This window comes from Bradyrhizobium sp. HKCCYLRH3073, assembly GCF_051167995.1.
Taxonomy (GTDB): domain Bacteria; phylum Pseudomonadota; class Alphaproteobacteria; order Rhizobiales; family Xanthobacteraceae; genus Bradyrhizobium.
On record NZ_JBNPUD010000014.1, the window covers coordinates 1 to 57283 of the forward strand.

52 protein-coding genes (1 of these 52 cut by a window edge) are annotated in these 57283 nt (G+C 66.5%); 41 read left to right on the plus strand and 11 right to left on the minus strand.

Annotated elements, in window-relative coordinates:
* Nucleotides 1–194 precede the first annotated feature (194 nt).
* The 11 genes from ACQR1X_RS26515 (at nt 195) to ACQR1X_RS26565 (ending at nt 9878) form a co-directional block, all read left to right on the plus strand.
* Entirely contained in the window at nt 195–1337 is a 1143-nt protein-coding gene (locus ACQR1X_RS26515) for a methyltransferase (protein ID WP_434899934.1), read from the plus strand.
* Between the two features lie 89 nt (nt 1338–1426).
* The gene (gene bchC, locus ACQR1X_RS26520; RefSeq protein WP_315803439.1) at nt 1427–2368 is read left to right on the plus strand and encodes a chlorophyll synthesis pathway protein BchC; all 942 of its coding nucleotides are present in this window, start codon (nt 1427–1429) and stop codon (nt 2366–2368) included.
* Nucleotides 2365–3375, plus strand: a complete 1011-nt coding sequence (locus tag ACQR1X_RS26525) for a chlorophyllide a reductase iron protein subunit X (RefSeq protein ID WP_315803440.1) — start codon at nt 2365–2367, stop codon at nt 3373–3375. The genes bchC and ACQR1X_RS26525 overlap by 4 nt, the downstream gene beginning before the upstream one ends.
* 31 nt (nt 3376–3406) lie before the next feature.
* Entirely contained in the window at nt 3407–4957 is a 1551-nt protein-coding gene (bchY, locus tag ACQR1X_RS26530) for a chlorophyllide a reductase subunit Y (RefSeq protein ID WP_434899935.1), read from the plus strand.
* Complete coding sequence (bchZ, locus tag ACQR1X_RS26535) at nt 4957–6408, plus strand: chlorophyllide a reductase subunit Z (RefSeq protein WP_434899936.1); 1452 nt, start codon at nt 4957–4959, stop codon at nt 6406–6408. Before bchY ends, bchZ begins: the two co-directional genes overlap by 1 nt.
* Before the next feature lie 29 nt (nt 6409–6437).
* Nucleotides 6438–6665 carry a hypothetical protein gene (locus tag ACQR1X_RS26540; RefSeq protein ID WP_315803443.1) on the plus strand — a complete coding sequence of 76 codons (228 nt, stop codon included), beginning with the start codon at nt 6438–6440 and terminating at the stop codon, nt 6663–6665.
* Between the two features lie 150 nt (nt 6666–6815).
* Nucleotides 6816–7046, plus strand: coding sequence for a light-harvesting antenna LH1, beta subunit (gene pufB / locus ACQR1X_RS26545; RefSeq protein WP_315803444.1), 231 nt, complete (start codon nt 6816–6818; stop codon nt 7044–7046).
* A 16-nt stretch (nt 7047–7062) separates the two neighbouring features.
* Nucleotides 7063–7251, plus strand: coding sequence for a light-harvesting antenna LH1, alpha subunit (gene pufA / locus ACQR1X_RS26550; RefSeq protein ID WP_315803445.1), 189 nt, complete (start codon nt 7063–7065; stop codon nt 7249–7251).
* 134 nt (nt 7252–7385) lie between these two features.
* A complete protein-coding gene (gene pufL, locus ACQR1X_RS26555) occupies nt 7386–8231 on the plus strand; it encodes a photosynthetic reaction center subunit L (RefSeq protein ID WP_315803446.1) in 846 nt (281 codons plus the stop codon).
* 18 nt (nt 8232–8249) lie between these two features.
* Complete coding sequence (pufM, locus tag ACQR1X_RS26560) at nt 8250–9176, plus strand: photosynthetic reaction center subunit M (protein ID WP_315803447.1); 927 nt, start codon at nt 8250–8252, stop codon at nt 9174–9176.
* 18 nt (nt 9177–9194) lie between these two features.
* Nucleotides 9195–9878 carry a heme oxygenase (biliverdin-producing) gene (locus ACQR1X_RS26565; protein WP_434899937.1) on the plus strand — a complete coding sequence of 228 codons (684 nt, stop codon included), beginning with the start codon at nt 9195–9197 and terminating at the stop codon, nt 9876–9878.
* Between the two features lie 435 nt (nt 9879–10313).
* Here the strand turns inward: ACQR1X_RS26565 and ACQR1X_RS26570 are convergent, their stop codons facing one another.
* A complete protein-coding gene (locus ACQR1X_RS26570; RefSeq protein WP_316183305.1) occupies nt 10314–12488 on the minus strand; it encodes a GAF domain-containing protein in 2175 nt (724 codons plus the stop codon).
* Complete coding sequence (gene ppsR / locus ACQR1X_RS26575; protein ID WP_315803450.1) at nt 12489–13859, minus strand: transcriptional regulator PpsR; 1371 nt, start codon at nt 13857–13859, stop codon at nt 12489–12491.
* Between the two features lie 330 nt (nt 13860–14189).
* Here ppsR (ACQR1X_RS26575) and ACQR1X_RS26580 point away from each other — a divergent pair, with 330 nt between their 5' ends.
* Nucleotides 14190–14624: a c-type cytochrome gene (locus tag ACQR1X_RS26580; protein ID WP_315803451.1), complete on the plus strand. Its 435-nt coding sequence runs from the start codon at nt 14190–14192 to the stop codon at nt 14622–14624.
* Nucleotides 14625–14882: 258 nt separating this feature from the next.
* Here the strand turns inward: ACQR1X_RS26580 and ACQR1X_RS26585 are convergent, their stop codons facing one another.
* The 6 genes from ACQR1X_RS26585 to ACQR1X_RS26610 form a co-directional block, all read right to left on the minus strand.
* Nucleotides 14883–15146 carry a hypothetical protein gene (locus tag ACQR1X_RS26585; protein WP_315803452.1) on the minus strand — a complete coding sequence of 88 codons (264 nt, stop codon included), beginning with the start codon at nt 15144–15146 and terminating at the stop codon, nt 14883–14885.
* A gap of 11 nt (nt 15147–15157) precedes the next feature.
* Entirely contained in the window at nt 15158–16369 is a 1212-nt protein-coding gene (locus ACQR1X_RS26590; protein ID WP_316217404.1) for a geranylgeranyl diphosphate reductase, read from the minus strand.
* 3 nt (nt 16370–16372) lie between these two features.
* On the minus strand, nt 16373–17707 hold the full coding sequence (locus ACQR1X_RS26595; protein ID WP_434894715.1) for a BCD family MFS transporter: 1335 nt from the start codon (nt 17705–17707) through the stop codon (nt 16373–16375).
* Nucleotides 17704–18618, minus strand: a complete 915-nt coding sequence (gene chlG / locus ACQR1X_RS26600) for a chlorophyll synthase ChlG (RefSeq protein ID WP_434899938.1) — start codon at nt 18616–18618, stop codon at nt 17704–17706. Before chlG ends, ACQR1X_RS26595 begins: the two co-directional genes overlap by 4 nt.
* 14 nt (nt 18619–18632) lie before the next feature.
* Nucleotides 18633–20000, minus strand: a complete 1368-nt coding sequence (gene ppsR, locus ACQR1X_RS26605; RefSeq protein ID WP_434899939.1) for a transcriptional regulator PpsR — start codon at nt 19998–20000, stop codon at nt 18633–18635.
* A 138-nt stretch (nt 20001–20138) separates the two neighbouring features.
* Nucleotides 20139–21035: a cobalamin B12-binding domain-containing protein gene (locus ACQR1X_RS26610; RefSeq protein ID WP_434881338.1), complete on the minus strand. Its 897-nt coding sequence runs from the start codon at nt 21033–21035 to the stop codon at nt 20139–20141.
* 229 nt (nt 21036–21264) lie between these two features.
* On the opposite strand from ACQR1X_RS26610, the gene bchF reads away from it, so the two are divergent.
* The 16 genes from bchF (at nt 21265) to bchJ (ending at nt 39466) form a co-directional block, all read left to right on the plus strand.
* On the plus strand, nt 21265–21858 hold the full coding sequence (gene bchF, locus ACQR1X_RS26615) for a 2-vinyl bacteriochlorophyllide hydratase (RefSeq protein ID WP_434840085.1): 594 nt from the start codon (nt 21265–21267) through the stop codon (nt 21856–21858).
* Nucleotides 21855–23141 (plus strand): ferredoxin:protochlorophyllide reductase (ATP-dependent) subunit N, encoded by a 1287-nt coding sequence (locus ACQR1X_RS26620; protein WP_434899940.1) that lies wholly within the window; start codon nt 21855–21857, stop codon nt 23139–23141. The genes bchF and ACQR1X_RS26620 overlap by 4 nt, the downstream gene beginning before the upstream one ends.
* Before the next feature lies 1 nt (nt 23142).
* Nucleotides 23143–24699 carry a ferredoxin:protochlorophyllide reductase (ATP-dependent) subunit B gene (gene bchB / locus ACQR1X_RS26625; RefSeq protein ID WP_434899941.1) on the plus strand — a complete coding sequence of 519 codons (1557 nt, stop codon included), beginning with the start codon at nt 23143–23145 and terminating at the stop codon, nt 24697–24699.
* Nucleotides 24674–28264 carry a magnesium chelatase subunit H gene (locus ACQR1X_RS26630; protein ID WP_434899942.1) on the plus strand — a complete coding sequence of 1197 codons (3591 nt, stop codon included), beginning with the start codon at nt 24674–24676 and terminating at the stop codon, nt 28262–28264. The genes bchB and ACQR1X_RS26630 overlap by 26 nt, the downstream gene beginning before the upstream one ends.
* Nucleotides 28261–29166, plus strand: coding sequence for a ferredoxin:protochlorophyllide reductase (ATP-dependent) iron-sulfur ATP-binding protein (gene bchL, locus ACQR1X_RS26635; RefSeq protein ID WP_316217397.1), 906 nt, complete (start codon nt 28261–28263; stop codon nt 29164–29166). Before ACQR1X_RS26630 ends, bchL begins: the two co-directional genes overlap by 4 nt.
* 13 nt (nt 29167–29179) lie before the next feature.
* A complete protein-coding gene (gene bchM, locus ACQR1X_RS26640; protein WP_434899943.1) occupies nt 29180–29881 on the plus strand; it encodes a magnesium protoporphyrin IX methyltransferase in 702 nt (233 codons plus the stop codon).
* Nucleotides 29878–31308 (plus strand): BCD family MFS transporter, encoded by a 1431-nt coding sequence (locus ACQR1X_RS26645; protein WP_434899944.1) that lies wholly within the window; start codon nt 29878–29880, stop codon nt 31306–31308. Before bchM ends, ACQR1X_RS26645 begins: the two co-directional genes overlap by 4 nt.
* Nucleotides 31309–31327: 19 nt before the next feature.
* Nucleotides 31328–32107 (plus strand): photosynthetic reaction center subunit H, encoded by a 780-nt coding sequence (puhA, locus tag ACQR1X_RS26650; protein WP_315803465.1) that lies wholly within the window; start codon nt 31328–31330, stop codon nt 32105–32107.
* On the plus strand, nt 32104–32757 hold the full coding sequence (gene puhB / locus ACQR1X_RS26655) for a photosynthetic complex putative assembly protein PuhB (protein WP_434899945.1): 654 nt from the start codon (nt 32104–32106) through the stop codon (nt 32755–32757). The genes puhA and puhB overlap by 4 nt, the downstream gene beginning before the upstream one ends.
* A gap of 13 nt (nt 32758–32770) precedes the next feature.
* Nucleotides 32771–33250 (plus strand): photosynthetic complex assembly protein PuhC, encoded by a 480-nt coding sequence (gene puhC / locus ACQR1X_RS26660; protein WP_316183318.1) that lies wholly within the window; start codon nt 32771–32773, stop codon nt 33248–33250.
* On the plus strand, nt 33247–33552 hold the full coding sequence (locus tag ACQR1X_RS26665) for a hypothetical protein (RefSeq protein WP_316183319.1): 306 nt from the start codon (nt 33247–33249) through the stop codon (nt 33550–33552). The genes puhC and ACQR1X_RS26665 overlap by 4 nt, the downstream gene beginning before the upstream one ends.
* On the plus strand, nt 33549–34610 hold the full coding sequence (gene acsF, locus ACQR1X_RS26670) for a magnesium-protoporphyrin IX monomethyl ester (oxidative) cyclase (protein ID WP_315803469.1): 1062 nt from the start codon (nt 33549–33551) through the stop codon (nt 34608–34610). The genes ACQR1X_RS26665 and acsF overlap by 4 nt, the downstream gene beginning before the upstream one ends.
* A 13-nt stretch (nt 34611–34623) precedes the next feature.
* Nucleotides 34624–35676 (plus strand): putative photosynthetic complex assembly protein PuhE, encoded by a 1053-nt coding sequence (puhE, locus tag ACQR1X_RS26675; RefSeq protein ID WP_316183321.1) that lies wholly within the window; start codon nt 34624–34626, stop codon nt 35674–35676.
* The gene (hemA, locus tag ACQR1X_RS26680; RefSeq protein WP_316183322.1) at nt 35673–36884 is read left to right on the plus strand and encodes a 5-aminolevulinate synthase; all 1212 of its coding nucleotides are present in this window, start codon (nt 35673–35675) and stop codon (nt 36882–36884) included. The genes puhE and hemA overlap by 4 nt, the downstream gene beginning before the upstream one ends.
* A 95-nt stretch (nt 36885–36979) precedes the next feature.
* Complete coding sequence (gene bchE, locus ACQR1X_RS26685) at nt 36980–38584, plus strand: magnesium-protoporphyrin IX monomethyl ester anaerobic oxidative cyclase (RefSeq protein ID WP_434899946.1); 1605 nt, start codon at nt 36980–36982, stop codon at nt 38582–38584.
* Nucleotides 38585–38755: 171 nt separating this feature from the next.
* Nucleotides 38756–39466, plus strand: a complete 711-nt coding sequence (gene bchJ / locus ACQR1X_RS26690; RefSeq protein ID WP_434899947.1) for a bacteriochlorophyll 4-vinyl reductase — start codon at nt 38756–38758, stop codon at nt 39464–39466.
* A 48-nt stretch (nt 39467–39514) separates the two neighbouring features.
* On the opposite strand, the gene ACQR1X_RS26695 is transcribed toward bchJ, so the two are convergent.
* Nucleotides 39515–40435, minus strand: coding sequence for a LysR family transcriptional regulator (locus ACQR1X_RS26695; RefSeq protein ID WP_434899948.1), 921 nt, complete (start codon nt 40433–40435; stop codon nt 39515–39517).
* A 146-nt stretch (nt 40436–40581) separates the two neighbouring features.
* On the opposite strand from ACQR1X_RS26695, the gene ACQR1X_RS26700 reads away from it, so the two are divergent.
* The 9 genes from ACQR1X_RS26700 to ACQR1X_RS26740 all read left to right on the plus strand — a co-directional run bounded on the left by ACQR1X_RS26700 (nt 40582) and on the right by ACQR1X_RS26740 (nt 50357).
* Nucleotides 40582–41637 (plus strand): class 1 fructose-bisphosphatase, encoded by a 1056-nt coding sequence (locus ACQR1X_RS26700; RefSeq protein WP_434899949.1) that lies wholly within the window; start codon nt 40582–40584, stop codon nt 41635–41637.
* Nucleotides 41638–41672: 35 nt separating this feature from the next.
* On the plus strand, nt 41673–42548 hold the full coding sequence (locus ACQR1X_RS26705; protein WP_315803476.1) for a phosphoribulokinase: 876 nt from the start codon (nt 41673–41675) through the stop codon (nt 42546–42548).
* Complete coding sequence (gene tkt, locus ACQR1X_RS26710; protein WP_434899950.1) at nt 42545–44572, plus strand: transketolase; 2028 nt, start codon at nt 42545–42547, stop codon at nt 44570–44572. The genes ACQR1X_RS26705 and tkt overlap by 4 nt, the downstream gene beginning before the upstream one ends.
* Nucleotides 44573–44616: 44 nt before the next feature.
* Complete coding sequence (gene fba / locus ACQR1X_RS26715) at nt 44617–45699, plus strand: class II fructose-bisphosphate aldolase (protein WP_315803478.1); 1083 nt, start codon at nt 44617–44619, stop codon at nt 45697–45699.
* A 35-nt stretch (nt 45700–45734) separates the two neighbouring features.
* A complete protein-coding gene (locus ACQR1X_RS26720) occupies nt 45735–47195 on the plus strand; it encodes a form I ribulose bisphosphate carboxylase large subunit (RefSeq protein ID WP_315803479.1) in 1461 nt (486 codons plus the stop codon).
* 75 nt (nt 47196–47270) lie between these two features.
* Nucleotides 47271–47690, plus strand: a complete 420-nt coding sequence (locus ACQR1X_RS26725; RefSeq protein WP_315803480.1) for a ribulose bisphosphate carboxylase small subunit — start codon at nt 47271–47273, stop codon at nt 47688–47690.
* A gap of 162 nt (nt 47691–47852) precedes the next feature.
* Entirely contained in the window at nt 47853–48797 is a 945-nt protein-coding gene (cbbX, locus tag ACQR1X_RS26730; protein ID WP_315803503.1) for a CbbX protein, read from the plus strand.
* The gene (locus ACQR1X_RS26735; protein WP_315803481.1) at nt 48794–49516 is read left to right on the plus strand and encodes an HAD-IA family hydrolase; all 723 of its coding nucleotides are present in this window, start codon (nt 48794–48796) and stop codon (nt 49514–49516) included. The genes cbbX and ACQR1X_RS26735 overlap by 4 nt, the downstream gene beginning before the upstream one ends.
* Before the next feature lie 148 nt (nt 49517–49664).
* Nucleotides 49665–50357 carry a TetR/AcrR family transcriptional regulator gene (locus tag ACQR1X_RS26740; protein WP_315803482.1) on the plus strand — a complete coding sequence of 231 codons (693 nt, stop codon included), beginning with the start codon at nt 49665–49667 and terminating at the stop codon, nt 50355–50357.
* A 9-nt stretch (nt 50358–50366) separates the two neighbouring features.
* Here the strand turns inward: ACQR1X_RS26740 and ACQR1X_RS26745 are convergent, their stop codons facing one another.
* Nucleotides 50367–50954: a PepSY domain-containing protein gene (locus tag ACQR1X_RS26745; protein ID WP_316183329.1), complete on the minus strand. Its 588-nt coding sequence runs from the start codon at nt 50952–50954 to the stop codon at nt 50367–50369.
* Nucleotides 50955–51545: 591 nt separating this feature from the next.
* Here ACQR1X_RS26745 and ACQR1X_RS26750 point away from each other — a divergent pair.
* Nucleotides 51546–52361, plus strand: coding sequence for a lytic murein transglycosylase (locus tag ACQR1X_RS26750; protein WP_316183330.1), 816 nt, complete (start codon nt 51546–51548; stop codon nt 52359–52361).
* Nucleotides 52362–52457: 96 nt separating this feature from the next.
* On the opposite strand, the gene katG is transcribed toward ACQR1X_RS26750, so the two are convergent.
* Complete coding sequence (katG, locus tag ACQR1X_RS26755) at nt 52458–54638, minus strand: catalase/peroxidase HPI (RefSeq protein ID WP_434899951.1); 2181 nt, start codon at nt 54636–54638, stop codon at nt 52458–52460.
* Between the two features lie 228 nt (nt 54639–54866).
* Here katG and ACQR1X_RS26760 point away from each other — a divergent pair, with 228 nt between their 5' ends.
* From ACQR1X_RS26760 to ACQR1X_RS26770, 3 genes are all read left to right on the plus strand, one after another.
* A complete protein-coding gene (locus ACQR1X_RS26760; RefSeq protein WP_315803486.1) occupies nt 54867–55796 on the plus strand; it encodes a hydrogen peroxide-inducible genes activator in 930 nt (309 codons plus the stop codon).
* A 212-nt stretch (nt 55797–56008) separates the two neighbouring features.
* A complete protein-coding gene (locus tag ACQR1X_RS26765; RefSeq protein ID WP_434899952.1) occupies nt 56009–56515 on the plus strand; it encodes a hypothetical protein in 507 nt (168 codons plus the stop codon).
* 657 nt (nt 56516–57172) lie between these two features.
* On the plus strand, nt 57173–57283 hold the beginning of the coding sequence (locus tag ACQR1X_RS26770; RefSeq protein WP_434887189.1) for a C39 family peptidase. It continues 1092 nt past the right edge of the window; the window shows 111 of its 1203 coding nt (coding positions 1–111); the start codon lies at nt 57173–57175; its stop codon lies off the right edge, out of view.

Below are 57283 nucleotides of genomic sequence, written 5' to 3' on the forward strand. Positions count from 1 at the left end.
GCAGAAGAATCCACGCCATGCGCCTTGTCCAGCCTGCCTGAACCGGACAGCCGTGGGACAAGCCCGGCCATGACGACGTGGAGAGAGACGAGCACAAAACGGCGATCGCCACATGCGATTGCCCTGCCCTCCAGGGGAGGGTGGGCAGTGGTGCGCGTCGATGCGCTATTGCCCGCCGACTGGAGCATTGATCCGTGTCGACCGTCGTCCGCCACGACACTCCGCCCCCGATCAGCCTCATTGATCGCTGGCGCGGCTGGCGCGACGCGCTGCTCGCGAGTGCGGCGTTCCAGCGCTGGGCGGCGGCGTTTCCGTTGACGCGGCCGATTGCGCGCAGGCGGGCGGCGGAGCTGTTCGACCTGTGCGCAGGGTTCGTCTATTCGCAGACGCTGGCGGCTTGCGTGCAGCTCGATCTGTTCGAGACGTTGCGCGCCGGGCCGTGCGATCTCGCGGCGCTGGCGTCGCGCGCGGTGGTGCCCGAGGCCGCGATGGAGAGCTTGTGCGAGGCGGCGAGCGCGCTGCAATTGCTCGAGCGCCGCGGTGCGTGCTACGGGCTCGGGCCGCTCGGCGCGGCGCTGCTCGGCAATCCCGGCATCGCCGCCATGGTTCGACATCACGCCGCGCTGTATGCCGATCTCACCGATCCCGTGGCGCTGCTGCGCGGACAGGACCGCGAGCGCCGGCTCGCGCAGTACTGGCCGTATGCGCTGGACAAGACCGGCGATGCGCTGACACGCGACAGCGTCGCGCCCTACACGGCGCTGATGGCGGCGTCGCAGCCGATGATCGCGGACGTCGTCCTCGCAGCCTATCCCTTGAGTGGCCACCGTTGCCTGCTCGATGTCGGCGGTGGCGACGGCAGCTTCCTGACCGCCGCCGCGCGGGCTGCGCCGCAGCTGCAGCTCAAGCTGTTCGATCTGCCGGAGGTCGCCGCGATCGCGCAGGAGCGTCTCGCCAAGGCCGGGCTGGCCGATCGCGTCACGATCACGGCCGGCAGCTTCTACGACGATGCGCTCCCGACCGGCGCGGACGTGATCTCACTGATTCGGGTCGTGCACGATCACGACGACGAGGCCGTGGCGCGGTTGCTCGCGAAGCTGCGCGCCGCGCTGCCTGACGATGGCGTGCTGCTGCTGGGCGAGCCGATGCGCGAGGCGGCCGGCGGCAGCGATGGCGTCAGCGCCTATTTCGAGATCTATCTGCGCGCGATGGGGCAGGGGCGGCCGCGCAGCCCCGCCCGCTTGCGCGAGCTGCTCCACGCGGCGGGTTTTTCGCAGGTGCGAGTGCTTCGCACCCGGATCCCGCTGATCGCCAGCGTGATTGTCGCGAACAGCTGACACTCAAACTGTAAATATATATTGACACTCTCCATAGTCGGACTAACCTCACATCCGTAACTAAGCGGGCGTCGCCGGGGAGTTGGGCTATGGACGCGATCGCCGTCGTACTGGGGAGGCCGAGGGAGTTGTCGCTGCAACAGCTGCAGCTGGCGGATGCCCCGGACTGCCTGACCGTCGACATCGAATGGAGCGCGATCAGCACCGGCACCGAGCGGCTGCTGTACGAGGGACGGATGCCGTCCTTCCCGGGCATGGGCTATCCGCTCGTACCGGGCTACGAGGCGGTGGGCCGCGTCGCGCGCGCCGCGCCAAACTCCGGTTTTCGCAAGGGCGAGCGCGTGTTCGTGCCGGGCGCGGCGCGCTGCTTCGGCGAGGTCAGGAGCCTGTTTGGCGCCGCCGCCTCGCGTCTCAACGTTCCCGCACAGCGCCTTGTTGCGATCGATGAGACGACGGGCCAGCGCGGCGTGCTGCTGGCACTGGCGGCCACCGCCTATCATGCATTGCAGATCGGTGGTGACGGCCAGGCCGAATGCGTCGTCGGCCATGGCGTGCTCGGCCGTCTGCTGGCGCGGCTGATCGTGGCGATGGGCGGCGATCCGCCCGTGGTGTGGGAAAGCAATCCGGAGCGCGCCGTTGGTGCGACGGGCTATCGCGTCATCGATCCCTCAGAGGACAGCAGACCCGACTATCGGCTGATCTTCGATGCCAGCGGCGATGCCGGGCTGCTCGACAGCCTGATTGCTCGCCTAGCGCCACGTGGCGAGATCATCCTCGCCGGCTTCTACAGCGCGCCGCTCTCCTTCTCCTACCCGCCGGCCTTCATGCGCGAGGCGGCGATCCGCGTCGCCGCCGAATGGACGCACGAGGATCTGCTCGCGGTGCGCAATCTCATCGACACCGGTCGGCTGTCGCTGGACGGGCTGATCACGCACCACGCCGACGCCTTGTCCGCGGAGAGTGCCTACCAGACCGCGTTCGACGATCCCTCATGTCTCAAGATGGTCCTGGACTGGAGAGCTGCCGCATGAACGCCCCGACCAAGATCACCGCCAATCTTGCCGCGATGACGGATGCCTTGCGTGCCGAGGCCGCGATCGAGCCGGATGCGCCGGTGACGGCTGCGCCGAAGAAGGCCACGCAGATCATCGCGATCTACGGCAAGGGCGGCATCGGCAAGAGCTTCACGCTCGCCAACCTGTCCTACATGATGGCGCAGCAGGGCAAGAAGGTGCTGCTGATCGGCTGCGATCCGAAGAGCGACACCACCTCGCTGCTGTTCGGCGGCCGGGCCTGCCCGACCATCCTCGAGACCTCGTCGAAGAAGAAGCTCGCCGGCGAGGAGGTCAAGATCGGCGACGTCTGCTTCAAGCGCGACGGCGTGTTCGCGATGGAGCTTGGCGGGCCCGAGGTCGGCCGCGGCTGCGGCGGACGCGGCATCATCCATGGCTTCGAGCTGATCGAGAAGCTCGGCTTCCACGATTGGGGCTTCGACTATGTGCTGCTGGACTTCCTCGGCGACGTCGTCTGCGGCGGCTTCGGCCTGCCGATCGCGCGCGACATGTGCCAGAAGGTGATCATCGTCGGCTCCAACGACCTGCAGTCGCTCTACGTCGCCAACAATGTCTGCTCGGCGGTCGAGTATTTCCGCAAGCTCGGTGGCAATGTCGGCGTCGCCGGCATCGTCATCAACAAGGACGACGGCACCGGCGAGGCTGCGGCGTTCGCGGAAGCCGCCGGCATTCCGGTGCTGGCCTCGATCCCGGCCGACGACGACATCCGCCGCAAGAGCGCGAGCTATCAGATCATCGGCCGCCCCGGCACGCCCTGGGCGGCGCTGTTTGAGCACCTCGCCCAGAACGTCGCCGAGGCGCCGCCGCGGCATCCGCATCCGCTGACGCATGACGGTCTTCTCGGGCTGTTCAAGGCCTCGGAGGTCGGGCGCGACGTGGTGTTGGAGCAGGCGACGCTCGAGGACATGTGCGGCAGCACCGCAGTGGCCAAGCCGTCGCTCGAAGTGATCTACGACAGCGTGTGATGGGATCGGTCGGCGAGCGGAATGTAATGCAATGAGCGATCCTGTGGTCCATCAGGCAATCAGCGCGCAGAGCGGCGCAGCGGCAGCTCTTCTGCCGGCGCAGCCCGAGGCGCTCGGCTGCCACGCCGGCAAGGCCGAGCTCAAGCGTGCGGCCGATGCCGCCGGCAAGAGCGAGGTGCTGGCGCGCTACGCGGCCGACTATCCGGCCGGGCCGCACGACCAGCCGCAGAGCATGTGCCCGGCGTTCGGCTCGCTGCGCGTGGGCCTGCGCATGCGGCGCACCGCGACGGTACTGTCGGGCTCGGCCTGCTGCGTTTATGGCCTCACCTTCACATCGCACTTCTACGGCGCGCGGCGCAGCGTCGGCTACGTCCCGTTCAATTCCGAGACGCTGGTCACCGGCAAGCTGTTCGAGGACATCCGCGAGGCCGTGTTCAAGCTGGCGGACCCCGCCAACTACGACTGCGTCGTCATCATCAATCTCTGCGTGCCCACCGCGTCGGGCGTGCCGCTGCAGATTCTCCCGAAGGAGATCAACGGCGTCCGCGTCATCGGCATCGACGTGCCCGGGTTTGGCGTGCCGACCCATGCCGAGGCCAAGGACGTGCTCGCCGGCGCGATGCTGAGCTACGCGCGCCGCGAGGCGGAGCAGGGTCCGGTGCAGGCGCCACGCGTGCCGCGCGGCGATCGGCCGACCATCGCGCTGTTAGGTGAGATGTTTCCGGCCGATCCCGTCGGCATCGGCATGATGCTGGCGCCGCTTGGTCTCGCCGCGGGTCCCGCGGTGCCGACGCGCGAATGGCGCGAGCTGTATGGCGCGTTGGACTGCGCGGCCGTGGCGGCGATCCATCCGTTCTACACGGCCTCGATCCGTGAGTTCGAGGCGGCGGGCCGCCCGATCATCGGCTCGGCGCCGGTCGGCTGGGATGGCACGGCGGAGTGGCTGGAGGCCGTTGGCGCGGTCTGCGGCGTCGGGCGCGCGCAGATCGATGCGGCCAAGAACGCGGTGCTGCCGGCGATCCGCGGCGCGCTTACGGCGACTCCGATCCGCGGCCGGATCACGCTGTCGGGCTATGAGGGGTCGGAGCTGCTGGTCGGGCGTCTGCTGGTCGAGAGCGGCGCCGATCTGCGCTATGTCGGCACGGCCTGTCCGCGCACGCGCTGGTCGGAGGCCGACTGTGCCTGGCTCGAGAGCCGCGGCGTGCGCGTGCAGTACCGCGCCTCGCTGGAGCAGGATCTCACGGCGGTCGATGAGTTCGCGCCGGATCTTGCGATCGGCACCACGCCGGTCGTGCAGAAGGCCAAGGCGCGCGCGATCCCGTCGCTCTACTTCACCAATCTCATTTCGGCGCGGCCGCTGTTCGGCGTCTCCGGCGCTGGCTCGCTGGCGCAGGTCGTCAACGCGGCGATCTCAGGCAAGGCCCGCTTCGACGAGATGCGCGACTTCTTCGAAGGTGTCGGTGAGGGCGACACCGCGGGCGTGTGGCAGGGCACCCCTGTCGCGCGTCCTGCTTTCCGCGACAAGTACCGCAAAGCGGTCGCGGCGCAGGCCAAGGCGCGCAAGTCCGAGGAGATGGTGTGATGCTGATCCTCGACCACGATCGCGCCGGCGGCTATTGGGGGGCGGTCTACGCGTTCACCGCGATCAAGGGCCTGCAGGTCATCATCGACGGCCCCGTGGGCTGCGAGAACCTGCCGGTGACCTCGGTGCTGCACTACACCGACGGCCTGCCGCCGCATGAGCTGCCGATCGTCGTGACGGGGTTAGGCGAGGACGAGCTCGGCCAGAAGGGCACCGAGCAGGCGATGAAGCGCGCCCGCGCCGCGCTGGATCCCGACCTGCCGGCGGTGGTCGTCACCGGCTCGATCGCCGAGATGATTGGCGGCGGCGTCACGCCCGAAGGCTCCAACATCAAGCGCTTCCTGCCGCGCACCATCGACGAGGACCAGTGGCAGAGCGCCAACCGCGCGCTGAGCTGGCTGTGGAGCGAATACGGCCCACGCCGGATTCCTGAGCGCAAGCCGCGCGCGGACGGCGAGAAGCCCAGGGTCAACATCATCGGGCCGATCTACGGCACCTTCAACATGCCGTCGGATGTCGCCGAGATCCGCCGCCTGGTCGAAGGCATCGGCGCCGAGATCAACATGGTGTTCCCGCTCGGCAGCCACCTCGCCGACGTGCCGAAGCTGGTCAATGCCGATGTCAACATCTGCATGTACCGCGAGTTCGGTCGCCTGCTGTGCGAGACGCTGGAGCGGCCTTATCTGCAGGCGCCGATCGGGCTGCATTCGACGACGAAATTCCTGCGCTCGCTGGGCGAGATGCTCGGCCTCGATCCCGAGCCGTTCATCACCCGGGAGAAGCATACGACGATCAAGCCGCTGTGGGACCTCTGGCGCTCGGTGACGCAGGACTTCTTCGGCACCGCGAGCTTCGGCATCGTCGCCTCTGAGACCTACGCACGCGGCCTGCGCAATTTCCTGGAGATGGAGCTCGGGCTGCCGTGCAGCTTTGCCACCTCGCGCTGTGCCGGCGCCAAGACCGATAATGACGCCATCCGCAAGGCCATCCACGAGCGGCCGCCGCTCGTGCTGTTCGGCAGCTATAACGAACGCATGTATGCGGCGGAAGCCGGCAACCGGTCGGTCTACATCCCGGCCTCGTTCCCGGGCACGGTGATCCGGCGCCACACCGGCACGCCGTTCATGGGCTATGCGGGGGCGACCTACGTCGTGCAGGAGGTCTGCAACGCGCTGTTCGATGCGCTGTTCAACATCCTGCCGCTCGCAACCCAGCTCGACCAGATCGCGGCGACGCCGGCGCGGCTCGAGCGTGAGCTGCCATGGGATGACGGGGCCAAGCTCGCGCTCGACCAGATCATCGAGACCCAGCCGGTGCTGGTGCGGATCTCGGCGGCCAAGCGGCTGCGCGACGCCGCCGAGCGCGGTGCGCGCCAGGCTGGACTCGACAAGGTGACGGAGGACGTTCTCGCGCATGCGCGGTCGCAGCTCGCAACGGGCCAGGCCGCGTAGGCACGGGGATAGCGGAGAGGGAGAGGACGATGTCGTTATACGAACGCATGGATCGTGACGTCGCGCCGAGATCGCGCGAGCGCATCGACTATCTCCTGGTCTACGCGATGTGCTTCGCCGTGCTGATGGTCGAGGGCGTGCTGCGCCGGATCGGCTCCATCATCACCGGCCACCGGCCGGCGCCGCTCGGCGCGATCGTCGGTGAAGCGAGGATCAAGGCCGCGAACTGCGCGACCTCGTCCTTCATGGGACTTTGAGTTCGAGAGCGGTCAGTGCGCTCTCTGGGTTCTCAAGGAGTTCGTGCGGCTCGCCGCACGGATGTCATCCCGGCGACGGGATGACACTTCGACGCCGCTCATCTCGGTGGGCGGCATCCGGCCGAAAGGCCAACACCAGGAGGTACCACTATGGTGGACGTACCAAACAAGGGAGGCTCTCTGTCAGGGCTGACCGAAGCGGAGGCGAGGGAATTCCATAGCATCTTCATGACGAGCTTTGTGGTCTTCACGGCGGTTGCGATCGTCGCCCACATTCTCGCCTGGATGTGGCGTCCCTGGCTGCCCGGGCCGACTGGCTACAAGGCGGCGATGGATGGGGCAGCCCACTACGCCACTCTCGCGCTCTCCTACCTGACCTGATCGAAAGGAGAAAACTATGTGGCGCTTGTGGTTGTTGTTCGATCCCCGCAGGGTTCTCGTGGCTCTCGGCGTGTTCCTGTTCGGACTGGCATTGGTGATTCACTTCATCCTGCTCAGCACCAACCGGTTCAACTGGCTGGAGGGGCCGCGTGCAGCGAAGACGTCGTCGATCTCCGATCCGGCAACGCCGGTGAAGCTCAGCTAGCAGCTCGACGACCAGAGGGAAGCGGACGGGCGACGGCGGCAGACCCCGTTCGCCCGCTTCCCAAATCCTCTCGTCCAACGAATTCACGACACGACACGTAGCATATCGCGCGACGGGCAGCGGAGGCAGGACCGATGGCAATGCTCAGCTTTGAACGAAAATACCGCGTCCGCGGCGGCACGTTGATCGGCGGCGACCTCTTCGATTTCTGGGTCGGACCGTTCTACGTCGGCTTCTTCGGCGTGACGACGATCTTCTTCACCTTCGTCGGCGTGGCGCTGATCCTCTACGCCACGGCGCTCGGACCGACGTGGAATCTCTGGCAGATCAGCATCAACCCGCCCGATGCCAAATACGGGCTGTCGTTCGCGCCCCTCACCGAGGGCGGCTTCTGGCAGCTCATCACGGTGTGTGCGCTCGGCGCCTTCGTCTCATGGGCGCTGCGCGAGGTCGAGATCTGCCGCAAGCTCGCGATCGGCTATCACGTGCCGTTCGCCTTCGGCTTTGCGATCTTCGCCTATTTCACGCTGGAGGTGATCCGGCCGGTGCTGATGGGCTCATGGAGCTACGCCTTCCCCTACGGCATCATCACTCACCTCGATTGGGTGTCGAACACCGGCTATCAGTTCGGCAACTTCCACTACAATCCTGCGCACATGATCGCGATCACGTTCTTCTTCACGACGTGTCTCGCGCTCGCGCTGCACGGCTCGCTGATCCTGTCGGCCGCCAACCCGGGCAAGGGCCAGGAGATGAAATCGCCGGAGCATGAAAACACCATGTTCCGCGATCTCCTCGGCTACTCCATCGGCACGCTCGGCATCCATCGCCTCGGTCTGTTCCTGGCGCTGTCGGCGGTGTTCTTCAGCGCTGTCTGCATCGTCATCTCCGGTCCCGCCTGGCTGATGCCGGAAGGCAATGCCTGGTCGGACTGGTGGGACTGGTGGCGCCACGTCCCGATCTGGTCGCCGCCGCAATGAGTTCAAGGAGAGGTCGTCATGGCCCAATACCAGAACATCTTCACGCAGATCCAAGTTCGTAGTGCGATCTATCCGGGTATCCCGATCGAGCCCGGCGTCTGGGAGCGGATCGGCAAGGGCAGCTTCAACTATTGGTTCGGCAAGCTCGGCGATGCCCAGGTCGGCCCGGTCTATCTCGGCTTTCTCGGCCTCGCGTCGCTGATGTCGGGCTTCGTTGCGATCGAGATCATCGGTCTCAACATGCTGGCATCGGTGAACTGGAGCCCGCTCGAGTTCATCCGCCAGTTCCCGTGGCTGGCCCTGCAGCCGCCGGCGCCGGAATACGGCCTGCAGATCTTCCCGCCGCTGCAGGAGGGCGGCTGGTGGCTGATGGCCGGCTTCTTCCTGACGACGTCGATCCTGCTGTGGTGGGCGCGCACCTATCGCCGCGCCCGCGCGCTCGGTCTCGGCACGCATGTGTCGTGGGCGTTCGCGTCGGCAATCTGGCTCTATCTGGTGCTCGGCTTCATCCGGCCGATCTTCATGGGGAGCTGGAGCGAGGCGGTGCCGTTCGGCATCTTCCCGCACCTCGACTGGACCAACAACTTCTCCATCACCCACGGCAACCTGTTCTACAATCCGTTCCACATGCTCTCGATCGCCTTCCTGTACGGGTCGGCGCTGCTGTTCGCGATGCATGGCGCGACGGTGCTGGCGATCAGCCGCTACGGCGGCGAGCGTGAGCTCGAGCAGATCGTCGACCGCGGCACGGCCTTCGAACGTGGTGCGCTGTTCTGGCGCTGGACCATGGGCTTCAATGCGACGGCCGAGTCGATCCATCGCTGGGCCTGGTGGTTCGCCGTGCTTTGCACCTTGACCGGCGGCATCGGTATCCTACTGTCGGGCACCGTGGTCGATAACTGGTTCGACTGGGGCGTGAAACACGGGCTGGCGCCACCGCGCTGAAGTCCTGCAGGTCGAGGCATGTTGGACAGAGTCGAATTGGATCGGATCGAGATGGCCGGGCGCAGCACGCGTCCGGCCAGTTTTTTGCAGGCGATGCGGGAACGTACCAAGACGCTCCACGTCACCGCCGAGCGGACCGGCATCGTCGCCGAGCTGTTGCGGGGGCGCGGCACGGTTCATGCGTACGCGCTGCTGCTGCGCAACCTGCTGCCGGTCTACGAGACGCTCGAAGCGCAGCTGCTCCGCCATCAGGGCACGCCAGTGACGGGCCGCATCGTGCGGCTGGAGCTGCATCGCAGTGCTGCGATCAAGGCCGATCTCGCTGAGCTCGAGGCGTGCAATCTGCCGTTGCTGCCCGAGGCGATCGCCTATGTTCGTGCTATCCACGAGGCAGGCTCCGGCTCCGGCCATCCGCTGCTGGCGCACGCCTATACGCGCTACCTCGGCGATCTCAGCGGCGGCCAGATCATCAAGAAGATCCTGGCGCGCTCGCTCGAACTGGAGCCCGCGGCCCTGTCGTTCTACGAGTTTACGGAGATCGCCGATATTCCGCGCTTCAAGGATCACTACAGGGACGCATTGGAGCAGGCCGGCGCGGCGATGGCCGAGCATGATGCGGTCGTCGAGGAAGCCGCCACGGCCTTCCAGCTGAACATCGCGCTGTCGCAGGCGCTCCAGCAGGCGGCTGGGCTCGCTGGCTGAGGCCGCCGACGTCCAGCTCAAATCGATCTCGTCCGACAGGGCACTGCGTTGGAGCCGATGTGTTTCCGCCGGCGACGGCCGGCTCCCCTCCCCGCAAGGGCAGGGCCATCGCATATGACCCGGCCCTTGTTAGGGGCCTCATGGTTCGAGACGCGCCGAAGACGGCGCTCCTCACCATGAGGATTGAGGAATCCAGCCGCGAAACTGGCCTCGTCCTGAGGAGCCCGCCGGAGGCGGGCGTCTCGAAGGACGGTAGGAGGCGTGCTGGCGGCTACGAGCTTTTCTCATATGCGATAGCCCTGCCCGCAAGGGGGAGGGGAGTAGACCGAGAGCGTGGTGAGATATCGGGCGATATCGTCAAAGTACGAGCTACGTGGTCAAAGCGGGTGCGAGACGGCATTCATCAACGACGTACCGCAGACACTCTCCCTCGTCTTACTCCTCGCTCTGCGAGCGATACCACACCAGGTGCTCGAGGATCTCCAGCGTCCGCGTGGTCGAATTGCGGATGCTCTCCAGCATCTCCGGCATGCTGCCGGCCTGCGCGCCGTGCGTCACCTCCAGCGCGGCGAGCTGCGCGTTCTCGACGGTGGACGCGGCGAGCTCCTTGTAGATCAGGCTTGCACTCTGATCGAGCCGCAGCGTGGGCCGGCGGGCGCCGTCGATCTCTTCCTGGAAGCGCGCCCGGGCCGCCTCGGCGGTCTTGCGCTCGGTCAAGTCCGAGAAGATCAGCACGAAGCCGAGCACGCGATCATACGGCGCGATCACCGGGTCGGCGCGCACCATCAACGGCCGTTGCGGCGAGGCGCCGCCCGTCAGCGTCAGCTCGCCGCGCCAGCTGCGCTTGTTGCGCATGAGGTCGTCGAGATTGGCGCGGAATTCCGCCGGCGCGGTGCAGTAGCTGCCGAGGTCGCGCAGATATGGGATGTGCGGATGCGAGGCGCGCAGCTGCTGCTCGAATGCTTCGTTCATCAGCAGGATGCGGCCCTCGACATCGGCGATGATGACCGGCTGCTCCGAGCGCAGCACCTGGGCGCTGATCGTGGCGAGCTGGTCCTGCGCGATCACCATGCGCACCGAACGCAGCTGCAGCGCCACGTCGGCGACCGTCTCGCTGACGACGCGGGCGGAGGCGAGCTCGGCGCTCGACCAGGGCTCGGACTTGCCTTCGACCAGCTGATGCCATTTCGCAAACGAGCGCCGCGGCGACAGATCCGACGGATCGTCGCCGATGATGACGGCCTTGAGCGGGTCGCCGCCCCAGGTCACCGTCCGCACCTGCTCCGGCCGGAACCACAACAGATACTCGCCCTCGCTCGCCGACAGCGGTGCGGCGATCAGGCCGCTGGCGATCGAGCGGATGTCGGCAAAGGACGGTTCGTCGAGCGTCAGCGAGCTGGTCGCCGTCAAGCCCTCGGGGGCTGCTCCCGGCGTGTTGCGCCGGCGATCGAGCCAGGCGGCGAGATCGCGGATGCGCTGCGTCGACGGGACGTCGCCGGCGGTCGTGACCTGGCCCTCGAACAGCAGCGCCGCGCCGCTCGCACCAAGCGGCTGCAGCAGCGACTGCGAGCCGTCGAACAGCGCCGCCTGCCATTCGCCGTCGCGCGACACCGCTTCGACCAGCCGCTGCTCCAGCCGGCGCACGACCAGCTCGGATTGGCTTTGGGCAAAGCTCTCCAGCGCCGCGATCCGGATCGCGCAGGTCTCGGCCAGCGCCTCGCCTGCCGCGCGAATGTCGAACGGCACGAAGCGTGGCTCATAGTGATGGCAGGCGATCAGTCCCCACAGCCGTCCGCTGACTATCAGCGAGCACACCAGCGTCGCGCCGACGCCCATGTTCTGCAGGTATTTCTGGTGGATCGGCGACATGCTGCGCAGGCAGCTCAGGGACATGTCGAGGTCGCGGCCGTTGAGCGGCGAGATGCGCGGCTGCAGCGGCACTGGCGTGTAGTTGACGTCGACCAGGAGGCGCACGCGGTTGCGCTCGTAGAGCCGGCGCGCGATCTGCGGAATGTCGGATGCCGGATAGCGGTTGCCGAGAAAGGCCTCCAGATCCGGCCGCCGCCGCTCCGACAAGACCTCGCCATGGCCGTCCTCGTCGAAGCGATAGACCATGACGCGGTCGTAGCCGGCGATCTCCCTGAAGATGGTCGCCGTCTCGTCGCACAGGCCGAGCAACGATGAGGCCGAGGTGATGCGGTGGAAGGCGCTGTCGAGCGCAGGCGCGATGTTGGTCGTCTTCGTCGCCGGCTCCAGCTCGACGATCAGCCCGCCATTCGAGGGTCGGTGAAGCGTGCAGTCGACCCGGCGCGGCGGCGCCCCGGCGGTGCATCGCAGGGTCATCGGAGCCAGATGGAGGGGGCTGTTGAGATGCGGCAGGATCTGCAGGGCCAGGTCGCCGCCAAGATCGCGCAAGGGACGGCCGACCACGGAGCCGGTGTTGAGGAAGACGGCCGCATTGGTGCTGGCCTGGATGACGATGTTGTCGGGCTCCTTGACCGCCAGGAGAATGCCGTGCGGCTGGATCGAGCCTGCGAGATGAATCTGTTCACGCTCGCAATCCGCAAGAGTAGCGTGGCCGAAGGCCGGCGTTGTCAGCGGAACGGGCAACTATCTCCCCTTTTCGGTTTCCTCGTCGCTTTCTTCGAGTTGGCTCAGATTATACCGATCGAGCTTGGCGTAAAGACTCTGGCGGCTGAGGCCGAGAATTTCGGCAGCCGACGTCCGGTTCCCGTTGGCGAGCTCGAGCGCAGCGCGGACGTAATGCTGCTCGACGACTTCGACCGTGCTCCTCACCAGGTCGCGCAACGGTGTCTTGCCGACGGATTCATTGAGGCCCGCGAGGGCGACCCGCAGATTGTCATGCTCCGCCGCGGGCGACAACCGCCTGGCGATGTTGCGCAACACCAGGCCGATCCGGCGCTGGCCGTCGAGGCCATGGGCGGCAGCCGAGATCTCGACCTCGGTCTCGGTCCCGAGCTCGCCCTGGATCGTGGTCGACAGCAGCCGGACGGCTCCATGGCGCTCGACGTTGGAGATCAGCACCGAAAGGTCGGCGCCGGGGCGCGTCAGCCACCGGCTCAGCTTCTCATCGATCAGCGCCTCTTTCGATCCGACCTCGACCAACTCCAGGAAGGCCCGATTGGCCCGCTTGATGGCACCGGTGCCATCGATGCTGATGACGGCATCGGGAAGATTGTCGATCAGCGCTTCGGGATCGTCGGGGAGCGGGCCCGGCTGCGCGGCCTTGCCGATCGGCGCCATCTGCAGCAGGAACATCGGCGCGGTCTCGCTGGTCATCAGCGATCCCCGGAGCATCCAGGGTGCGGTGTCGTGGCCGAGGTGAATCACGATGCCCGGCGCCTTGCCCTGGTCGCGGACGCGCCTCAGCATCAGCTCTACCGGCTCGCGATCCTTTTGCGGGATCTCCTGCAGGAACTCGCGGCCCACCAGATTGTCCCGGCGACGGCTTGAAACGCCGAGCGCGGCCGCCGCCGTCCGATTCGCTTCGACGATGCGCAGATCTGACACTTTCGTCAGCAGCACAGCCTCGTTGGAGTCCTCGATGACCAGGCGGTAGCGCGTCTCGATCTCGCGCAGCTTCCAGTAGTCGCGCTCGATGGTCTGCTGGGCCGAGATCAGCCGGGCCTGGAGCTCCGCGACCGCCTGCAGATTCTTGCCGATCGCCAGCATGCCGGCCCGGCCGCCGAGCAGCACGGTCGTGAATTCCATCGGCAGCTCGAGACCGCTCGGGAACCGCTGCGTGATCTGTCGGAATGCGGAAATGCCGGTCCGCTTGGTGTCCTGCATGATGCGCTCGATCTTCTCGCTCGCATCATCGACGATCTCGGACCAGGGACGGCCGAGCCAGATGTCGACATTCTCGGCTGACATGTTCGGCGACAGCGTCGCCTCACGGATCACGCCGTCCATGTCCAGCAGCAATGTCACGTCGGGTCGTGGACCGTGAAACTCGGCCATGGTCTTGGCACCCGTTATCTTTGGCACCCTCTTGAGACGCTCGGGGGATCGCGGCCAGTTCATTTGGCGCGCATTTTGAAGGTGTTGCGCCCCATCCCGCTAACGTATTGAGAGTCTTGAGAATGTCGTTAGCCCATGCAGGGCGCTCGCTGTCAAGGCTTATTTCAGAGCATCCTTCTTTCGTTGGTATCCCTGCGCCTATTGCATGTTCGAGCTGCGACTTATTCGCTCACTTTCGCCTGAACCAGGCATGACAAGATTACGTGACACTGTTACCTGTAAGGAGCAAATCACATGGGCTAACAAAAACGACGCATCGGGAGGTCGCATATGCTTCGATCGGGTTTGGTTGCAGCGGTCATGACTGCCATGTCGGCGGGCGCCGCGTTCGCGTTGGACGGCGGGGACGCTGCCAAGGGCGAGCAGGTCTTCAAGCAGTGCATGACGTGCCACCGGATCGGACCGGAGGCGAAGAACGCCGTCGGTCCGGTCCTCACCGGCGTCGTCGGCCGGCCCACCGGGACCTATCCGGGCTTTGCCTATTCGGAGCTGAACAAGCATGCCGGCGAGGCGGGGCTCGTCTGGACCGAGGACAATATCTTCGCATACCTCCCGGATCCCAACGCCTTCCTGAAGAAGTTCCTCACCGACAAGGGCAAGGCGGATCAGGCGACCGGCTCGACCAAGATGGTGTTCAAGCTCGCCAACGAGCAGCAGCGCAAGGACGTCATCGCGTATCTGAAGACGTTCTCTGAGAAGAAGTGAGCGGCGTCGGTACCGCGCTCAGGTTCTGAGCGGTTGCCCGCGCACCTTCCGCACGCACCCGTGTCGTCCCGGCGAACGCCGGGACCCATACCGCGTGATCTCCCTTGGGGCACGCTGCGCGTTGAGCCTTCTGTGAAACCGATAGTTGCCGGTGGCTATGGGTCCCGGCGTTCGCCGGGACGACAGCTGTGGGTGCCCTTTGCGTCAGCGGGGTTTGCGCGGGCCGAGCGCATGAGTCATTTGAAGAGGCGATATGCCTCAACGCCACCGCTGCCTGAGATCAGCCGCGTTGGCGAGGCCGGAGGCGGCGAGGCAGCCCGCGAGCCAGAACCACGGCGCCCCGGTCAGCGCGCAACGTACAGCCAGCAGCAGGAACACCCCGGCGAGCAGATTGGGCAGCAGCGCGAGCGGGCTGATGCCGCGGCGGTGGCGCTGCCAGATCCACGTCACGGCCGCAAGCTCCACCGCGACCACCGTTAGGATCAGGTCGACCAGATGCGGGCTGTGAAACAGCTCATCCATCGCGCGAGCCGCTACGCCGCCCTCGCGAGCCCGGTGAGGTGCGCGATGTTCTTGAAGAAGATGCGCACATGCGACAGCGGCTTGGCGCGGACCAATTCCTTGTTCATGTACGCGTCCCAGGTCAGCTGCTGGACGTCCTTGTCACGGCAGATCGCGACGAAGCGCTCGCGGCGGGCATCGCTCGTGTACCAGTAGCGCTGCATCAGACCGAGGATGAAGAACACGGCGCCGTGCCTGCGCATGAAGGATTTGCGGGCCGTCGCCAGGGCGGCTGCATCGCCGGTCTTAAGGAACAAGGCAACGGCGTCGGCGGCCGCGCGGCCGCCAGCCATCGCGTAATAGATGCCTTCACCGGAGGCCGGGGCCACCACGCCCGACGCATCGCCGGCCAGCACGACGTCGCGGCCATTGTCCCAGCGCGACAGCGGCTTCAGCGGGATCGGCGCGCCTTCGCGGCGGATGGTGTCGAGATCGTCGAGCGCGGCAGCCTTGCGGAATTCGGCGACTGAGCCCCGCAGCGAAAAGCCTTTATGCGCGCTGCCGGTGCCGATGCTGGTGGTCGGTCCGTGCGGAAACACCCAGCTGTAGAAGTCCGGCGACAGCCGGCCGCGATAGACGACATCGCACCGCGCGGCATCGAACACCGGATGGCTGCGGTCCGGCGAGCGGATGATCTCATGATACGCGAACACGTAGCGCATCTCGCCGGCTTCGGGGATGCACTGGCGCGCCACGGCCGAGACCGCCCCGTCGGCGCCGATCACGGCGCGCGTCCGCACGCTGTCCTCGCGCACGCTGCCGTCGTCCATGCGCCGGACGTAGTGCACCACCGACCTGCCGTCGTCGTCGCGCGCGATATGGCTGAAGGTTCCGGTGCGGCGGATCGCGCCGCCTTCCGCCGCGCGTGCGCGCAGCCACTCGTCGTAATGCTCGCGATCGACCATGCCGACGAAGCCGCCGTCGATCGGCATGTCGACGTCCCGGTTGCTCGGCGACACCATGCGGGCGGACGAGATTCGGGCCACCAGCAGATGGTCGGGAATCTCGAACTCGGCGACCAGCCGCGGTGGAATGGCGCCGCCGCACGGCTTGATGCGGCCGGCTCGGTCGAGCAGCAGCACGTGATGGCCGTGACGGGCCAGATCATTCGCGGCCGTTGCGCCGGCCGGTCCGCCGCCGATGATCACCGCGTCGAAGGTCTCGGGGCTGGAGGAGGGGCTCATCGGTCAGGCTCCCTGGTTGGCCGGCTGTGGCTGAAGCGGCGACGTCTGCTCGCGCGGGCGCTTGATCCAGATCGCGAGCCAGGCGGAGAGAACGAACAAGGCGGCTTCGGCGGCGAACACCGCCGCGTAGGCCGAGGCGGTCGACGGCATGAGGTGACGCGCAGCGTCTGCCGCCGCGGTGCCCACGAAGCCGCCGATGCCGAACGAGATCGCCTGCGAGGCGCCCCACAGGCCCATGCGCGTGCCCTCGCGATTGTCGCGGCCTTCGCTGACCATGTTCATCATCGCGCCGATCGCGGCGATGGCGTAGACGCCGTTGGTGATGCCGAGCAGCAGCACGGACGCGCGTAGCGGCCAGGCCGGGCCGACGGTGGCGGCGGCGACCAGGCTGAGCAGCGCCAGCGCCGAGGCGAGGCAGCCGCCGATGATCCAGGGCTGCGGGCGCGTCCGCCAGTCGGCATGCAGGCTCGCCATCGCCGGCATCAGGATCATGCCGATCAGCGCGCCCATGTGCTGCACCGAGGAGAGCTGCGTGGTCTGGCCCGGCGTCATGCCGAACACGCTGCCGGCGAACGGCTCCAGGATGAGGTCCTGCGCGCTGTAGGCCAGCATCGAGACGAAGATGAAGATCGCGAACCGTCGCGCCTGCGGCTCCCGGCAGATCTCGCGGAAATCCTCCATGAAGCCGGAGCGATTCGCGGCGCCGGAGGTCGTGTGAGGAGACGCGTCGGGCTGCTCGATCCCCCAGACGCCCAGCAAGGTCAGCACCATGGCGATCGCCGACACCGTGCCGGACACCAGCATCAGCCGCTCGCCGGAGAACGGATCGAGCGCCTTGCCGGCGACCGCGGTCGTGACGATGAAGCCGGTGATCATCATGATCCAGGCGATCGAGGCGGCGGCGCTGCGCCGCGCCGGCGCGGTGCGCTTGGCGAGCAACACCAGCAGCGAGGTGCCGGCGGCGCCGACGCCGATGCCGATCATGATGAAGGCGACCACGGCGATCGCGAGACCGAGAGCGAGATGCGTCGCCATCAGCGCGGTAGCGGCGGCGGCCAGCAGGCCGCCGGCGGCGAGCACGGCCATGCCGCCGACGATCCAGGCGAAACGACGCCCGCCGACGTCGGAGCCATGACCGAGCCAGGGCCTGAGCACCTGCATCGCGTAATGGATCGCGACCAGGAGGCCGGGGATCATGGCCGGCAGAGCGAGCTCGATCACCATCACGCGGTTCAAGGTCGAGGTGGTCAGCACCACGACCGCGCCAAGCGCGGTCTGCACAAGGCCCAGCCTGACGATGCCGACCCAGGACAGAGGAGCGGGCGCAGCGCTGCTCATGCCGGCAACCCCGCCAGCGCGAAGGCCGTGACCAGCATGCCCAGCACGTAGAGCAGCACGCCGGTCCCGTTGTACCAGGGCGCGAGCTCGCGCGGATTCGTCATCAAGCGCCGCATCAGCACCAGCTGGGCCGCGATCAGCGCTGCGACGATCGTGGCATGGGCCGGTCGGCTCCAGACGATAAGCAGCACGAGCACCGCGACCTGCGCCAGCGCCATCGTGATGCAGGCGAGGCGGGCGGCGCGCTCGGGCCCGAGCAGCACCGGCAGCGAATTGACGCCGCTGACGCGATCGCCATTGATCGACTTGAAGTCGTTCAGGGTCATGATGCCGTGCGCGCCGGCGCTATACAGCAGGGCGATCGAGAGCACCGGCCAGGACGGCGCCTGCGCGCTCATGATCGCCGCCGCGGTGATCCAGGGCAGTCCTTCATAGCAGAGGCCGACGGCGCTGTTGCCCCACCAGCCGTTCTGCTTCAACCGGATCGGCGGCGCGCTGTAGGCCCAGGCGAGCGCAAGGCCGAGCGCCGCCGCGGCAAAGCCCCAGGTGCCGAGCAGGGTGGCGACGCCGAGCGACAGCACCGTCCAGATCAGCGCGATATGGAGACCCCAGCGTCCGGGAATGCGGCCCGACGGGATCGGGCGGTCCGGTTCGTTGAGCGCATCGACATGGCGGTCGAACCAGTCGTTGACGGCCTGGCTGGTGGCGCACACCATCGGCCCGGCGAGCACGAGGCCCGCAATCACGATCGGCCAGCGCGACGCCAGCGGCGCGCCTGACGACACCACACCGCAGCCGAACGCCCAGATCGGCGGAAACCAGGTGATCGGCTTCAACAACTCGAGAACGGCCGAGGGCCGAAGCCTTGATGGAATCCTTGGAGCGAGCGGGACGGGCGCGATCTCGGTCATTGCAACTGTTCCACCTATTCCAACTGGCTGTCTTCTTCGCTCGGCTCGGCAAGTCCATAGCGCCGCAGCTTGACGTAGAGGCTCTGTCGGCTGAGGCCGAGCATCTCGGCAGCGGTCGCGCGGTTGTCGCCGGTCACCTTGAGCGCCGTCTCGATGCACATCCGCTCGATCACGTCGGTGGTCTCGCGCACCAGCTCCTTGAGCGGCACGCGGCCGATCAGCTCGGCGAGCTGCTCACGGGAGCGTGGAATATAGCCGTGGTCGCCGCCGTCGCTGGAGATGCGCGGGCCGACATTGCGGATGGTGAAGCCGAGCCTGGCCTGGCCGGGCGCCCCGACCGTGCTGGCGGAGATCTCGACGTCGACCGGCGAGCCGTGCTCGCCGCGGACGACGCTGGAGAACAGCTTCACGCTGCCATGCTGGCGCAGATTGGTCAGCATGACCGAGAAATCGATCGCCGACTTGCCGATCCAGCGGTCGATCGTCTCGCCCAGGATCTGGTGCATGTTCTCGATCTGCGCGAGCTGCAGGAAGGTGGCGTTGGCGTGCAGCAGGCGGCCGTCCATGTCGGTGATGACGAATCCGTCGGGGGCCGATTCGACGAACTGCACGAGCTGGGTGTTGACGTCGGAGCTCTTCGGGAGTGCAGGCTGCGTGGCCAGCGGCGAGAACCGCAGCAGGAACAGCGACGCGTTGTCCTGCCGGAAGAAGGTGCCGTCGAGCAGATAGTCGCGGCCGCCGTCGAGCCGGATCCTGGCGCGTTCGATCTTGCCCTGCGAGCGGATCGCCAGCGACAGGGATTGCGACATCGCCATGTCGTCGAGCAGCAGCGCATCGGGAAACAGCTTGCCGATCAGATTGGCGGCGCCGTGATCGAGCAGGGCGGCCGCGGCCGGGTTGGCCTCGACGATGCGATGGCTCACCGCATCGACGATGAGGACCGGCTCCGACGTGATCTGGAACAGGATCCGGTAGCGCGATTCGGCGTTGCGCATGCGCGAATAGTCGCGCTCGATGGCAACTTGCGCCTCGATCAGCTTCTGCTGGAGCGCGGCGGTGGCGCGCACGTCGCGGCCGACCGCGATGAAGCGCGCCGCGCCCTTGATCGCCACCACCGCGAACAGGATCGGGATGTCCGGCCCGCGCGCGGCCGGATAACGCACCTCGCGCCAGCGCGACACCTTGCGCTGGGAGGCCTCCGTGAGCAGCAGCTCTGGCTTTGTCTGGCTTTCCTCGGACACTGTTGCTTGCCAGGATCGGCCGATCCACGCGTCTGTGTTTCTCAGTTCAAGCGGCAGGCCGGCTTGTTGAAAAGCCAGGTCCTGAATGTTGCCGTCGGCGTCGAGCGCGAGCGCAATGTCGGACGCTGCGGCCACCAGCATGCCCGCAACATCCGCATTGAGGTCGCCAAGCGACTCTTTCGGAGCTCTGAACGCCCTCACCAACGCCGTTGTCCTCCCAGTCAAGGAGCCTTCGCGCGGCAAGTCTCGTTCCAGCATTCATCTTCACTGCACCCTCAGCTATCGCCGTTCGGTCAGAAGACTGACGACGTGCCGGGCTTGCGAAGCCTCTCTGCTCGGATCGGAGACGACACCGTCGCCACCGACCAGGAGAACGAGTTCAGGCCGTTCAATAAAAGCAGGACCGCAGACCAGCACGCCGACGTCCTGGTTGGAGGACTCGCGCCGGACCATCCTTATGTTTGAGGCGAGATCGTCAAGCTTCCTGTCGCTGGTGGCGAAGAACTCGACGACATTGAACCACTGCGAGCGAAGCGTCTCGACGAAGCCGCGATCGGCCGTGTCGGGCTCGATCCAGGTCTCGAAGCCGTCGCGACGGAAGAACTCGCCCGCCAGCACGAGACCGAACATCATGTGGCCCAGCTCGCGCCTGTCGCCCGGCGCCGTGGTCAGCAGCACGCGCAGTCCTGCGGGCGCGACCGCGAGCTCGGCGCAGAAGGCCGGGCTGAAATGCCGCAGCAGCTGCTGCAGCCGCCACAGCGCGAGCGTGACGTCGGCGAAGTCGCGCTCGTCGTCCGCCCACAGATGGCGCAGATGGTTCGCGGTGGGGACCAGGAGATCGAGATAGATGCGCTCCAGGGTCTCGCCGTGATCGCGATGCGCCTGGATGCAGGCCACCGCGCCAACATCGTCCGCGTCCAGCACGAGCTCGGCGAAATCAGCCGCCTCCTGCGCCGAGGCCGTGATGATCGCCGGGACGCGTTCCAGCGCGGAGGCATGGGCCATCACGAGCCGCGGAATGATCTCGGCTTCGATCGCGTCGTTGAGTTGGGGATGGCGTGTGGTGCGGAGCGGCGCGACGATGCGCGGCGATGCCGGCGAATGAAAACCGGGCTGCCCACGCTTCGTCCGAAAGCGGGCTCGCGGAAATCGGGCTGTCTCATTGAGCTCGGTCATAAGCGCCTCCCCTCCATATGAGCGCACGTCACTCGTTGCGTCAATATTATTTGACGTCAATTTTGATTGACACTCTTCCTGCCCAGGTCTAGCGTTTCCCCATCGGGCTCGCACTCGGGGATTTGCGATGCGCCACCTGCGAACTGCACAACGTGACGTTGATCAGACCGAGTGCGGTGCACCACCAATCCCCCTGTGGTTGTCGTCATCGCATCACTGGGCACCGATGTTGTCAAATCATCTTTACACATCGTGTGATGCGCAGTTCACATCCGCCACTGATCCGTCGCTCTGGAGCCAGCTCTGCTTCACGCCTGACCCGGCGTCGCGTGCAAAGCGGCAAGCGCTTTACACGGCTGAGGAAAAGCGCCGGCGCGACGCCACGCCATGGACTCTGGTGCAGGGCATTCTGGCGCCGCTGCAATTTCTCGTCTTCCTGATCAGCCTCGGCCTCGTGGCGCGCTATCTCGCGACCGGCGAGGGGCTGTGGCTCGCGACCGCCTCCGTCGTTCTCAAGACGGCGCTGCTCTACACCATCATGATCACCGGCTCGATCTGGGAGCGGGTCGTGTTCGGACGTTATCTGTTCGCACCGGCCTTCTTCTGGGAGGACGTGTTCTCGATGCTGGTGATCGCGCTGCATACGGCCTATCTGGCTGCGATCATCGGCCATGTCGGCAGCGCCCAGCAGCAGATGCTGCTCGTGCTCGCCGCCTACGCAGCCTATGCGATCAACGCCGCGCAATTCCTGCTCAAGCTGCGCGCGGCGCGGCTGCAGGACGAGGCGATGGCGGCGGCGTCCCGTGCGGAGCGTGCGTCATGAATGCTCATGCGCAAGCCTGTGCCGTGAAACCGCCTGCTTCGCCGGACGGCGTGCTGCGTGAGCGCGGCCAGCGCGAGGTGTTCTGCGGCCTGACCGGCATCGTCTGGCTGCACAGAAAGATTCAGGACGCGTTCTTCCTCGTCGTCGGCTCGCGCACCTGCGCGCATCTGATCCAGTCGGCCGCCGGCGTGATGATCTTCGCGGAGCCGCGCTTCGCCACCGCGATCATGGAGGAGCGCGATCTCGCCGGGCTCGTCGACGCCAATGACGAGCTCGACCGCATCGTCGGTCAGCTGCTGGCGCGCCGTCCCGAGATCAAGCTGCTGTTCCTGGTCGGCTCCTGCCCATCGGAAGTGATCAAGCTCGACCTGTCACGCGCGGCGCTGCGGCTGTCGCAGCGCTTCTCACCTGATGTGCGCGTGCTCAACTACTCCGGCAGCGGCATCGAGACGACGTTTACGCAGGGCGAGGATGCCTGTCTCGCGTCGCTCGTGCCGGTGCTCCCGGCAGCCGATCAGGCTGCGCGGCCATCGCTGCTCGTGGTCGGCGCGCTCGCCGATGTCGTCGAGGATCAGTTCAGGCGGACTTTTGCCGCCCTCGGCATCGACCAGGTTGCGTTCCTGCCGCCGCGGCGCTCGTCGGAGCTGCCGGCGATCGGCCCGGAGACGCGGGTGCTGCTGGCGCAGCCTTTCCTCGGCGACACCGCACGTGCCCTTGAGGAGCGCGGCTGTCGCCGCATCGCGGCGCCATTCCCGCTCGGCGGCGAAGGCACGGCGCTGTGGCTCGCAGCCGCGGCCGACGCCTTCGGCGTGTCGCGCGCGCATGTCGAGCGGACCATCGCGCCGCTCAAGGCGCGCGCGGAGAAGGCGCTGGCGCGCTACCGCGCGCAGCTCGCCGGCAAGCGCGTCTTCCTGTTTCCGGATTCGCAGATCGAGATCCCGCTGGCGCGTTTCCTGGCGCGCGAGATCGGCATGGAGCTGATCGAGGTCGGCACGCCCTATCTGCACCGCGAGCATCTCGACTCCGAGCTGGCGCTGCTGCCTGATGGCACGCAGCTCAGCGAGGGCCAGGATGTCGAGCGCCAGCTCGATCGTTGCCGCGAAGCCCGGCCCGACCTCGTCGTTTGCGGACTCGGCCTTGCCAACCCGCTGGAGGCCGAGGGCCTGACGACGAAATGGTCGATCGAGCTGATCTTCACGCCGATCCAGGGTTTTGAGCAGGCCGGCGATCTCGCCGAGCTGTTCGCGCGGCCCTTGCTGCGGCAAACCAGATTGGCGGTGTGAGATGCAGCTGTCGGTCTGGACCTATGAAGGACCGCCGCACATCGGAGCGATGCGCATTGCGACCGCGATGCGTGACGTGCACTACGTGCTGCACGCGCCCCAGGGCGACACCTACGCCGATCTCCTGTTCACGATGATCGAGCGCCGCGACCGTCGGCCGCCGGTCACCTACACGACCTTCCAGGCGCGTGATCTCGGCGGCGACACCGCGGATCTGCTGCAGAGCGCGGCGCGCGCGGCTTACGAGCGCTTCCAGCCCCAGGCGATGCTGGTCGGCGCGTCCTGCACCGCCGAGCTGATCCAGGACGATCCCGGCGGGCTGGCGCAGGCCTTGAGGCTTCCGATTCCGGTGATCCCGCTCGAGCTGCCGGCCTATCAGCGCAAGGAGAATTGGGGCGCCTCCGAAACTTTCTATCGGATTGTACGGGCGTTGGCTGCGTCTTCCGCTGATGGCTCCCCCCGCCGTGAGAAGGAGACAGGCGCCCGTCCAGTCTGCAACCTGCTTGGTCCGACGGCTCTCGGCTTCCGTCACCGCGACGACCTCGCGGAAGTGACCAGGCAGGTTGTGGAGCTCGGCATCGAGATCAACGTGGTCGCGCCGTGGAATGCGACGCCATCAGATCTCGCTCGTCTGCCACAAGCCGATTTCAACATCGTGCTCTATCCCGAGATCGCGCTGACGGCAGCGCAATGGCTGAACCGCCAGTTCGGCCAGCCCTATACGAAGACGATCCCGATCGGCGTTGGTGCCACGCGCGACTTCATCAAAGAGGTCGCCAGTCTTGCCGGTGTCGATGCAGAGTCGGTGCTGGCGCGAGCCGAGAGCCGGCTGCCCTGGTACTCGCGTTCGGTCGACTCGACCTATCTCACTGGCAAGCGCGTCTTCATCTTCGGCGACGCCACCCATGCCGTGGCCGCGGCGCGCGTCGCGACCCAGGAGCTCGGCTTCGAGGTCATCGGCCTCGGCACCTATGCCCGCGAATTCGCCCGCGAGATCCGCGAGGCCGCGGCGATCTACGGCGTCGAGCCGCTGATCACCGACGATTATCTCGAGGTCGAGGCCCGCGTCGGCGAACTGCGGCCGGAGCTCGTGCTCGGCACGCAGATGGAGCGGCATATCGCCAAGCGGCTCGGCATTGCCTGCGCTGTGATCTCGGCGCCGTGCCACGTGCAGGATTTCCCGGCGCGCTACTCGCCGCAGATGGGCTTCGAAGGCGCCAACGTGCTGTTCGACACCTGGGTTCATCCGCTGATGATGGGTCTGGAGGAGCATCTGCTCGGCATGTTCCGCGAGGACCATGAGTTCGCCGATCACGCGCCATCCCATCTCGGCGGCGCGCCGGCGGCTCCGCCGCAGCAGCCGCAGCTGCGCGTCGTTGAAACCGTCGCATCCGTTGAACTCGCCTGGGCCTCCGACGCCGAGCGCGAGCTGACAAAGATTCCCTTCTTCGTGCGCGGCAAGGCGCGCCGCAACACCGAACGGTTCGCGCGCGAGCGCAACGTCAACCTGATCACGCTCGAGACCTTGTACGATGCCAAAGCGCATTTCGGTCGCTGACGTCACACCCATCCGGGTGGTGATCGTGACGATGGACAGCCATCTCGCCTCGGCTGCCGTGCGTGCACGCACGACATTGCAGGCAGAGCTGCCCGGTCTCGATCTCAAGGTTCACGCGGCCGACGAGTGGGGCTGCAATCCGAACGCGCTCGCGCACTGCCTCGACGACATCGCCACCGGCGACATCGTGGTCGCCACCATGCTGTTCATGGAGGACCACATCCAGCCGGTGCTGCCCGCGCTGGCGGCGCGCCGCGACCACTGCGACGCCATGATCGGCTGCCTGTCGGCCGGCGAGGTCGTGCGCCTGACCCGTCTCGGCAAGCTGACGATGTCGGGCTCGGCCACCGGCGTGCTCGGCCTCTTGAAGCGGCTGCGCGGCAGCAACCGCTCAGGCTCTTCCAGCGGCCAGGGCCAGATGAAGATGCTGCAGCGGATGCCGCGGCTGCTGCGCTACATCCCTGGCACCGCGCAGGACCTGCGCGCCTACTTCCTGACGCTGCAATATTGGCTCGCCGGCTCCGAGCAGAATTTTGCGAACATGGTGCGCTTCCTGGTCGGCCGCTACGCCGACGGGCCGCGCGCCTCGCTGCGCGGCAGGCTGAATGCCGCCGAGCCGGTGACCTATCCGGATGTCGGTCTCTACCACCCGCGTCTGCCGCAGCGGATCGTGGAACGCGCCGACGAGCTGCCCACCACATCGAAGGCGGTCGGCCGCGTCGGCGTGATCTTGATGCGCTCCTATCTGCTCGCCGCCAACACCGGGCATTATGATGGTGTGATCGCGGCGCTGGAGGCGCGCGGGCTCGCCGTGGTGCCGGTGTTCGCCAGCGGGCTCGACTCGCGCCCCGCCATCGCGCGTTACTTCCAGAAGGACGGTGTCGCCACGGTCGACGCGGTGATCTCGCTCACCGGCTTCTCGCTGGTCGGCGGTCCCGCCTATAATGACGCGCGTGCGGCCGAGCAGGTCATGGCCGGGCTCAATGTGCCCTTGATCGCGGCGCATCCGCTGGAGTTCCAGACCGTCGAGCAGTGGCACGACGACGCGCGCGGTCTGACGCCGGTCGAAGCCACCATGATGGTCGCGATCCCCGAGCTCGACGGCGCCGTCGGCCCGACCGTGTTCGGCGGCCGGTCGGCGATGGCCGATGCCGGCCGTGACATGGCCTCACTGCCGGAGCGTGCGACGCAACTCGCCGCGCGGGTCGCGAGGCTCGTCGAGCTGCGCCGCTCGGCGCGCGCCGAGCGGAAGCTCGGCGTGGTGTTGTTCAACTTCCCGCCGAACGGCGGCAGCGCCGGCACCGCGGCCTATCTCTCGGTGTTCGAGTCGCTGCACAATGTGATGACATCGCTGCGTGCGGCAGGCTACACGATCGACGTCCCGGATACTGTGGACGCGCTGCGCAACCGTGTGCTCAAAGGCAATGCCGAGCGCTTCGGCACCGTCGCAAATGTCGCGGCGCGCATTCCGGTCGATCAGCATGTCCGGCGCGAACGTCATCTGGCCGAGATCGAGAAGCAGTGGGGCCCGGCGCCCGGCCGTCATCAGACCGATGGCGCGAGCCTCCTGGTGCTCGGCGAGCAGTTTGGCAATCTGTTCGTCGGCCTGCAGCCCGCCTTCGGCTACGAAGGCGATCCGATGCGGTTGCTGTTCGAGCGCAGCTTCGCGCCGACGCATGCGTTCGCAGCGTTCTATCGCTGGCTGCGCGAGGACTTCCGCGCGCATGCCGTGCTGCATTTCGGCACCCATGGCGCGCTCGAATTCATGCCGGGCAAGCAGGCCGGGCTGTCCGCAGAATGCTGGCCGGAGCGGCTGATCGGCGACCTGCCGAACTTCTACATCTACGCGTCCAACAATCCGTCCGAGGGCGCGCTCGCCAAGCGCCGGGGCGGCGCGACCCTGATCAGCTATCTCACGCCCTCGATCACCAGCGCCGGCCTCTACAAGGGTCTCGCCGACCTGAAGTCCTCGCTCGATGCCTGGCGCAATCTGTCGCCTGACGCCACTGATCAATTGAGGGAGGACAGTGCGGCGCTGATCCAGGCGCAGGCGGCGACCGTCGATCTCGCCGCCGCGGAGCCGGCCTGGGGCGATGAGCGCAACGCCAGGATCACCGCGCTGTCGGCCAGCGTGCTGGAGCTGGAATATTCGCTGATCCCGCACGGCCTGCACGTCGTCGGCTCGCCGCCGCCGGCGGAGCAGCGCGCCGAGCTGCTCGATCTCGCAGGGATCACCGACACAGCCAAGCGTACCGAACTCGACCGCTTGCTGGCGACTGACAACGAGACGCCCGCGATCGTGCATGCGCTCGACGGCGGCTACATCCGCCCGGTGCCGGGCGGCGATCTCTTGCGCAACACCGACGTGCTGCCCACGGGGCGCAATCTCCACGGCTTCGATCCGTTCCGCATCCCCAGCGCCTTCGCGCTCAAGGATGCCGAGCGCCAGGTGGCGCGGCTGCTGGCCCGCCATGCCGGCGAGGGTCACACGCTGCCGGAGACGATCGCGCTGGTGCTGTGGGGCACTGACAATCTCAAGACCGAGGGCGGGCCGATCGCGCAGGCACTGTGGCTGATGGGCGCCGAACCGCGCCATGACAGCTATGGCCGTCTCTGCGGCGCCAAGCTGATCCCGCTGGAGCAGCTCGGACGCCCGCGCATCGATGTCGTGATCACACTGTCCGGCATCTTCCGCGATTTGATGCCGCTGCAGACCAAGCTGCTGGCCGAAGCCGCGCTGCTCGCGGCATCGGCGGATGAGTCGGCCGAATTCAATTACGTGCGCAAGCATGCGCTGGCGTTCCAGGCCGCGCATGGCGGCGAGATCACCGATGCCGCGCTGCGCGTGTTCGGCAACGCCGAGGGCGCCTATGGCGCCAACGTCAACCATCTGATCGATTGCGGCGCCTGGACCGACGAGGACGAGCTCGCCGACGTCTATACGCGCCGCAAGGGCTTTGCCTATGGCACCGACGGCCGCCCTGTCAGGCGCGACGCGCTGCTCGGCTATGTGCTCGCCGGCGTCGATGCGGCCTATCAGAACGTCGACTCGGTCGAGCTCGGCGTCACCACCATCGATCATTATTTCGATACGCTCGGCGGCATCAGCCGCGCGGTGAAGCGCGCCAAGGGCGAGGCCGCGCCGGTCTATATCGGCGACCAGACCCGCGGCGAAGGCACGGTGCGCACGCTGTCGGAGCAGGTCGCGCTGGAGACCCGCACCCGCACGCTCAATCCGAAATGGTATGAGGCGCTGCTCGCTCACGGCTATGAGGGCGTGCGCCAGATCGAGTCGCACGTGACCAACACGGTCGGCTGGTCGGCCACCACGGGTCAGGTCGCGCCCTGGGTCTATCAGCAGATCACGACGACCTTCGTGCTCGACCCCGCGATGCGCGAGCGGCTCGCCTCGCTCAATCCGGCGGCGTCGGCGAAGATCGCCAACCGCCTGATCGAGGCGCATGAGCGCAACTACTGGACCCCGGACCCTGAAATGCTCGACGTGCTGCGCAAGGCCGGCGAAGAGCTCGAAGATCGCCTCGAAGGCGTGGGAGTGGCCGCATGAACGTGACCTTGAGACCTCCGCTGACGACGGCGCCGCGCCGACCTGACGGGGCCGGAAGCGTCCAGGTGCAACTCGACCCGAACGTGGTCATTGACACCGCGAAGGTGTTCTCGGTGTACGGCAAAGGCGGCATCGGCAAGAGTACGACATCGTCGAACCTCTCGGTCGCGCTGTCCAAGCTCGGCAAGCGCGTGCTGCAGATCGGTTGCGATCCGAAGCACGACTCCACCTTCACCCTGACCAAGCGGCTGGTGCCGACGGTCATCGACATCCTCGAGCAGGTCAACTTCCACGCAGAGGAGCTGCGCCCCGAGGACTTCGTCTACCAGGGCTACAATGGCGTGATGTGCGTCGAGGCCGGCGGGCCGCCGGCCGGCACCGGCTGCGGCGGCTATGTCGTCGGCCAGACCGTGAAGCTGCTCAAGGAGCATCATCTGCTCGAAGACACCGACGTGGTGATCTTCGACGTGCTCGGCGACGTCGTCTGCGGCGGCTTCGCCTCCCCGTTGCAGCATGCCGATCGCGCGCTGATCGTCGCCGCCAACGATTTCGACTCGATCTTCGCCATGAACCGAATCGTCGCCGCGATCCAGGCCAAGTCGCGCAACTATCCGGTGCGGCTCGGCGGCGTGATCGCCAACCGCAGTGCCGCGACCGACCAGATCGACAAGTTCAACGAGCGCATCGGCATGAAGATGCTGGCGCACTTCCCGGACCTCGACGTCATCCGGAAGAGCCGGCTGAAGAAGTGCACCTTGTTCGAGATGGAGCCGTCGCCGGACGTCGAGCGCGCCCAGAACGAATATCTGCGCCTCGCCGCCTCGCTGCTGGCCGGCGTCGAGCCGATCCAGGCCTTGCCGCTCAAGGACCGCGACATCTTCGATCTCCTGGGCTTCGATTGAGTGAGGCTGGCACATGACGACAGCGCAATATCTTGCCCGCCGCAGTGAAGTGGAGACCTATTTCGACCGCACCGCGGTCGCCGCCTGGACGCGGCTGACCTCGGATGCGCCGGTGGGCCGCATTCGCGCCACGGTGCGTGCCGGCCGTGACGAGATGCGGCGGACGCTGCTGTCGTGGTTGCCGCTCGATCTGCGCGGCGCGCGGATCCTGGATGCTGGCTGCGGCACCGGCAGCTTTTCCATCGAAGCCGCGCGGCGCGGCGCCGAGGTGGTCGCGGTCGATATCTCGCCGACCCTGATCGAGATCGCCCAGCGCCGGCTGCCGGACGACATCAGCCGCAGCGCCATCCGCTTCGTCGCCGGCGACATGCTGGATCCCAAGCATGGCGGCTTCAACTTCGTCGTCGCAATGGATTCCTTTATCCACTACCGCGCCGAGGATGCGGTGCGGATCGTCGCGGGCCTCGCCGCGCGCACCTCCGAATCCATTCTGATGACCTACGCACCGCGCACGCCGCTGCTGGCCGTCATGCATGCGGTCGGCGGCCTGTTTCCGCGTGGCAATCGCGCGCCGTCGATCGAGCCGGTCGCGGAGCAGAAGCTGTATCGTCTCATCGCCGACAACCATGATCTCGCCGACTGGCGCTGCGCGCGCAGTAGCCGCATCGCCAACGGCTTCTACATTTCACAAGCGCTGGAGCTTCGCCCGTCATGAGCGCGCGCGCACCATCGGTCCTGCAACTGTGGACGCGGCTGTCGTCGCGTTATCTGCCGTTCGCGGATGCCGCCTCGACCGAGCTGCCGCTGTCGCGCCTGATGCGGCTGTCGCTGTTCCAGGTCTCGATCGGCATATCGGTGGTGCTGCTCAACGGCACGCTCAACCGCGTCATGATCGTCGAGCTAGGCGTGCCCAGCTGGCTGGTCGCCACCATGGTGGCGCTGCCGCTGGTGTTCGCGCCGCTGCGGGTGCTGATCGGCTTCAAGTCCGATCATCATCGCTCCGTACTGGGCTGGCGCCGGGTGCCCTACATCTGGATGGGCACTTTGCTGCAGTTCGGCGGCCTCGCCATCATGCCGTTCGCGCTGCTGCTGCTGTCGTCGGGCGACGCGCCGGGCCAGGTGATCGCCGGCCGCATCGGTGCGGCGCTGGCCTTCCTCCTGGTCGGCGCCGGCCTGCATACGACCCAGACCGCCGGCCTGTCGCTTGCCACAGACATTGCCCCTGAGCACTCGCGCCCTCGCGTCGTCGCCTTCCTGTACGTGATGCTGATGTTCGGCATGATGGCGAGCGCGCTGACCTTTGGCGGGCTGCTCGCCGAGTTCAGCGAGATGCGGCTGATCCAGGTGATCCAGGGCGCGGCGCTGACCGAGATGGTGCTCAACGTCATCGCGCTTTGGAAGCAGGAGGCGCGCGATCCCTCGCGCACGTCGGCTGCACGTGAGCGGCCGCGCTTCGGCGATTCCTGGCGGCAGTTCCGCGAGGCCGGCGGCTCGATGCGGGTGCTGGTCGCGGTCGGGCTCGGCACGGCCGGCTTCACCATGCAGGACATCCTGCTTGAGCCGTATGGCGCGGAGATCCTGCACCTGACTGTCGGCGAGACGACAGCGCTGACGGCCTTGTTCGCCGCGGGCACGCTCGCCGGCTTCGGCCTCTCAGCGCGCCGCCTCGGCAAGGGCTCCGATCCCTATCGCATCGCCGCGCTCGGCGGGCTCGTCGGCCTGTTCGCCTTCTCCGCCGTGATCTTCTCGGCCCCGTTGGCCTCGCCCTTGGTGTTTCGGATCGGCACGACGCTGATCGGATTCGGCGGCGGCCTGTTCGCGGTTGGCACGCTGACGGCGGCGATGGCGCTGGTGCAGAACGGCGAGAGCGGGCTCGCGCTCGGCGCCTGGGGCGCAGTGCAGGCGACGTCAGCGGGTGTAGCCATCGCCGGCGGTGGCGCCATTCGCGATGTGATGTCGCAGCTGGCATTGAATGGAAGCCTCGGCGTCGCGCTCGCCGGGCCGGCGACCGGCTACAGTATCGTCTACCACGTCGAGATCGCGCTGCTGTTCGTCACCCTTGCGGTGATCGGGCCGCTGGTGCGGCGGCGGGCGGCGGAGCCACAGCAGCTTCAATTCGGAATCGTTGAATTTCCAGGTTAGCCCAGTCGGGGAGGAAGCCATGACGTCTTTCACGAGCTACATCGATGTCGCCCAGGTGGTGCTTTACGGGTTCTGGGTGTTCTTCGCAGGCCTGATCTTCTACCTGCGCACCGAGGACAAGCGCGAAGGCTATCCGCTGCAGTTCGAAGGCCGGATCGGCCGGCAGACGGCGTCGAGCGGTCACGGCTTCCCGACGCCGCCGTCACCCAAGACCTATCATATGCATGGCGGGCGCACCGCCACTCTGCCGAACTGGGACAACGACCGCGCCGATGCGCCGGTCACGCCGATGTATCCCTGGCCCGGCACGCCCTATCTGCCGACCGGCAATCCGATGCTCGACGGCGTCGGCCCGGGCTCCTTCGCCGCGCGCAAGGACGAGCCGGAGCTGACCATGGACAACATCCCCGCGATCGTGCCGCTGCGCGTCGACGGCAGCATCTTCATCGCCTCGGAGGACCCGGATCCGCGCGGCATGCCGGTGATCGGCTGCGACGGCAGGCTCGGCGGCAAGGTCCGCGAGGTCTGGGTCGACCGCGCCGAGATGCTGATCCGCTATCTCGAAGTCGAGGTCGAGGGCATCGTCGGACGCCACGTGCTGCTGCCGATGACCATGGCCATCGTCGACAAGTCGCGCAAGGCGGTGCTGGTCGACGCCATTCTCGGCTCGCAATTCGCCAGCGTGCCCGGTCTCGCCAGCCCCGATCAGGTCACCAAGCTCGAGGAGGACAAGATCGTCGGCTACTACGGCGGCGGCCATCTCTATGCGACCCCTGCACGCCAGGAGCCGCTGCTGTGAGCACCCGTCGGGACCAGGATCAGCTGATGCTGCCGGCAGGCGAGCGCCTGTTGTGGCAGGGACAGCCCACGGTGAAGGCGCTGCTGCTGCGCGTCTTCCACCTGCGCCTGGTGCTCGCCTACTTCGCGGCGCTGTTCGGCGCCCGCGTGGTGACGGGCACGCTGGATCACCAGCCGCTCGCGGCCTCGCTCGCCGGCGCGTCCTCGCTGGTGACGCCTGTGGCGCTCGCGACGCTGCTGCTCACGGGCCTCGCGGTGCTCTACAGCCGTACCACGCGCTACACCATCACCTCCAAGCGCGTGCTGCTGCAGTTCGGTGCCGTGCTGCCGATGACCTTGAACGTGCCCTTCAAGCAGGTGGCGCGCGCGGACGTGAAGCTGTTCTCCGACGGCTCCGGCGATCTGCCGCTCGGCGTCACCGCCCAGCAGCGGCTGTCCTATCTGCTGCTGTGGCCGCATGCGCGTCCGTGGCGGCTGAACGAGGTCGAGCCGATGCTGCGCGGCGTGCCTGATGCCCGCGAGGCGGCCGAGATCCTCGCAAAGGCGCTGGTCGCGGCCTCGGACGGCGCGGTCGCGGCGCAGCCGATCGCCGCGGGCAACGGACAGCCGCAAGGCGCGTCGCCTGCGGGTGCGGTCGCCAGCGCGGCGTGATCAGGAGGATGTCATGAGCCAAGCCGAGAGCCATGTCGATGTTCACGCCGAACCTGAGATCGTCATTCCGAAGGGCGCGCTGCGCGCGGCCTTCGCACTGGTTGCCTTCACCCTGGTTGCGGCCGGCGTCGGCCGCTGGACGGGTGTAGGCACTGTCCACATCGATCACGCTGTCGCCGTGCAAACGGTGGCGCTGCGGTTCGAGGACCGTCCCGATGGCGGCATCTCCGTCGTGTCGCCCGACAGCGGCAAGGTGGTCGGAGTCGTCGAGGCCGGCGGCGACGGCTTCCTGCGCACGGTCCTGCGCAGCATGGCGTTCGATCGCCAGCGTCACGCGATCGGTTCGGGGCCGGCCTTCACGATCAACCGCTGGTCCGATGGACGCATGAGCCTGGACGATCCGGCGACCGGACGGCGCGTCGATCTCGGGTCGTTCGGCAACGACAACAAGCGCCGGTTCACGGAGCTGATGACGATGGGAGAAACGCGATGAGAGGATTATGGGCCAACGAGCCGCGCCGCTTCGAGATCGGCTGCAGCATCGAGGTCGAGCAGACCTCGGAAACGCTGCACGCGCATGTCACTCTGGACCGCGATGTCGGCATCCGCCCGGGTGACGAGGTCGTCATTCATGGCGAGCCGATCACGGTCAAGTTCGGCGAGCAGCTCAATTTGCGGCGCACCGCTACCGTCGTTCGGGCCGGTCCCTTGAAGCGCGCGATGATGCATGTCGCGGGCTATCTCGAGCTCACGGAACTGTACGACGTCAGCTTTTCGGACGGGAGGGTCAGATGATCGCAATGGAAGGCGGATCCGGCAATATCTCCACCAAGATGGCGCTGGAGGACACGATCCTCACGCCACGCTTCTACACCACCGATTTCGCGGCGATGGACCGGCTCAATGTCGACCTGGTGCGCCGCGAATGGGATGCTGTCATGGCCGAGCTGCGCGCCGACCACAACCGCAAGCACTTCGTGCGCACGCCGGAATTCGACAAGGATCTCAACGAGCTGCCGGAGGCGCTTCGCGCCGAGTTCAAGGACTTCCTGGTGTCGTCGCTGACCGCCGAGTTCTCCGGCTGCGTGCTGTATGCCGAGATCAAGAAGCGGATCACCAATCCCGACATCCGTGAGCTGTTCCAGTTCATGAGCCGCGACGAGGCGCGCCATGCCGGCTTCATCAACGAGATCCTCAAGGATCACGGCATCGGCGTCGACCTGAGCTTCCTCACCAAGACGAAGAAGTACACCTACTTCAGGCCGAAGTTCATCTTCTACGCGACCTATCTCTCCGAGAAGATCGGCTATGCCCGCTACATCACCATCTATCGGCAGATGGAGCGGAACCCGGAGCGCCAGTTTCACCCGATCTTCAAGTGGTTCGAGAGGTGGTGCAACGACGAGTTCCGCCACGGCGAGGCGTTCGCGCTGCTGATGCGCGCCGATCCGAAGCTGCTCAGCGGCCTCAACAAGCTGTGGATCAAGTTCTTCCTGCTCGCAGTGTTCGCCACGATGCACGTCCGCGACCACATGCGTCCCGCCTTCTACGAGGCGCTCGGCATGCCCGTGGACGAGTACGACATGCGCGTGTTCCGCATCACCTCGGAGATTTCGCGGCAGGTCTTCCCGGTGATGCTCGACATCGACAATCCGCGCTTCTGGGACGGCCTGAAGCGGCTGCGCGGGATATCGGAGGCGATTGCGGATGCCAAGGCGCAGGGCGGCATCATGGGCACGCTCAAGCGCGCCGTGCTGCCGCTCAAGGCGGCGCTGACCTTCGGCCGGCTCTACATGCTGCCGGCCAAGAGCAACGCGCTGCCACGGGAGATCAGGCTGCAACCCGCCTGGTGACAAGGAGCCGGCCATGGGCGCGACCGCGATTGCCATTCCCTATGTCGTGTTCGTCTGGTGGTTCTCGACCGGCGCCGTGCTGGCGCTGGTCGGGCTCGCCGCCCGCCATCCGGCCGCGTTCAAATGGGGCACGGCCGCGGCGTTCGTCGCGGCCCTGTCGGGCGTCGCGGTGTCGAGCCAGGCCGCCGAGGACGCCAACGCCTATTGCGCCTTCACCTGCGCGATCCTGCTGTGGGGCACGGTGGAGATGTCGCTGCTCGCCGGCTGGATCACCGGCCCACGCCCCGAGCCGTGCCCGCGCGACTGCACGCCGGCCTCGCGCGTCGGCTTCGCGCTGCAGGCGATCGCCTATCACGAGCTGGCGCTGATCGCGACCGCTGGCCTCGTCTTCGCGGTGACATCGGGCGCGCCCAACCGTCTGAGCTGGTGGACCTTCGCCGCGCTGCTGGTGCTCAGGCAGAGCGCGAAGATCAATCTGTTCCTCGGCGTGCGCACCCTGAACGACGAGCTGCTGCCGCAGCAGGTCCGCTTCATGCGCAGCTATTTCGCCAAGAAGTCGACCAACCTGCTGTTCCCATTCTCGATTGCCGCGGCGACCACCGCGACCGTGCTGGTCGCTGCCGCCGCGCTCGGCGCCAAATCCTCTTTCGACGGCGTCGCGCTGTCACTGCTCGCCTCGTTGATCGCGCTCGGCCTGCTCGAGCATGGCTTCATGGCGCTGCCGATGCCGGTGATCAATCTGTGGCGCTGGAGCGCGCCAGTCGAGCCGGCGATGGCGACCGTCGCTGCCATCCCGGCACCGGCGCCCGTGATGCCCATGGCGCGTCCGGTGCTGGCCGTCGTACCGGCCACGCCTGAGGTGGAGCGCCCCATGCCTGCGCCAAAGACGTCGATGTCGGCGCAGAAGACTGCCGCCGCCCTGGCGCGGCAGCGGCTCGAAGAGCAGTTCCGCCAGGCCTATCGCCAGGCCCGCGCTGACGCGCAGGCGCAAACCATCACGGGACTGGCCGCGGTGTCGGTCACGCCGCCGGTCGATCCGAACACAGCACAGGGGGGAGTACCATGAACTACGAAGACTATTTCCGCCGCCAGCTCGACGGTCTCAGGCGCGAAGGACGCTACCGCGTGTTCGCCGACCTCGAGCGCAAGGCCGGCGCCTTCCCGCGCGCGACCTATCGTGGCCCCCATGGCGAGCGCGATGTCGCGGTGTGGTGCTCCAACGACTATCTCGGCATGGGCCAGCACCCCAAGGTGCTGGAGGTGATGCACGAGGCGCTCGACCGCTGCGGTGCCGGCGCCGGCGGCACCCGCAACATCAGCGGCACCAATCACTATCATGTGCTGCTGGAGGAAGAGCTCGCCGATCTCCACGGCAAGCAGGCCGCGCTGCTGTTCAATTCGGGCTACGTCTCGAACTGGACCTCGCTGTCGACCCTGGCGGCGCGCATGCCCGGCTGCGTGATCCTGTCCGACGAGCTCAACCACGCCTCGATGATCGAGGGCATCCGTCACAGCCGCTGCGAGACCCGGATCTGGCGCCACAACGACGTCGCCGATCTCCGCGACAAGCTGTCGGATCTCGATCCCAAGGCGCCGAAGCTGATCGCGTTCGAGAGCGTCTATTCGATGGATGGCGACATCTCGCCGATCTCCGATATCTGCGACGTCGCCGACGAATACAACGCCATGACCTATCTCGACGAGGTCCACGCCGTCGGCCTGTACGGCCCGCGCGGCGGCGGCATCTCCGAGCGCGACGGTGTCGCCGATCGCCTGACCGTGATCGAGGGGACCCTGGCCAAGGCGTTCGGCGTGATCGGCGGCTACATCACGGCGTCCAGCACCGTCTGCGATTTCGTCCGCAGCTTCGCCTCCGGCTTCATCTTCTCCAGCTCGCTGCCCCCCGCGGTCGCCGCCGGCGCGCTCACCAGCATCCGGCATCTCAAGGCGAGCAATGTCGAGCGTGCAAGGCATCAAGACCGCGTCGCGCGGCTGCGCCGCCGGCTCGACGAGGCCGGCGTCAGCCATCTCGACAATCCCAGCCACATCGTGCCGGTGATGGTGCGCGACCCCGTGCTGTGCAAGCGGATCAGCGACGTCCTGCTCGACCGCTACGGCATCTACGTGCAGCCGATCAACTATCCGACGGTGCCACGCGGCACCGAGCGGCTGCGCATCACGCCGTCGCCTTATCACTCCGATGCGGACATCGAGCATCTGGTGTCGGCGCTCTCGGAGATCTGGGCCGAGATGGGCCTCGCGCTGGCGGCCTGACGGAAGAGGAATTGCACGGCGTTTGAGCCATATCAATTTGTCAATCTAGCTTGACGTTACGATTGTTGGACAAATTGATAATCGGGGAGAACGCCGTGCGGATCCTGTTGCTGCATCCGAATTATCACTCCGGCGGCGCCGAGATCGCCGGCAACTGGCCGCCGGCCTGGGCGGCCTACATCTCCGGCGCGCTGAAGGCCGCGGGCTTCACGGACCTTCGCTTCATCGATGCGATGACCAACGATCTCTCCGAGGATCAGGTCCGCGCCATTCTGCGCAGCGAACAGCCTGACGTGATTGGCTGCACCGCGATCACACCCTCGATCTACAAGGCCGAGCGGCTGCTGGAGATCGCCAGGGAAGAGCAATCCGACGCGCTCACCGTGCTCGGCGGCATCCACGCCACCTTCATGTACCAGCAGGTGCTGACCGAGGCGCCGTGGATCGACGCCATCGTGCGCGGCGAGGGCGAGGAGATCATCGTCGACCTGATGCGCGCCCGCGAGGACGGCCGCTGGGACAACGACCGCAGCAGCATCAGGGGCATCGCCTATCGCGACGGCTCGGAGGTGGTGGCCACGGTGGCGGCGCCGACGGTGAAGAATCTCGATGCGATCACGCCCGACTGGAGCGTGCTCGAATGGAGCAAGTACATCTACATTCCGATGAACAAGCGGGTCGCCATCCCCAACATGGCGCGCGGCTGCCCGTTCACCTGCAGCTTCTGCTCGCAGTGGAAGTTCTGGCGCGACTATCGCATCCGAGACCCGAAGAGGGTGGTCGACGAGATCGAGACACTGATGCGCGAGCACGATGTCGGCTTCTTCATCCTCGCCGACGAGGAGCCGACCATCAACAAGAAGAAATTCGTCGCGTTCTGCGAGGAGCTGATCCGGCGCGACCTCAAGATCCTCTGGGGCATCAACACCCGCGTCACCGACATCCTGCGCGACGAGGCGCTGCTGCCGCTGTATCGCAAGGCCGGCCTGATCCACGTCTCGCTCGGTACGGAAGCCGCCGCACAGATGAAGCTCGACCGCTTCAACAAGGAGACCACGGTCGCGCAGAACAAGAAGGCGATCCAGCTCTTGCGCGACGCCGGCATCGTCGTCGAGGCGCAGTTCATCGTCGGCCTCGAGAACGAGACCCGCGAGACCCTGGAAGAGACCTACCAGATGGCGCGCGACTGGAGGCCGGACCTCGCCAACTGGGCGATGTACACGCCGTGGCCATTCTCCGACCTGTTCCGCGACCTCGGCGACAAGGTCGAGATCTTCGACTACGAGAAGTACAATTTCGTCACGCCGATCATGAAGCCCGACGCAATGGATCGCGGCGAGCTGCTCGACGGCGTCATGAACAACTACCGCCGCTTCTACATGCACAAGGCGCTGTTCTCGTACCCGTGGGCCGGCTCGGGCGAGCGCAGGCGCTATCTGCTCGGCTGCCTCAAGGCGTTCCTGAAATCCGGCTTCGAGCGGAAATTCTACGATCTTGGCCGCGTCAATTACTGGGGGCCGCAGTCCAAGGGCAAGGTCGATTTCGGCTTCGATACGTCGCGCAAGCGCGCTGATCCCGGCAAGATCGAATGGAAGACGAGCCATAATCGCAAGCTGAGCGGACCGCAGCAGGCCCAGCTGATGGCCTGCGGCGGCGGCACCGAGCAGATGAGCGAAGAGGCCGAGACGAGGGTGCACTGACATGCACGGCACGTGCGCTCAGCAACTTCAGTTGCCGCGCGCTTCGGCGGCAGCCAGTCACGCCTCGTGCGCTGCCGCAGGAACTCTGAAGTCGGCGCCGTCCCGGGCCTCATGGTTCTCAGGGCGATGCGAAGGCATCGCCCGAACGCGCCGCAAGCGGCGCTCCTCACCATGAGGGTCTCTCATGGCGCCTCGCAAACAGCCCTCGTCCTGAAGAGCCAGCCGGAGGCGGGCGTCTCGAAGAACGGTGGAAGGCACGCCACTGACCCAGGACGTGAGCAAGACGCCGATGATCTCCACCAGGCCGGGCGCATCGGCCCCAATGCGATCATCCAGACCGCGGAAGCCTTGCGTCTGCTGCACGGCGAGGAGGCCGCGCGCTGCGTGTTCGCGGCCGCGCGGCTCGACACCTATCTCGCGACGCCTCCAGCGGCGATGGTCGACGAAGCCGAGGTCTCGCGGCTCCATCGTGCGCTTCGGACCGAGCTCGACGACGAGACCGCGCGTGCCGTCAGCACCAGGGCAGGGCGGCTGACCGGCGCCTATCTGCTTGCGCATCGCATCCCCGGCGCGGCGCAACGTGTGCTCCGGCTGCTGCCGGCCCGGCTCGCGAGCCGCGCGCTGACGCGGGCGATATCCGCGCATGCCTGGACGTTTGCCGGGACCGGCACCTTCACCGCATGCCCGGGCCGGCCCACCATCTACCAGATCAGCCATTGTCCGCTGTGCCGCGGGCATCACGGCGATCACGCCATCTGCGACTTCTACGCTGCGACCTTCGAGACGCTGTTCGCAACGCTCGTGCACCCCGACGCCCATGCGCGTGAGATCGCCTGCGAAGCCTGGGGTGACGAGGCCTGCCGGTTCGAGATCGATTGGTGAGACGGCGCCATGCGAGACGCGACGCCGCCTTGGCATCGGGTGCGGCGCTCAGCCCGGCAGAAATCGCGCGCCTTCCTTGCCGAGGAAGTCCAGCATCGCCTGCGCCGGCGGCAGCAGCAGCTTGTCGGCACGCCGCACCGCGTGCCACTGCCGGATGATCGGCAGGCCCGCGACCTTCAACGTGACCAGCCGCCCCTCGCTGAGCTCATGGGCGACCGTGTGCTGCGAGATGAAGGCGATGCCGAGGCCGGCGATGACGGCCTGCTTGATGGTCTCGTTGCTGTCCATCTCCATGCTGGTCTTTGGTTTCAGACCATGCTTCTCGAAGAATGCCTCCATCAGCAGACGGGTGCCTGATCCCGGCTCCCGGGTGATGAACACCTCGCCGGCGAGATCCTCGGCCGCGATCCGCTTGCGGCGCGCCAGCCGGTGGTTGGCGGGGGCGATGATGATGTGCGGGTGCTTGCCGAAGGGCCGCATATCCACGGGAACGTCGGCCGGTGGCCGGCCCATGATGGCAATGTCGAGATCATAGCCGCGCAGCGCCTCGCGCAGGCTGTCGCGGTTGCCGATCCGCAAGGTGACGTCGATCTTGGGGAAGCGCCGCGAAAATTCCGCGATCGCAAACGGCACGAAATATTTCGCGGTGCTGACCGCGCCGATCGCCACGCGGCCGCCGCTGCGTCCGGCGAGAATGTCGAGCGCCTGCTCGCAATCCTGCAAGGCGGCCTCGACGCGTTCGGCCAGCGCCAGCACGCTGCGCCCGGCCTCGGTCAGGATCATGCCGTCGGTGGTGCGCTGGATCAGCGGCAGCCCGGCGAGCTCCTGAAGATTGCGGATCTGCAGGGTGACGGCAGGCTGCGTGAGGTTCAAACGGCCGGCCGCTGACGTCACCGACCCCGAGTTTTGCACGGCGGCCAGCGCCCGAAGCTGGCGGATGGTGAGATCGCGCGAGAAATGCCGGCTCATGGAACCCTCGATCAGATCGTTCACATAAGGAAAACTTTGGTCTATCCAAAGATATTGAAATTTCCCTAATTAGGCAAATCGAGTGTTGATAGCAGCGCGGCACGACGCATTCGTGCGGCTTCATCAAGTTCCCGGCAGAGGATCTGATGGCGAGGGAGTGGCCCATGGATCAACAGATGGATCATCATCAGACATTGCAGGCACATCTGGCGGCGCAGGGTGCCGACGCCGATTGCGCCGCGGTCATCGCGGCTCTGGCCGGGGCGGCGCGCGAGCTCGCGCGGCAGATCGCGGTCGCGCCGCTGTCCGGCGTCGACGAAGGCGCCGCCACCGTGAACGCCGACGGCGACGTCCAGAAGGCGCTCGACATCGTCGCCGACAACCTGATGCGGGATGCGCTGCGCCGGGCTCCGGTCGCTGGCATCCTGTCCGAAGAGGGCGACCGGCCGGAAACGGTCAATGCTGCTGCCCCACTTTGCGTGGCGATCGACCCGCTCGACGGCTCGTCGAACCTGCAGAACAACATCTCCGTCGGCACCATCTTCTCGATCCGCCCGCGGGGGCGCGACGTGCTCTCCAGCTTCTTCGAGCCCGGCACGGCACAGCTTGCCGCCGGCTTCTTCGTCTATGGACCGCAGACCTGCCTGGTGCTCGCGATCGACCATCGCGTCGATCTCTACGTCCTGCATCCGACCTTGCACGAGTTCATGCTCGCCAAGTCCGGGATCCGCATCCCGCAGGATACGCCGGAGTTCGCCATCAACGCGTCGAACCGCCGGCACTGGAGCGGGACCGTGCGCAACTATGTCGACGAATGCCTGTCGGGCGCCGCCGGCCCGCGCGGCCGCGACTTCAACATGCGCTGGATCGCCTCGCTGGTCGCCGAGGCCTATCGTATCCTGATGCGCGGCGGCGTGTTCCTCTATCCGGCCGACTCCCGCCCGGGCTATCGCGAGGGCCGGCTGCGGCTGGTCTACGAAGCGCATCCGATGGCGCTGATCATGGAATGGGCCGGCGGCTCGGCCTCGAGCGGCCGCGCGCGCATCCTCGAACTGTCGGCGCGCTCGCCGCATCAGCGCGCGCCGCTGATCATGGGCGACGTCCGCCTCGTCCGCGACGTCGACCAACTGCATGAGGGCATCGAGCCGCTGTTCGAAACCAGCGATGCGCCCCTGTTCGCGCGGCGCGGCCTGTTCCGCTGAGCCTGCCTGCCGAACGCGCCTTCCGGAGAAAGTTCATGTCACGTCGTCATCCCATCATCTCGATCACCGGCTCGTCGGGCGCCGGCACCACGTCGGTCAAGAAGACCTTCGAGAACATCTTCCGCCGCGAGAACGTCAAGGCGGCCTATATCGAGGGCGATGCCTTCCATCGCTACAATCGCGAGGAGATGCGCCGCAAGATGGTCGAGGAGGCCGAGCTCGGCAACAAGCACTTCAGCCATTTCAGCCCCGACACCAATCTGTTCGAGGAGCTCGAGAAGACCTTCCGCGACTACTCCGAGACCGGCACCGGCATGACGCGCCACTACGTCCACGACGAGGAGGAGGCGCGGCTCTACGACACGAGGCCCGGCAACTTCACCGAGTGGAGCCGGCTGCCGGAGGACTCCGACCTGCTGTTCTACGAAGGCCTGCACGGCGCGGTCGTCACCGAGAAGGTCAACATCGCGCAGCACGCCGATCTGAAGATCGGCGTCGTTCCGGTGATGAACCTGGAGTGGATCCAGAAGCTGCACCGCGACCGCGCGTCGCGCGGCTACACGACCGAGGCGGTCACCGACACGATCCTGCGCCGCATGCCAGACTACGTGAACTACATCATCCCGCAGTTCTCGGAGACCGACATCAACTTCCAGCGCGTGCCGACGGTCGACACCTCGAACCCGTTCGTTGCCCGCTGGATCCCGACGCCCGATGAATCGATGGTCGTGATCCGGCTGAAGAACCCGCGCGGCATCGACTTTCCCTATCTGCTCTCGATGATCCCGCAGAGCTTCATGTCGCGCGCCAATTCGATCGTGATCCACGGCGCCAAGCTCGATCTCGCGATGCAGCTCATTCTCACCCCCATGATCATGCAACTGATGGACCGAAAGAGGCGCACGCTATGACCGCCAACGCCGTGCAGACGCTGGCTCCGAAAGCCGATCCCAGCCATGCCGAGATGGCGAACGCCATCCGCTTCCTCGCGATCGACGCCGTCGAAAAGGCGAAATCGGGTCATCCAGGCATGCCGATGGGCATGGCCGACGTGGCAACCGTCCTTTTCTCGCGCTTCATGAAATTCGATCCCGCCGATCCGGCCTGGCCCGATCGCGACCGCTTCGTGCTGTCGGCCGGTCACGGCTCGATGCTGCTCTATGCGCTGCTGCATCTGACCGGCTACGAGGCCGTCACGATCGATGAGCTGAAGCGGTTCCGGCAATGGGGCGCCAAGACGCCGGGCCATCCGGAGTATGGCCACACGCCCGGCGTCGAGACCACCACCGGTCCGCTCGGGCAGGGCATCGCGACGGCGGTCGGCATGGCGCTCGCCGAGCGCCTGATGAACGCGCGCTATGGCGACGATCTGGTCGATCACTACACCTACGTGATCGCCGGCGACGGCTGCCTGATGGAGGGCATCAGCCACGAGGCGATCTCGCTCGCGGGTCATCTCAAGCTGAATCGCTTGATCGTGTTGTTCGACGACAACCGCATCTCGATCGACGGCTCGACCGATCTCGCCTGCTCGGATGATCAGCTCGGACGCTTCGCCGCGTCGGGCTGGGCGACGTCCCGCATCGACGGCCATGATCCCGAAGCCATCGAGGCTGCGATCGCTGTGGCGCGGCAGAGCAACCGCCCCACCATGATCGCGTGCCGGACCACGATCGGCTTCGGCTCACCCGGACGGCAGGGCTCGGAGAAGGCGCATGGCGCGCCGCTCGGGCCGGAAGAGGTCGAAAAGACCCGCGCGGCACTGCACTGGCCGCACCGTCCGTTCGAGGTCCCGGCCGACGTGCTGGTGAGCTGGCGCGAGATCGGCGCGCGCGGCCGCAACGTGCGCCAGGCCTGGAAGGAGCGTGCGCGCAGGCTGTGCACCGCGGACCGGTCGCCCTGCCATGACGCGCTGAACAGGAAGCTGCCGGCCGCCTATGCCGAGCGCATGGCGCAGTTCATCGCGCAGCTCACGGCCGAGCGGCCGAAGATCGCCACCCGCCAGGCGTCGCAGAACGTCATCGATCTGATCGCGACGGTGCTGCCGAACCTGCTCGGCGGCTCGGCGGACCTGACCCACTCCAACCTGACCAAGGCGAAGACGCACAAATCCGTCACACCGGCCGCGATGGATGGCAGCTACATCCACTATGGTGTGCGCGAACACGCGATGGCTGCGGCCATGAACGGCATCGCGCTGCATGGCGGCTTCATTCCCTATGGCGGCACCTTCCTTGCCTTTGCCGACTACAGCCGGCCGGCGATTCGCCTGGCCGCGCTGATGGGCATCCGCGTCATTCACGTGATGACGCACGATTCCATCGGCCTCGGCGAGGACGGCCCGACGCATCAGCCGGTCGAGCATGTCGCGAGCCTGCGCGCCATTCCGAACCTCCTGGTATTCCGCCCGGCCGACGCGGTCGAGACGGCGGAAGCCTGGGACTGCGCGCTGCGTGCGGAGACCTCGCCGTCGGTGCTGTGCCTGTCGCGGCAGGGGCTGCCGGCGTTCCGTACCGAAGCATCTGATCAAAACAAGGTGGCGCTCGGCGCCTACGTGGTCGTCGAGCCCGAGGCTGGTCGCGACGTGACCTTGATTGCGACCGGCTCGGAGGTGGCGATCGCGCTGGAGGCGGCCAAGCTGCTGGCGGTCGAAGGCGTCCAGGCGGCCGTGGTGTCGGCCCCCTGCTTCGAGCTGTTCCGCAAGCAGTCCGCCGAGTATCGCGCCGAGGTGCTCGGCGCTGCGCCACGCATCGGAGTCGAAGCCGCGATCGAGGGTGACTGGGCGCGCTGGCTCGGCGATGCCGGCGAGTTCGTCGGCATGCACGGCTTCGGCGCCTCGGCGCCGGCCGAGGTGCTGTACCGCGAATTCGGCATCACGCCTGCGGCGGTCGCCGATGCGGCGATGCGCAACATCATCCGGGCGCGGGCGTCCTGAGCCGCGCCACCATACAGAACATCGAAACAGGGACGGAGACCAACATGGCGCGGATCACGCTCAGACAATTGCTGGACCATGCGGCCGAGCGCGGCTACGGCGTGCCGGCGTTCAACATCAACAACATGGAGCAGGGGCTCGCGATCATGGAGGCGGCCGCGGCGGTCGATGCCCCCGTGATCATCCAGGCCTCGCGCGGCGCGCGCACCTATGCCGGCGACATCATGCTGTCGAAGATGATCGACGCGCTGGAGGAGATGTATCCGCAGATCCCGCTCTGCCTGCATCAGGACCACGGCAACGACGAGGCGACCTGCGCCACCGCGATCAAATACGGATTCACGTCCGTGATGATGGACGGCTCGCTCAAGGCCGATGCCAAGACGGCCGCCGACTACGACTACAACGTCGACATCACGCGCCGCGTCACCGACATGGCGCATTGGGTCGGTGCCTCGGTCGAGGGCGAGCTCGGCGTGCTGGGCTCGCTCGAGCATGGCGGCGGCGAGCAGGAGGACGGCCACGGCCTCGAAGGCAAGGTCAGCCGCGACCAACTGCTGACCGATCCCGACCAGGCGGTCGATTTCGTCCGCGCCACCAAGGTCGATGCGCTGGCGATCGCGATGGGCACCTCGCATGGCGCCTACAAGTTCTCGCGCAAGCCGGATGGCGAGATCCTCGCCATGAACGTCATAGAGGAGATCCATCGCCGGCTGCCGAACACGCATCTCGTCATGCACGGCTCGTCCTCGGTGCCGCAGAGCCTGCAGGACATGTTCAACCAGTTCGGCGGCGAGATGCCGCAGACCTGGGGCGTGCCGGTCGAGGAGATCGTGCGCGGCATCCGCCACGGCGTCCGCAAGGTCAACATCGACACCGACTGCCGGCTGGCGATGACGGCGATCTTCCGCAAGGTCGGCGCGTCGTCGAAGGTCGAGTTTGATCCGCGCAAGTTCCTGAAGCCGGCGATGGACTCGATGCGTGATCTCTGCCGCGAGCGGTTCGAGCAGTTCGGCGCCGCCGGCAACGCCTCGAAGATCAAGGTGCTGCCGCTGTCGGAGATGGCCAAGCGCTACCGCTCCGGCGCGCTCGATCCGCGAATTGGGGGAATGACTGAAGCTGCCTGACATCAACGGCGATAATGAACATTCAGGAGGAATACATGAACGACCAATCGATCACCGTCCGCGGCAAGGATCGCTACAAGTCCGGCGTGATGGAATACAAGAAGATGGGCTATTGGGAGCCGTCCTACCAGCCCAAGGACACCGATGTCATCGCGCTGTTCCGCGTCACGCCGCAGGATGGCGTCGACCCGGTCGAGGCGTGCGCTGCCGTCGCCGGTGAATCCTCGACCGCGACCTGGACCGTGGTGTGGACCGACCGCCTGACCGCCGCCGAGAAGTATCGCGCCAAGTGCTACCGGGTCGAGCCGGTGCCGGGCTCGCCGGGCAGCTATTTCGCCTACATCGCCTATGATCTCGACCTGTTCGAGCCGGGCTCGATCGCCAACCTGACGGCCTCGATCATCGGCAACGTGTTCGGCTTCAAGCCGCTGAAGGCGCTGCGGCTCGAAGACATGCGGCTGCCGGTGGCCTATGTGAAGACGTTCCAGGGGCCGGCGACCGGCATCGTCGTCGAGCGCGAGCGGCTCGACAAGTTCGGCCGTCCCTTGCTCGGCGCCACCGTCAAGCCGAAGCTCGGCCTGTCCGGCCGCAACTACGGTCGCGTGGTCTACGAGGCGCTGAAGGGCGGACTCGACTTCACCAAGGACGACGAGAACATCAACTCGCAGCCCTTCATGCATTGGCGCGAGCGCTTCCTGTATTGCATGGAGGCGGTCAACAAGGCGCAGGCGGCGACCGGCGAGATCAAGGGCACCTACCTCAACGTGACAGCGGCGACGATGGAGGACATGTATGAGCGTGCCGAGTTCGCCAAGGAGCTCGGCTCGACGATCATCATGATCGACCTCGTGATCGGCTACACCGCGATCCAGTCGATGGCGAAGTGGGCGCGCCGGAACGACATGATCCTGCATCTGCATCGCGCCGGGCACTCGACCTACACGCGGCAGCGCTCGCATGGCGTCTCGTTTCGCGTCATCGCCAAGTGGATGCGGCTCGCGGGCGTGGACCACATCCATGCCGGCACCGTGGTCGGCAAGCTCGAAGGCGATCCCAACACGACCCGCGGCTACTACGACATCTGCCGCGAGGACTTCAACCCGATGCGGCTGGAGCATGGCGTGTTCTTCGACCAGAACTGGGCGAGCCTGAACAAGCTGATGCCCGTGGCCTCCGGCGGCATCCATGCCGGCCAGATGCACCAGTTGCTCGACCTGCTCGGCGAGGACGTCGTGCTGCAGTTCGGCGGCGGCACCATCGGCCATCCCCGCGGCATCGCCGCCGGTGCGACTGCCAACCGCGTCGCGCTGGAGGCGATGATCCTGGCCCGCAATGAGGGCCGCGACTACGTGCATGAAGGTCCTGAGATCCTGGCCAAGGCGGCACAGACCTGCACGCCGCTGCGCGAGGCGCTGGAGATCTGGAAGGACGTCACCTTCAACTACGAATCGACGGACTCGCCGGACTTCGTGCCGACCGTCACCCCTGCCGCTTGAACCACGTTCGATGCGTCGCCGTGCTGCGGGCCGGACATCGGCTCGCCCGGCAGCACAACATCAGGAGATTTCAACATGCGCGTGACCCAGGGTTGCTTTTCTTTCCTGCCCGATCTGACCGACGAGCAGATCACGGCCCAGATCCAGTACTGCCTCGAGAAGAATTGGGCCGTGAACATCGAGTTCACCGACGATCCGCATCCCCGCAACACCTATTGGGAGATGTGGGGCCTGCCGATGTTCGACCTGCGCGACGCCGCCGGCATCATGCGCGAGCTGTCCGAATGCCGGAAGATCTATGGCGACCGCTACATCCGCATCTCGGCCTTCGACTCCAGCCATGGCTGGGAGTCGATCCGGCTGTCCTTCATCGTCAACCGACCGCAGCACGAGCCGGGCTTCCGGCTCGATCGTCAGGAAACCGTCGGACGCAATCTGCGTTACTCGACGCGGTCCTATGCGGCTGAGCGCCCTGAAGGCGAGCGCTACTCATAAGAATACCGCGCTGAAGTCCCGTCCCGTCGGGGAGGGGACTTCAGCGCCGGCTCTGCCGCATTGATCAAGTCCGATTCGACGGCGTCCCCTGCTTGCCGGAGTTCGCGGGAGGACCTGCCGCCAGCGTGTGCGAACTTCGGCCAAGCGGAGCACCAGCCCATGATGCAGGCCACGCAGGCGGATGCCGACAAGGCCACGCCGGTCGACACCGTCGACCTGCGCCGCGAGTTCGAGAGCGTCGACATCGCACCCGTGCTGGAGCAGCTCGACCGCGAGCTGGTCGGGCTCACCCCGGTCAAGACGCGAATCCGCGAAATCGCCTCGCTGCTGATGATGGAGCGGATCCGCCGCAAGATGGGGCTGGCGACGACGTTTCCGACCTTGCACATGTCGTTCACCGGCAATCCCGGCACCGGCAAGACCACGGTCGCGCTGCGCATGGCCGGCATCCTGCATCGGCTGGGCTTCGTCCGCCGCGGCCACGTCATCAGCGTGACCCGCGACGATCTCGTCGGCCAATATATCGGCCACACCGCGCCGAAGACCAAGGAGGTGCTGAAGAAGGCGATGGGCGGCGTCCTGTTCATCGACGAGGCCTATTATCTCTACCGTCCCGAGAACGAGCGCGACTACGGCCAGGAGTCGATCGAGATCCTGCTGCAGATCATGGAGTCGCAGCGCGAGGACCTCGTGGTCATTCTTGCCGGCTATGCCGACCGGATGGAGAAGTTCTTCCAGAGCAATCCCGGCTTCCGCTCGCGCATCGCCCACCACATCGACTTCCCCGACTATTCGGAAGCCGAGCTGCTGACGATCTCCGAGATGATGCTGGAGGGGCAGAACTACCGCTTCACGCCGGAGGCCCGCGCCGCCTTCGAGAAGTACATCGCCGTCCGGCGCACCCAGCCCTTGTTCTCCAACGCGCGCTCGATCCGCAACGCGCTCGATCGGATCCGCCTGCGCCAGGCCAACCGGCTGGTGTCGCGGCTCGACCGCGTGCTGACGTCCGATGACGTGATGTCGATCGAAGCCAGCGACGTGCTGGCAAGCCGCGTGTTCGCCAAGGGGGCCGACGCGGGAGACGGCAGGGTGGAGGCGCAATCATGAGTCTGGCTCTGGTGAGGAACGCGCCGCTCGACGACCTCCGGCGCCGCATCGCCGACGCCGGCGCACTGATCTTCGACGTCGACGGCACGATGGCCGAGACCGAGGAGATCCATCGCGAGGCCTTCAATGAGGCGTTCGTCGCGGTGGGCATAGACTGGCACTGGGGCCGCCGCATCTACAAGGAGCTGCTGCGTGTCACCGGTGGCAAGGAGCGCGTCCGTGCGTTCGACCAGATGCGGCGCACGGGTCCGCCGCTCAGCGACGCCGTCGTTGCCCGGCTTCATCGCATCAAGACGGAGCGGTTTGCCGCGCTGATGGCCGACAAGGGCTGCCCGTTGCGCCCGGGCGTTCAAGCCTTGCTGGAGGCTGCCTCGGCCCGCGGGCAGCGGCTCGCGATCGCGACGACGACCACGCGCGGCAATATCGATGCCCTGTTGGCGCCCGTGCTGGGCGCCGATTGGGAGGCAGGATTTGCCGCCGTCGTGGCGGCCGACGATGTCGCGCGCAAGAAGCCCGCACCGGATGTCTACCTGGAGGTCTTGTCGCAGCTCGATCTACCCGCGGCCAGTTGCATCGCGATCGAGGACTCCGGTAACGGGTTGATGGCTGCGACCCGCGCCGGCGTTCCCGTGCTGATCACGCGCAGCCTCTACTTTCATGACGACACGTTCGACGGTGCGCTCGCCGTGCTCGATGACCTCGGGGAGTTTGTTGCCTGAGGTATTTTGAGGTGTTTGTGGTGATACGTTGCCGATTATGTACGCCACCATGCGCATAGCCGCGTGGCGTGGTCGTTCTATTGCCGTCTCGACAAGAACGTGTAATCCCTTGACGACATGTCTTCATGTCGAGTCGAGGTCGTTGAGTATGGCCCGCACGCAGGCCAAATTGAAACGTACGGACGTTGCCCGCACGGAAGCGTTTCGCGGGCGGGTGGGACGGCCGCCGAAGGCGCTCGCTGGAAACATCGAGGAGCGTATTCTGGACGCTGCGCGCGCGGTGTTTCTCGAGCGTGGCTTCGACGGTGCCAGCATTGACGAGATCGCTGAACGCGCTCCCGCCAGCAAGCCGACGATTTATGCCCGATACACCGGCAAGGCCGCCTTGTTTGCCGCCGTCGTCGCGCGCTCCATCAACGACGTGATGAATCTGGGATCCTACACGCCGGTGGCCGGCACCGCACAGGAGAAACTGGTCGGACTTGCCATCGCCATCGTCGATCGCGCGCTGAAGGACTCGCTGGGATTGTTACGGGTCACGATCGGGGAGGCTTACCGGTTTCCCGATCTCAGTTGTCAGTTTCATGACGTCTCGCGCAAACGGGCCGCCCATGCCGTGGCGGTGCTGCTCGGCGAGACGATCGGCGCCTCGGCCACGACCGCCCGCCGGACGCCGTCGAAGGCGTCGGCCGCCTCTGCCGAGATCTTCATCGATCTGATCGTCATGCCGGTGATCATGCGCTCGCTCATGGGCGAGAGCGAAAGGACGATCCGCAGGGAGCTGCCCGGCTTCGTCCGTGACCGGGTCAAGACGTTCCTGACGCTGCAGCCGAAGGCGTGAGCGGCGCGATCAGCGTCGCCGCAGCGATGACGGTTCGAGCGTCACCTGCTTGAGATCGTTGCCGCTGACGACGACCACGACGAAGGCGAGCTTGCCGTCCTTGTTCATCAGGCCGCCACTGATCGCCCGGCCGGCCGCCGAGCGCTCGGCGATCCGAATCGCATCCGACATCTTGAGCCGGACCGTGGTGAGGGCAGCCAGGCTGTTACGGTCGCTTTCGCTCAGTCCATCCACGGTGGAGAATAGCACGCTGTTGCGCACCTTTGCCGTGGTGCCGTCGATGTCGGATTCCCAGATCCGTCCGCTCTGCAGGGTTCGGACCTTGTAGACGGGGGCGTCGAGCCCACCTTCGAAGCTGATGTCCGCTGTCTTGGAGCCCGGATGAATCCTCTCGGCGATCCGCAGCGCCTGGTGCAGTGACACCTCCGTCCGCCGGAACTTGTCGAGCTCGCGATCGATCGTCTCCTGACTCAGTGCCGGATCGGTGGAGACTTGTGGATCCCTCTCGGTCTGCATGCCGCTGCCGGTCCCGGCGACGGCGTGCGCCAGGGGAGTCCACGACAGCAGGATCAAGCTCAAAAGAATGATTCGTTTCATGACGGCCTGCTGTCTCCGATCTCGGTCGGTGCTTGTAGAGCATTCCCTTGGGAAACGGTTGCGATAAAACGAAACTGTATCGTTTTATAGTGACGGCCGGAGGACCTGTCAAGGTTGGCTCCCCCGGGAGGTGTCTGGATCCAGAAGAGACCCATTCCTGCGCGGCTCTCGAGGCCGCGGACGAGCGGAGCGGAGATCGTCGTCGAGGCCGACGATCTCGACGTTGGTGATTCACCCGTCCATGCGCGAACGCGCCCGCGCGTCTCACGCCGCTCTCGCTAAACGAAACCGTATAATAATGCCGGGCGGGCCGAACTCCGATGCGGCCGCAGCCGGCATCGCGATTTCAGAAGGTGATCGTTGGAACCCGCATGGCGATCGGTTCCGCCAGCGGTGCTGGTGCGCACACAGGCGATGGTCGACGCCCGTTCATCTGCGGCTAATTCCCGCCCGGCTATGATTTTCTTCCATTTCCGATAGGTTGTCGCCGTTGCAAACCGGGGCAGCCGATATGACCGCCGCCAGCGGCGTCCGATGTCCCGCAGGATAATGGTGCGAGCCGCATCGGCGGACGCGACCAGAGGAGTCTGAATGAGCAAACGCCGGGCCATGATCACCTTCACGTTCACCGCCGCGACGCTGCTCGCTGCCTGCGGCGGCGTTGCGCAGGCGGCGCAGTGCGGCTCGTCGCCGGCGGGGTTCGAGGCGTGGAAGCGCGAATTCAGCGAGGAGGCGAGGGCGAAGGGCGTCGGCGGCACCGCGATATCCGCGCTGATGCAGACCAACTACGCCTCGGCGACGATCGCGGCCGATCGTGGCCAGCGCAGCTTCTCGCTGTCGCTCGATCAGTTCCTCGTCAAGCGCGGCGCTGCTGCGATCGTCGCGCGCGGGCGCCAGCTCAAGCAGTCGCAGGCCGCGATGTTCGCCTCGATCGAGCAGCGCTACGGCGTGCCGCCCGGACCGCTGATCGCGATCTGGGGCATGGAGAGCGCGTTCGGCAGCCAGCGCGGCAATCAGCACATGCTGTCCTCGATCGCGACGCTCGCCTATGACTGCCGCCGTCCGGAGTTCTTCACCGACCAGCTCTATGCCGCGCTCAAGCTGATCGACCGCGGCGTGCTGTCTGGCAACACCCGCGGCTCGATGCATGGCGAGGTCGGGCAGACCCAGTTCATGCCGAAGAACATCCTGGCCTATGGCGTCGGCAATCTCGACGTCGCCGCCAATGCGCTCGCCTCGACGGCGAACTTCCTGCGTGCCAATGGCTGGAAGGCGGGCGCCGGCTATCAGCCGGGCGAGCCGAACTTCGCAGCCATCGAGGCCTGGAACGCCGCCGGCGTCTATCAGAAGGCGATCGCGCTGATGGGCCGCCAGATCGACGGCGGCGGCTCGGCCGCGGCGCGCTGACAGGCCCGCGACTGATAAGCCTGTTCCATCAAAAAAAGCGGCGCTTCATCGCTGAAGCGCCGCTTCTCTGTATGAGCAGTCAGTCGGCGTCTCGCCTCAGGCCTTCAGCTCGAACCGGTCGAGGTTCATCACCTTGGTCCAGGCGGCGACGAAGTCCTTGACGAACTTCTGCTTGGCATCCGAGCTCGCATAGACCTCGGCCAGCGCGCGCAGTTGCGAGTGCGAGCCGAAGATGAGGTCGGCGCGGGTGGCCGTCCACTTGATCGCGCCGGTCTTGCGGTCGCGGCCCTCGAAGGTGTGCTCGCCCTGATCGACCGGACGCCAGGCCACGCTCATGTCGAGCAGGTTGGCGAAGAAGTCGTTGGAGAGCGTCTCGGTCTGCGCGGTGAACACGCCATGCTTGGAGCCGTTGGCGTTGGCGCCGAGCACGCGCAGGCCGCCGACCAGCACGGTCATCTCCGGCGCGGTCAGGGTGAGCAGTTGCGCCTTGTCGACCAGCAGCTCCTCGCCGGACAGCCACTGCTTGCCGCTGAGATAGTTGCGGAAGCCGTCATGGGTCGGTTCGAGCACCGCAAACGATTCGACGTCGGTCTGCTCCTGCGAGGCGTCGGTGCGGCCCGGCGCGAACGGCACGCTCACCTCGACGCCGGCCTTCTTGGCGGCCGCCTCGACGCCGGCATTGCCGGCCAGCACGATCAGGTCGGCGAGCGACACCTTCTTGCCGCCGCTGGCCTGCGCGTTGAACTCCTTCTGGATGCCCTCGAGCGTCGAGAGCACCTTGGCAAGCTCGGCCGGGTTGTTGACCGCCCAGTCCTTCTGCGGGGCCAGACGAATGCGCGCGCCATTGGCGCCGCCGCGCTTGTCCGAGCCGCGGAAGGTCGAGGCCGAAGCCCAGGCGGTCGAGACCAGCTGAGAGACCGACAGGCCCGAGGCGAGGATCTTTGCCTTCAGCGACGCGACGTCCTTGTCATCCACGAGCGGATGATCGACGGCCGGCACCGGATCCTGCCAGATCAGGTCTTCCTTCGGCACCAGCGGGCCGAGGTAGCGCACCTTCGGGCCCATGTCGCGATGGGTCAGCTTGAACCAGGCGCGGGCGAAGGCGTCGGCGAACTGATCCGGATTCTCCATGAAGCGGCGCGAGATCTTCTCGTAGGCCGGATCGAAGCGCAGCGCGAGGTCGGTGGTCAGCATCGACGGCGCGTGGCGCTTGGACTTGTCGTGTGCGTCCGGCACCGTGTTGGCGCCGGCGCCGTGCTTCGGCTTCCACTGGTGCGCGCCGGCCGGGCTCTTGGTCAGCTCCCATTCATAGCCGAACAGATTCCAGAAGAAGTTGTTGCTCCACTTGGTCGGCGTCGTCGTCCAGATCACCTCGAGGCCGGAGGTGATGGTGTCGCCGCCCTTGCCCGAGCCGTATTTGCTGGCCCAGCCGAGACCCTGCTGCGCGATGTCGGCGCCCTCAGGCTCCGCCCCGACCAGCGACGCGTCACCCGCGCCGTGGGTCTTGCCGAAGGTATGACCGCCGGCGATCAGCGCCACCGTCTCTTCGTCGTTCATCGCCATGCGGGCGAAGGTCTCGCGGATGTCGCGCGCGGCCGCCAGCGGGTCGGGGTTGCCGTTCGGGCCTTCCGGGTTGACGTAGATCAGGCCCATCTGCACGGCAGCGAGCGAGCCGGCAAGCTGACGGTCGCCGCTGTAGCGCTCGTCGGCGAGCCACTTGCCTTCGGGACCCCAATAGATGTCCTGCTCGGGCTCCCAGGTGTCGGCGCGGCCGCCGCCGAAGCCGAAGGTCTTGAAGCCCATCGATTCCAGCGCGACGTTGCCGGTCAGCACGAACAGGTCGGCCCAGGAGATCTTCTGGCCGTACTTCTGCTTGATCGGCCACAGCAGGCGGCGGGCCTTGTCGAGGTTGGCGTTGTCGGGCCAGCTGTTGAGCGGCGCAAAGCGCTGCTGACCGGTGCCGGCGCCGCCGCGGCCGTCGCCGATGCGATAGGTGCCGGCGGCATGCCAGGCCATGCGGATGAAGAGCGGACCGTAGTGACCGAAGTCCGCCGGCCACCAATCCTGCGAATCGGTCATGAGCGCGTGCAGGTCCTTGATCACCGCGTCGAGATCGAGGCTCTTGAATTCCTTGGAGTAGTCGAACGTCTCGCCGAGCGGATCGGACAGGTTCGAGTGCTGATGCAGGACCGACAGATTGAGCTGGTTCGGCCACCAATCCTTGTTCGAAAATCCCTTCAAGCCGCCCGAAAACGGGCACTTGCTGACGTCATCCATGTTTGCCTCCTGACGTGATCGTCATGGTTCCCCCTGGGGTGGGAGCCGGGACCCTACGCGGCTATTTCGATCAGGGGAAATTGAGATTGATGATCCTAACGATAAGATTATCTGATGAACGCGGTGTGACGCCGTCCAGACGCAGAGCGACGCCGGACGTTGGCGGCGCACCCCAGGATTGTGGTCAGGGAAAATTGACTTCGCGCCGGTGAACGATAAGATAATCTGATGATACATCTGACGATGCGGCAGCTTCGCTATTTCGACGCGCTGGCGCGTCTGGGGCATTTCGGCCGCGCCGCCGAGGCCTGCGCGATCTCGCAGCCGGCGCTGTCGATGCAGATCAAGGAGATGGAGGAGGCGCTCGGCGGCGTGCTGCTGGAGCGCAACGCCCGCCAGGTCGTGCTGACCCGGTTCGGCGAGCAGCTCGCCGAGCGCGTCCGCGAGATCCTGCGCTCGGTCGATGAGCTCGGCGATTTCGCCCGCGCTTCGCGTGACAAGCTCACCGGCCGGTTGCGGCTCGGCATGATCCCGACTGTCGCGCCTTATCTGTTACCCAAGGTGATCGGGAACCTGACGCGCAAGCATCCCGAGATCGACATCCACGTCCGCGAGTCCAAGACGCCGACCTTGATCGAGGAACTGGTCGAGGGCCGCCTCGATGCGGCGATCGTCGCGCTGCCGGTCTCGGAGCCCTCGCTGACCGAGGTCGCGCTGTTCGCGGAGAACTTCCTGCTGGTGCGGCCGCCGGAATATGAAGGCGCTGACGTGCCGAGCAGCGAGATGCTGCGCGAGATGCGGCTGCTGTTGCTGGAGGAGGGGCACTGCTTCCGCGACCAGGCGCTGTCGTTCTGCAACATGCAGGCGCCGCGCGAGATGCTCGATGCCTCCTCGCTGTCGACCCTGGTGCAGATGGTCGGCGCCGGCATGGGCGTGACGCTGATTCCGGAGATGGCGGTCGGCGTCGAGACGCGCTCTGCGTCGGTGTCGCTGGCGCGCTTCGCCGATCCGCAGCCGCAGCGCACGGTCGGCATGGTCTGGCGCAAGACCAGCCCGCTCGCCAAGCAACTGATGCAGATTTCCGAGATCGTCGGCAGCGCAGCCGAGGGTCTGCGCAAGCAGGCCGCGGCAGCGCAGGGCCGCAAGCGGCGCGGCTGAGCGCCGCGCGTGACGACGCCGGCTGACGCCATCCCTGCTGCGCCCCGCCCGCACCGTGTAGGAGCGATCCGTCGTCGTGGCCCGTCACGTCCGGTTTTCCCATGGCATAAGTCTTGTATCGATCTCCGCGAGCGATCGAACGTCCGACGCGCACGCGGGGTGGCGATGCCGCCGGTTCGTGATCTCGGTCGGTCGGCTCGCCGCTCGCGCGCTTGCTGATCGAGGCTGCGCACCTGGAGAACGGTCCATGCCTGAGCCGCTTCGACATGAGGGCCTCCGTCATTGCGGGGAGCGATGCGACGAGGCAACCCAGAGTCCCGCCATGGTTCTGGATTGCTTCGCTGCGCTCGCAAGGAGAGAGCTCGTTCGGGGATGCGCGCGAGGAGGTTCGGGTGAAAATTGACGAGCGTGATGATGGCGTCCTGGCCTTTGTCGACACTGACGGCCGCATCTGGGCGCAATGTGCGCGTCCCTCTCAATATGCCGCCGACACCGACTACGTGATTGAAGGCCCGCTGAGCGGCTTTATCTACGAGGAGGGGACGTTCACGCCGGACAGCGAACAGGCGTTTCGCGCCTGGCTCGACGACCGCTTGATCAGCGACGGGATCTTCCATGTCAAGGACAAGGAGACGGCGCTGTCCTTGTGTCGGCGGATCGCGGTGGCCGCGCGCGACATCCTGACCGACCGGCCGGCCTCGTCCCGTTGCCCGCGCTGATCGCTTGATCTTCCGGTAAGAATAATTCTATTGCGTAATTTCAGAAATCGTGCTTATCTGTGCGTACCCCGCCTCGAGCAGAGGGACGTACGCGTCGTCACGATACGTTGAGGTGGGCTGCGATGGACGTGACGGCTGTGCCAGACGAGCGCAGCCGTGACGGACGGCGAAGTCGTGTGGTCCTGGCCTCTCGACGCTGAGGTCAAGTTCGCGGTCGTTGCTTATGGGCACGCGCGGGCGATGGGGGCAAGAAAGCCGATCCCCAGGGAGAGCACGAAGGACACCGTAAAGCCATCGCGCGGGGAAGGCCGGGTCTGTCCGGCTGTACCTGTGGTACCTGCCGCCTGCATTCTTTTGAGCAGGCGGGCCACGGGCCTCAGCCGAGGTCCGGCCTTCCCCGCGCCCTCTCGTTTCAGGGCGACATGACGAATGCATCACCTGGGCGTTGCGCGCCACGGGAGCGTGAGATCGTGTCTCGCCGGAGGATCTGCGTGGCATGATGGATTGTCGACCCATCCGGTCGCGTCCGCCATGAGGCGAATCTGAAACGGCCATCGAGAGCGCAAGGAAATGACGACTCTATTTTGATTTGAATCAAATCATACATTCTACTTGTGATTTCAAATACCCGAGCGGTTGGACGGCGGGGGAGGCGAGATGGCGACCATTCCAGTTGAGCAGGCACGCTCGGTTGCGATGTTCCACGCCGCTTCGAAAAGCGCTCCGGATATCGCCGATCGACAAATGGCGCGGTTTTTCGGCTCGGAC

Excerpts from the sequence above, each read along its gene's own strand:
- bchC (WP_315803439.1), top strand. The coding sequence starts at position 1,427 with ATGGACGCGATCGCCGTCGTACTGGGGAGGCCGAGGGAGTTGTCGCTG.
- ACQR1X_RS26525 (WP_315803440.1), top strand. The coding sequence starts at position 2,365 with ATGAACGCCCCGACCAAGATCACCGCCAATCTTGCCGCGATGACGGAT.
- bchY (WP_434899935.1), top strand. The coding sequence starts at position 3,407 with ATGAGCGATCCTGTGGTCCATCAGGCAATCAGCGCGCAGAGCGGCGCA.
- bchZ (WP_434899936.1), top strand. The coding sequence starts at position 4,957 with ATGCTGATCCTCGACCACGATCGCGCCGGCGGCTATTGGGGGGCGGTC.
- ACQR1X_RS26540 (WP_315803443.1), top strand. The coding sequence starts at position 6,438 with ATGTCGTTATACGAACGCATGGATCGTGACGTCGCGCCGAGATCGCGC.
- pufB (WP_315803444.1), top strand. The coding sequence starts at position 6,816 with ATGGTGGACGTACCAAACAAGGGAGGCTCTCTGTCAGGGCTGACCGAA.
- pufA (WP_315803445.1), top strand. The coding sequence starts at position 7,063 with ATGTGGCGCTTGTGGTTGTTGTTCGATCCCCGCAGGGTTCTCGTGGCT.
- pufL (WP_315803446.1), top strand. The coding sequence starts at position 7,386 with ATGGCAATGCTCAGCTTTGAACGAAAATACCGCGTCCGCGGCGGCACG.
- pufM (WP_315803447.1), top strand. The coding sequence starts at position 8,250 with ATGGCCCAATACCAGAACATCTTCACGCAGATCCAAGTTCGTAGTGCG.
- ACQR1X_RS26565 (WP_434899937.1), top strand. The coding sequence starts at position 9,195 with ATGTTGGACAGAGTCGAATTGGATCGGATCGAGATGGCCGGGCGCAGC.
- ppsR (WP_315803450.1), bottom strand. The coding sequence starts at position 13,859 with ATGGCCGAGTTTCACGGTCCACGACCCGACGTGACATTGCTGCTGGAC.
- ACQR1X_RS26580 (WP_315803451.1), top strand. The coding sequence starts at position 14,190 with ATGCTTCGATCGGGTTTGGTTGCAGCGGTCATGACTGCCATGTCGGCG.
- ACQR1X_RS26585 (WP_315803452.1), bottom strand. The coding sequence starts at position 15,146 with ATGGATGAGCTGTTTCACAGCCCGCATCTGGTCGACCTGATCCTAACG.
- ACQR1X_RS26590 (WP_316217404.1), bottom strand. The coding sequence starts at position 16,369 with ATGAGCCCCTCCTCCAGCCCCGAGACCTTCGACGCGGTGATCATCGGC.
- ACQR1X_RS26595 (WP_434894715.1), bottom strand. The coding sequence starts at position 17,707 with ATGAGCAGCGCTGCGCCCGCTCCTCTGTCCTGGGTCGGCATCGTCAGG.
- chlG (WP_434899938.1), bottom strand. The coding sequence starts at position 18,618 with ATGACCGAGATCGCGCCCGTCCCGCTCGCTCCAAGGATTCCATCAAGG.
- ppsR (WP_434899939.1), bottom strand. The coding sequence starts at position 20,000 with ATGCTGGTGGCCGCAGCGTCCGACATTGCGCTCGCGCTCGACGCCGAC.
- ACQR1X_RS26610 (WP_434881338.1), bottom strand. The coding sequence starts at position 21,035 with ATGACCGAGCTCAATGAGACAGCCCGATTTCCGCGAGCCCGCTTTCGG.
- ACQR1X_RS26620 (WP_434899940.1), top strand. The coding sequence starts at position 21,855 with ATGAATGCTCATGCGCAAGCCTGTGCCGTGAAACCGCCTGCTTCGCCG.
- bchB (WP_434899941.1), top strand. The coding sequence starts at position 23,143 with ATGCAGCTGTCGGTCTGGACCTATGAAGGACCGCCGCACATCGGAGCG.
- ACQR1X_RS26630 (WP_434899942.1), top strand. The coding sequence starts at position 24,674 with ATGCCAAAGCGCATTTCGGTCGCTGACGTCACACCCATCCGGGTGGTG.
- bchL (WP_316217397.1), top strand. The coding sequence starts at position 28,261 with ATGAACGTGACCTTGAGACCTCCGCTGACGACGGCGCCGCGCCGACCT.
- bchM (WP_434899943.1), top strand. The coding sequence starts at position 29,180 with ATGACGACAGCGCAATATCTTGCCCGCCGCAGTGAAGTGGAGACCTAT.
- ACQR1X_RS26645 (WP_434899944.1), top strand. The coding sequence starts at position 29,878 with ATGAGCGCGCGCGCACCATCGGTCCTGCAACTGTGGACGCGGCTGTCG.
- puhA (WP_315803465.1), top strand. The coding sequence starts at position 31,328 with ATGACGTCTTTCACGAGCTACATCGATGTCGCCCAGGTGGTGCTTTAC.
- puhC (WP_316183318.1), top strand. The coding sequence starts at position 32,771 with ATGAGCCAAGCCGAGAGCCATGTCGATGTTCACGCCGAACCTGAGATC.
- ACQR1X_RS26665 (WP_316183319.1), top strand. The coding sequence starts at position 33,247 with ATGAGAGGATTATGGGCCAACGAGCCGCGCCGCTTCGAGATCGGCTGC.
- acsF (WP_315803469.1), top strand. The coding sequence starts at position 33,549 with ATGATCGCAATGGAAGGCGGATCCGGCAATATCTCCACCAAGATGGCG.
- puhE (WP_316183321.1), top strand. The coding sequence starts at position 34,624 with ATGGGCGCGACCGCGATTGCCATTCCCTATGTCGTGTTCGTCTGGTGG.
- hemA (WP_316183322.1), top strand. The coding sequence starts at position 35,673 with ATGAACTACGAAGACTATTTCCGCCGCCAGCTCGACGGTCTCAGGCGC.
- bchJ (WP_434899947.1), top strand. The coding sequence starts at position 38,756 with ATGAGGGTCTCTCATGGCGCCTCGCAAACAGCCCTCGTCCTGAAGAGC.
- ACQR1X_RS26695 (WP_434899948.1), bottom strand. The coding sequence starts at position 40,435 with ATGAGCCGGCATTTCTCGCGCGATCTCACCATCCGCCAGCTTCGGGCG.
- ACQR1X_RS26700 (WP_434899949.1), top strand. The coding sequence starts at position 40,582 with ATGGCGAGGGAGTGGCCCATGGATCAACAGATGGATCATCATCAGACA.
- ACQR1X_RS26705 (WP_315803476.1), top strand. The coding sequence starts at position 41,673 with ATGTCACGTCGTCATCCCATCATCTCGATCACCGGCTCGTCGGGCGCC.
- tkt (WP_434899950.1), top strand. The coding sequence starts at position 42,545 with ATGACCGCCAACGCCGTGCAGACGCTGGCTCCGAAAGCCGATCCCAGC.
- fba (WP_315803478.1), top strand. The coding sequence starts at position 44,617 with ATGGCGCGGATCACGCTCAGACAATTGCTGGACCATGCGGCCGAGCGC.
- ACQR1X_RS26720 (WP_315803479.1), top strand. The coding sequence starts at position 45,735 with ATGAACGACCAATCGATCACCGTCCGCGGCAAGGATCGCTACAAGTCC.
- ACQR1X_RS26725 (WP_315803480.1), top strand. The coding sequence starts at position 47,271 with ATGCGCGTGACCCAGGGTTGCTTTTCTTTCCTGCCCGATCTGACCGAC.
- cbbX (WP_315803503.1), top strand. The coding sequence starts at position 47,853 with ATGCAGGCCACGCAGGCGGATGCCGACAAGGCCACGCCGGTCGACACC.
- ACQR1X_RS26735 (WP_315803481.1), top strand. The coding sequence starts at position 48,794 with ATGAGTCTGGCTCTGGTGAGGAACGCGCCGCTCGACGACCTCCGGCGC.
- ACQR1X_RS26740 (WP_315803482.1), top strand. The coding sequence starts at position 49,665 with ATGGCCCGCACGCAGGCCAAATTGAAACGTACGGACGTTGCCCGCACG.
- ACQR1X_RS26745 (WP_316183329.1), bottom strand. The coding sequence starts at position 50,954 with ATGAAACGAATCATTCTTTTGAGCTTGATCCTGCTGTCGTGGACTCCC.
- ACQR1X_RS26750 (WP_316183330.1), top strand. The coding sequence starts at position 51,546 with ATGAGCAAACGCCGGGCCATGATCACCTTCACGTTCACCGCCGCGACG.
- katG (WP_434899951.1), bottom strand. The coding sequence starts at position 54,638 with ATGGATGACGTCAGCAAGTGCCCGTTTTCGGGCGGCTTGAAGGGATTT.
- ACQR1X_RS26760 (WP_315803486.1), top strand. The coding sequence starts at position 54,867 with ATGATACATCTGACGATGCGGCAGCTTCGCTATTTCGACGCGCTGGCG.